Below are 56,792 nucleotides of genomic sequence, written 5' to 3'. Positions count from 1 at the left end.
AGAAACGGGAAGCCGAATTTATTTACATACTCGCGATTGAGCGTCGAGAACGTCTCGAACTCCTCCGGCGTCAGCCGGTCTAACCCGACGCCCTGCTGCTCCGCGGTCGACAGCTCGCTGATTGCGAGGCGCGTCGCGAGATCGGGATGCGCCCGGAACAAGGCGAGCACCGTTTCCTCCGCCGCGCCGCGCACGGCGTCCATCATCGTGCGATGCAGCGCTTCCGTCGAGGCGAACGGCGCGCTCTTGTACGCCGTCTCCGCCACCCAAGGCGAATGCTCGAACACGTCTTTCAGCGCATCGATGAACCTCTCTTCGCTCATCGCATTCAATTCATTGATCGTAATCATCTCCAATACCCCTCATGCACCGTTAAGACGTCTTGTTCCACTTCCGGAAACGGACCTTCGACGACGATCGGCTTCTGCCCCCGCGCGAACACCTCGCGGCACGGCAGATCGAACGTCGGGTTTTGCTCGTCGTCGCCCGTCAGGGAAAGCAGCGTACGCTCCGATACGCCGTACACCACCGTTCCCACGTTCGCCCAATACACGGCTCCCGCGCACATCGCGCAAGGCTCGACGGTCGTATACATCGTCATGCGCCACAGCTCCGCTTTCGTAAACCGCTTGGAAGCGGCCTCCATCAGCGTCGTTTCCGCATGTCCGGTACAATTCGATTCCGTAATTTCGATATTGCCCTGCTCCAGCACGATGTCGCCGTCCGCGTCGACCAAAATCGCCCCGAACGGCGTGTTGCCGGATTCGCGCGCTCGGCGCGACACTTCGACCGCCCGGCGCAAATATTCGATTCGCTGTTCTCTTGTCGTCATTTATGCGTCTCCCCTCAGCTCGACCGCACGGCGCACGGCGCGCAAAATCGACGCGTACCCCGTGCACCGGCACAAATTGCCGGACAGCGCTTCTTCGATATCCTCGTCCGTCGGATTCGGCGTCCCGTCGAGCAGCGCCTTCGTCGACACGATCATGCCGGGCGTGCAGTATCCGCACTGGAAGCCGCCCTCTTCGAGGAACGCTTGCTGCACCGGATCGAGTGCCTTGTCGGCGCCCGCCGCGATGCCTTCGATCGTCGTCACGCTGGCGCCGGCGCATTGATACGCCATCGCAAGGCACGAATTGACCGGCCTGCCGTCGACCAGCACCATGCAGGCGCCGCAGCGGCCGATATCGCACGACCGCTTCGTGCCGGTCAGCTGCAAATCTTCCCGCAGCACCGTCAGCAGCCGCCGCGTCGGCGCGACGTCGAGCGACACCGCCTCCCCGTTCACGTCGATGTCCAGCCGGAACGGGACGGGCGCCCGCGCGCCCAAGCTCGCTTTATCCAACATGCGCGTTCCCCCCGTCTTTCGCAAAATCCGGAACCTGCTGCAGCTCGGCCGCATCGACGGGCAGCTTCGTCACCCGAACGCCCGTCGCGTCGAATATGGCCTCCGCGATCGCCGGCGCCAGCGTCACCGAGCCGACTTCGCCGATGCCTCGAGGGCCGTATACGTCATCCTCCGGCAAATCCTCGATCGCCTCGACGCGGATCGAGCCGTTCATATCCGCGATCGTCGGCACCAAATACGTATCCAAGTTTTTCGTCGCGTATATTCCGTCGTTCATGATTGCGTCCTCGGTCAGCGTGAAGCCGACCGCCATGGAGCTGCCGCCCTCGATTTGCCCGAGGTAGCCCTGGGGGTTGGCGACGGGACCGGCCGCGACGGCGTGATGCTGGTCGAGCACGCGGACGCGCCCCGTGAGCGTGTCGACCTCGACCTTCACGGCGACCGCCGCGTACGTGTACAAGAAATGCGCTCCGACCCTCTCGTCCGGCGTGAGCGGATAATGGAACGACGTCTCGCAGCGGATCGGGTTCGCCGCTGTCGCGCGGGCGAGCTCTTCGTACGTCGCCGCGATTTCGCCCGCGCCGTTCGCGTCCTCCGGCTCGAGCGCGAGCCGGACGCCGCCCGCGCCGAGGCGAAGCCGCTCCGCGGGTATGCCCGTCGCGGCGCTGGCCGCGTCCAGCAGCTTCGCGGTAAATTCCGGCGCCATCCGCCGCAGCGCCGTCCACATCATGCTCGTCGCCCGCGAGGCGGTGCTCGAGCCGCTGTCCGGCACGACGTCGGTGTCGCCGATAATCATCCGGATATCTTCCGCCGCGAAACCGAACTGCTCCGCCAGCATCAGCTCGAGCGTCGCGAGCAGCCCTTGGCCGAACTCCTCGTAGCCGAAGATCGCTTCAATCTTGCCGTCCGGCGCCAGCCGCAGCACGCCGCCGCCCGGATCCGGGATGCCGAAGCCGAGGCCGGCGCCGTGCATCGCGAACGCCGCGCCGACGCCCGTGCGGATCCAGGGCGGCCGGCCGGCCGTTCCCCTCTCCCGCTCCCGGCTTCGATACAGCTCGCTCCGCTCGATCGCTTCCCACACCTGCTCGGCGCCGTACGTCTGCGCGATGCGCTGGCCGAGCGGCCCCGGATCGCCGTATTGCCGCAAATTCAGCTTCCGGAATGCCCACGGATCCATGCCGACCGCCGCGGCCAGCCGATCCATCTGCCCTTCGAGCGCGTAGATCGCTTGGTTGCCGCCGAAGCCGCGGAACTCCCCGGACACGCCGTTGTTCGTGTACACCGACAAGCCTTCGACGTCCACATGGTCGAACAGATACGGCCCGGTGACGTGCTCCGTCGCGAAATTGAGCACCTCTGCGCCTAGCGTCGCGTACGCGCCCGTATCGGATACGATGCGGACCCGATGGGCGACGAGGCGACCGTTCGCGTCGACGCCGGTCTTCATCGTAATTTTCATCGGGTGCCGCTTCAGTCCCGCGCGGACCGATTCGGCGCGGGAGTTGTGCAGCTTCACCGGCAAGCCGGTTTTCAGCGCCAGCAGGGCGCCATACGGCTGCACGTTCAGCTCGTCTTTGCCGCCGAAGCTGCCGCCGATCGGGCTGGAGATGACGCGGACCCGCTCCTCCGGCACCGCTAATATGCGCGCGAGCTGCATCCGGTCCATTCTCCCGTGCTGCGTCGGCGAATACGACGTCAGCCGTCCGTCCGGCTCGGGCACGAACAAGCCGCCCTCCGTTTCCATGTACGTATGCATCTGCCTCGGCGTACAGTAAGTCTCTTCGACGATAAACGCGCATTCGGCGAACGCCGCGTCGGGGTCGCCTTTGCGGTATTCCGTCCGATGCAGCACGTTCCCTTCCTCGAACAGCTTCGGGGCCCCTTCGCGCAGCGCCTCTTCCGGATCGACGATGGGCGGCAGCGGCTCGTAATCGACCTCGATGAGCGCAAGCGCCGCTTCGGCGATCTCCTCGTTCTCCGCCGCGACGGCCGCGACCGCGTCGCCGACGTAGCGGACGCGGTCGCGGCACAGCACCGGCTGGTGCGGGAAGGCGATGCCGAATTTATTCAGCCCCGGCACGTCCTTCCACGTAATGACAGCGCGCACGCCGGGCAGCCGCTCCGCCTTCTCCGTGCGGATCGACAAGATCAGCGCGTGGGGATACGGGCTGCGCAGCACGCGTCCGTACAGCATTCCCTCCGCCCGCAAATCCGTCAAATATTTAAGGCTCCCGGATACCTTTTCTTTCCCGTCCGGGCGAACGCGCCAGCGCGCGCCGCTCGTGCTCCGCTTCAGCATTCCGATCCCCTCGCTTCCCACAGCGCCGCCGCGACGAGGCCCGCCGCCGTCTTTTTGCGATACGCGGCGTCCGCGAACGCGTCCGGCGCCGCGTCGTATTCCGCCAGCACCGATTTATATATCAGCGCGAAGTTCAGTTCCTCGCTTCGCTTCCCTTCCCACAGCGCTTCCGCCTCCGCAAGCCGCATGGGGCGCATGGCGCCGCCGGCCGCGGCGACGCGGCAGTCTCTCCAGCGTCCGCCTTCGTCCCGCCGGCCGCGCAGCGCCGCCGTCACGAGCGACGGTGTGAACGCCTCGCGGCGCCCGACCTTGCGGTACGCCTCGAAGACGCCGTCCGGCCCTGCGAGCGGCAAGCGAATCGCCGTCAGCAGCCGGCCCTCGGGCGCGGCGCCGAACCGGGCGATCCAAGAAGCCGCCGGCTCGATCTCCGGACCGTCGCCGTACCAAACGAGCTCGGCATCCAGCGCGAGCAGCGCGGGCCACGCGTCGCCGATGCCGGAGGCGACGTTGCCGCCGATCGTGCCGAGATTGCGCACGGACGGCGCGGCGATCGCCTTCGCCGCCTCGTGCAGCGCCGGGCACCGCTCCCGAAGCAGCGGCTGCCGGCGGCACTCGGACAGCGTCGTCATCGCGCCGATCGCAAGCGCTCCCTCCGACACCGCGATGCCGGCAAGGCCGTGAATCGCGCGGACGTCGATCAAACACGGCGGGATCGGCGCGACGCCGTTCTCCCATTGCGTCCGAAGCAGCGTGCCGCCGGATACGTACGCGGCCGCCGCGCCGAGCGAACGCTTCAGGCGAATCGCCTCCGCCGCGTCCTTCGGCTGCAGCACGTGCGGCTGCCGAAGCAGCTCTTCGTTCCCGATCGCCATCGTTCATCCCCCGCTTTCCGTTAAAATCGTTGCTCTCGAATGTACGGGACGCCCAGCGCTTCCGGCGTGCCCGACGGCTTGCCGCGATTGCGCCAGCCCAAGTACATGAGCACGAGAATCGTGACGACGTAAGGAATCATTTTCAAGAAATACGTGGGAATGTCGCTGCCGATCAGCTGGATGCGGAAGCCGATCATATCGAGCGCCCCGAAGAAATAAGCGCACAGCAGCGCGCGCACCGGATTCCACCGGGCGAAAATGACGAGCGCGACCGCGATCCAGCCTTTCCCCGCGGTCATGCCTTCGGTCCAGCTCGGCGTATAGACGAGCAGCATGTATCCGCCGGCGAGCCCGATCAGCGCGGCCCCGGCGACGACGTATGCGTAACGCAGCGTCTGCACGCGAATGCCCATCACGTCCGCGGTCGCCGGGTTATCGCCGATCGCTTTCAAATGAAGCCCCCACGACGTGCGATGGATGAGCAGATGCAGCCCGATGACGAGCGCGAAGCTGAACCACGTCAAGATGTCGAGATGCGCGAACAGCCGGCCGATAACCGGCACCGGCTCCAGCCAATCGAGATGAACGCGGGGCATCGTGCCCGGCAGCGGCAGCCCGCTCACCGGGCGGCCGAGGTACGCGCTCAGTCCGCCGCCGAACAGCGTCAGCGCGAGGCCGACCATAATTTGATTGACGCGCAGCGTCACGCTCATGAACGCGTGCAGCAAGCCGAGCGCCGCCGTCACGGCGGTAACCGCGAGCAGCGTCAGCGGAATGCTCTCGGTGCCGATGAAGGCGAGGCAGGCGACGACCGCGCCCATCAGCATGAGCCCTTCCGCGCCGAGCTGGATGATGCCCGACCGCTCGCTTAAGATCCCTCCGAGCGTCGCCAGCAGGAGCGGCGTGCCGGCCGACATTGCGGCCACTAATAATTGCGTCGCTATTTCCATGATGTCGCAGCTCCTCTCAACCGCGCCGCAGGCGGAATTTGGCGATCATGTCCCCCGCGATAAGGAAGAACAGGATCGCGCCCTGAATCATGTCCGAAATGGAGGAAGGCATGCCGATCGTCTGGACGCTGTAGCCGCCGACGATCAGGCCGCCGAACAGCACCGACGACACGACGAGGCCGAACGGGTGCAGCTTGGCGAGCCAAGCGACGATGATCGCCGTGTAGCCGTAGCCGGGGGAGATGCCCTGCATCAGCTTGTGCGTCACGCCGGACACCTCGGCCATGCCGGCAAGACCGGCCAGCCCGCCGCTGATGATCATAACGATCCAAATATGCTTCTTAATATTGATGCCTGCGTTTTTCGCCGCTTCCGGATTCGCGCCGATCAGGCGCAGCTCGTAGCCCCAGCGCGTAAAGCGAATGAGTACGAAGTATAAAACGACGGCGGCGAGGCCGAACGCAAGGCCGAGATGCAGCCGCGTATCGCCGATGGCGGGCAGCGACTGCGCCGGCGTGAAGACCGGGGAGCCCGGGAAATTGAAACCTCCCGGATCGCGCCATGGCCCGAACACGAAATAATCGAGCGCAAGCAGCGCGACGTAATTCAGCATGAGCGAAGAAATGAGTTCGTTCACTTGAAAATGGGTTCTCGGGATCGCCGTCATCAGCCCCCAGACGCCTCCTGCGGCGATGCCCGCGACGAGCATCAGCACGATCGCCCATCCGTTCTGCAGATGCGGCAAGTAAATCGTCACCGCCGTCGCCGCCATCGTGCCGGCCAAAAACTGCCCCTCCGCCCCGATGTTCCAGACGGCGATCCGGTACGCGATCGAGACGCCGATGCCGCACAGCAGCAGCGGGATCGCTTTGACGAGCGTTTCGTTAATACCGTATGAGGTGCCGAACGCGCCCTTCAGCATTTTCATGTACACCGTAATCGGGTTCATGCCGTTCGCCGCGATGAACGCCGCGCAGACGAGCAGCGCCAGCGCGATCGACAGCGGTCCCGCCCACCACGGACTTTTCGTCACCGACGGGTCGAGCTCGAACCGGAACGAAAGCTTCGGCCTCGCCCGCTCCGCAGCGGGTATCGTTTCCGCAATCTCCTTCATACCGCCGCCCCCTGACTGCCCTCGGCGCCGGCCATCCACAAGCCGATCCGCTCCCGGTCCGCCGCGTCATGACTCGTTTCGCCGATCATGCGTCCGTTATAAATGACCAAAATCCGGTCGGATAAATGCAGCACTTCGTCCAAATCCTCGGAGATGAGCAGCACGCCGCTGCCTTGATTGCGCAAATCCATAAGCAGCTTGTGTACGCCTTCCGTCGCGCCGACATCTAACCCCTGCGTCGGGTGCACCGCAACCATCAGCTTCGGCTTCGCCGCGATTTCGCGCGCGAACAGCAGCTTTTGCTGATTGCCGCCGGAGAGCTGCCGCACGGGCGCGTCGACGCTCGGCGTCACGACGTCGAACCGCTTCACGAGCTCCTCCGCCCACGCCCGATTTCCTTTCGATTTGAGGAATCCGAAGGCGGACCGCTCCGGCGAGCGGTACGATTTGAACAGCAGGTTGTCGATGGCGCCGAGGCTGCCCGCGAGGCCGCTTTTCATCCGGTTTTCCGGCACGTGCGCGATGCCCGCTTCGATCGCGGTCCGCACCGACGCCGACTTCCATTCGCGGCCGTCGAACCGAATCGCGCCGCCCTTCCAGGGCAGCAGCCCGTTCAGCACCTCGGCCAGCTCCTTCTGCCCGTTGCCCGCGACGCCGGCGATGCCGACGATTTCGCCTTCGCGCACCGTGAGGCTCAACTGCTGCAGCGCCTTGCGGCCGTGCTCCGCGACGACCTCGAGCCGCTCCACTTCGAGCAGCGTCTTGCCCGGCGCGGCGTGCGCGGGACGCTCCTGGCGCTGAATCGCCACGTCGCGGCCGACCATCAGCTGCGCGATTTCGCGTTCGTTCGTGCGCGACGTCTCGATGCCGGCCGCGATCATGCGGCCTTTGCGCATGACGGAGATGCGGTCGGCCGCCGCCATCACCTCGTACAGCTTGTGCGTCGTCAAAATGACGGTTTTGCCCTCGCGCTTCATGGTCTTAAGCGTCTGGAACAGCTGCTCCGCCTCGCCAGGCGTCAGCACGGACGTCGGCTCGTCGAGAATGATGATGTCGGCGCCGCGGTACAGCGTCTTCACGATTTCGACCCGCTGCTGCTCCCCGACCGATAGCTGCCAGATCGGCCGATCGACCGGGAACGGAAGACCGAACCGCTCCGACAGACCGGCGATCTCTTCCTGCTTCCGTTTCAGCCAAGCCGGACCGCGCCAGAACGACCTGCGCTCGCCGAGCACGATATTGTCGGTCGCGGTAAGACTCTGCACGAGCCGGAAGTTTTGGAACACCATGCCGATGCCGAGCGCCGCGGCGTCCTTCGGCGACCGAATCGATGCCCTCTTCCCGTGAATAAAGATGTCCCCTTCGTTCGCCCGATACACGCCGGACAACAGGCTCATCACCGTGCTTTTGCCCGCTCCGTTCTCGCCGAGCAGCGCGTGAATTTCCCCCTTCCGCGCCGAGAAGTCGACTTGATCGTTCGCCAGCACCGTTCCGAACCGTTTTACGATGCCTTTCATTTCTACGGCTAGGCTGCCCGTCATCGCCCGCACGCCCCTTTTTCGATAAAGTCCCATATACGACGACAATCCCTTTTGGGCAAAAGGGATTGTCGCCATCGACCTATAAACGATAGTACCGATTATTGCGGAATCGTGCCTTCTACCCCTTTGACAAACCAGTTCGTGCTGTAAATGACTTCGTCGGTCATGGTTTGGCCTTCTTCGACGCGAACCGTCCCCTGCGTATCGACGATCGGTCCGGCGAAGACGTTGAGCTCGCCGCTGATGATTTTGGCTTTCGTCTCTTCGATCCGCTTCTTCACGTCTTCCGGCACGCTCGGACCGATCGGCGCGATGTCGACCATGCCGTCCGCCATGTCGCCGAGGTACGGCTCGTTCGTCCACGTGCCTTCCATAATGTCTTTCACCGTTTTCGCGTAATACGGACCCCAGTTCCAAATCGGATTCGTCAGGTACGCCTCCGGCGCGAAGCGGGTCATGTCGGAATCGTTGCCGCCGGCAAAACCGCCGCGCTCCGCCGCCGCTTGAATCGCTGCCGGAGAGTCCTGGTACGCCATCAGCACGTCGGCGCCTTGGTCGAGCAAGCTGATCGCCGCTTGGCGCTCCGTCGCCGGGTCGTACCATGTGTTCGACCAGACGACTTTGACGACCGCGTCCGGGTTGACGCTTTGCACGCCCAACGCGTACGCGTTGATGTTGTAGATGACTTCAGGAATCGGGAACGCGCCGATGTAACCGATGACGTTCGTTTTCGTCATCGCGCCGGCCGCGATGCCGGACAAGTAGCTCGCTTGGTAGTTCCGGCCGAAGTAGTTGCTCATGTTATCGGCCGTCTTATAGCCGGAGACATGGAGGAACTTGACGTCCGGGAATTTCTGCGCGACGTTCAGCGTGTAGTCCATGTAGCCGAAGCTTGTGGTGAAAATGATGTCGTTCTCCTGCGCCAGTTCCGTGATGACGCGCTCGGCGTCCGCGCTCTCCGGCACGTTCTCGACGTACGTCGCCGTAATGCCGAGCTGCTCTTCCATGTACTTGCGGCCGCGGTCGTGCTCGAACGTCCAACCGCCGTCGCCCGGAGGCCCGATGTAAACGAACGCGACCTTCGGAAGCTCCTTCTCCTCGGCTGGCGCCGCCTCGGCCGGCGCGGTCGTTCCGCCCGTCCCCGTCGTCGCTTCCGGCGCCTCCTGCGCGCCGCTTCCGCCCGTGGAGCTGGAACAGCCCGCTGCGATCATGCTGAGTGCGAACAATGCTGCGAATACGAGTTTGAACCCCTTGCGTTTGACGTTCATACGTTTCCTCCCCTGTCTCTATCCGGCTTTTTCTCCTCTGCATACATGGCGGCGTCTGTTGTCGCCCGTCAATGTAGCTCAACTATACCGACGGGCAACTTATACGTCAATATTCATAACATTAAATTGTTGTTTAGGGCGAAATCTGTTCTACGCAATTGTGATACATGCACGAATCATGATATATCTAACCCGTTATGTCATATTCTCGTAATTTTTCAGCCTTCCCCCAGCTTGTTTTCAAGCTCTCGTAGTCGATCTCCGTATCGGCGTCTGCGAAAAATTCCGGACGTTCCATTTCGATGACGACGCCTTTGTAATCCGGCGTTTCGAAAATGTCCCTCGCTCCGCGATCGCCGTCCAGTCGTCCAAGCGCCGGGAACAGCGACCTTGCGAACAGCGACGGCGGCATGGGGAAGCCGTCGTTGCCGCTCGCCGCGTACTGCAGCTCCGGGTTTTGTTCCATCGCCTCGATCAAGCGCCGCACTTCCTCCGCCCGCACGAACGGCTGGTCCGCCAGCGCCACCAGCACCGCGTCCGGCTCCCGCGGCAGGACGGCGTTCAAGCCGCAGCGCAGCGAGAACGACAGGCCGAGAGACGACGTAAAACACGACTCCGTGCGCCAGCCGGCCGCCCCCTCGGGCGGCGGCGGCAGCCAATCGAGCGGATCGTCCGCCCGCACCACGACGACGAGCGGATCGAGTCCGCACTTCGCAAGCTCGGTCAGCGCGGCGCCCCCTAAGCTCTTACCCGCGGACAACTCCAGCGGCAGCTTCGGCCGCCCCATCCGTCGGCTCGAGCCCGCCGCCAAATAAATGCCGGCCACCTTCATGCCGTTCCCCTCCTTCGTTCGGCGCCTCCGCGCCTCTCCGCTTTGCCCAAACCAATTCCGCCGCGATCGCGATCGCGATCTCCTCCGGCCCTTCCGCGCCGATCGCAAGGCCGATCGGCGCCCGCACGAAGCTCGGCGGCTCCCGGCCGTCGAACAAGGCGCGGATGCGGCTCTTCGAGCCGACGACGCCAAGATATTGCGGACGCGCCCGAAGCATCGCGTCGATGAATCGTTGGTCTCTGGTGAACTGATGGCTGCAGACGACCGCGTAATCGCCCGGCCCCACCGCGAGACGCTCGGCCGCTTCCTCCGGCGAGCCGACGAACACGTCGGCGCCGGGAAACCGCTCCGGCACGGCCGCGTTCTCCCGCCAGTCGACGACGACGACGCGGAAGCCCGCCAGCCGCGCGAGCGAGGCGATCGGCGCCGCGTCCAGCCCGGCGCCGAACAGCACGAGGCGCGGCCTCGGGGCGAACACGACGGCGAACGCGCCGCCGTCCGCGGCGGCCTCGCCCGCCGCCAGCTCGTATCGCGGCCGTTCCTCGCCGCGATGCCGCAGCAGCGTCGTCCGCTCCCCGCGGGCGACGCGCTTCGCCGCCTCGAGCAGCAGCTCTCGCAGCGGCCCGCTCACCGGCTCCAGCAGCACGTCGATGCGTCCGCCGCAGCCGATTGCTTCGCCCCAGCCGAAATCGTCGCCGTCCCGCATGTCGTACTCGACTACCTCAGGCTCGCCGGTCTCCCAAACTCGGCCGCACCGAAGCGCCAAGTCGCTCTCCAAACAACCCGGGCTGATCGACCCGATGCGCCCGGCCCCTTCCTTGCCGTAAAACAGCATCGAAGCGCCCGTCTTCCGATACGCGTGCCCTTCCACGCCTACGATGGTCGCGAGGACTGCTTCCCGTTCCTCTTCGGCAATGAACGCCAAGATCCGATCCGACTCCATGGCGGCTCCTCCTCCTTATTCCTGCGCCGATGTTCGATACGCCTTAACGCTCTTCGGCCAGCAGCTTTCGGAACATGAACGCCAGCTTCAACCGCAGCAAATCGTTCATCCGCTTTAAATCGACGTCCAGCAGCTCGCTCAGCTTCTCGATCCGGTACGTCGCCGTATTCCGGTGAATGTACAACCGCTTCGCCGTCTCGTTCATCTGCCCGTCGCATTCGATATATACCTCGAGCGTCCGCAGCATCTCCTGCGCGTAGTCCGGGTCTTTCGCGAGCAGCTCGCCCAAGATGGCGCTCAAATACGTCTCCATGCGCGGCTTCGAAACGTCCTCGAACAGGAACGTCAGCTCCATCGTTCGGTACGAGACGACCGGCTCCCGTACGCCCCAGCGGCGCGCCGTCGCCAGCGTCTCCCGCGCCTCGGCGAACGCCTCGCGCAGCTGGGCCGGCCGCCGCTTCCGCTCGCTGATAGCCGCCTTCGGCGCCGGCTCCCCCGGGCGCGCCATGCCGTTCAGGCAGCCCGCCAGCAGCGCCGGCAGCTCGCCCGCCTCCGTCCGGTCGTCCGGAAAGACGGACAGCAGCCCCTCCTCCAGCGCGACATGCACCCCTTGCAGCTCGTACAGCGCCGGCCGGCCGACGTACTCCTCCTTCAGCTGCCGCAGCTTCGATTGCCGCGACGCCGCGTCGCCGTCCGGCACGTCGGTCAGCACGCAGCGGTACGCGCCGTCGAACAAGCCGATGCCGATTTTGCCTGCGTATTCGACCAGTTCCTCGACCGATAAGCCGTTCTGCAGATGCCGCTTCACGAACACGCCGAAATCGTTGTGCAGCGACCGCTCATAATAATCTTGGAAATTCGCGTTCATATGGAATGAGATCAGCTCCGCCGCCTGCACGTACAGCGCTTCTTCCGCGGCGAGCCTCACCCCGTCTTCGACGAAGAACACGACGCTGCCGCCGCTTTGGTCCCGCCGCGTCAGCGGCACGCGGCAGCCCTGCCAGCCTTCGCCTCGCACCCGCGAGCGCGCGTTCGCCGGCCGAAGTTCGATCTGCGCCAGCTCCCGATCCGTCGCCGCGCCGTTGTTGAACAGCGCTTGCCCTCGCGCATTCAGGACGGCGATGCCGCATCCGACCAGCTCCGAGACGGCTTCGAACAGCTGCCCGATCGGGTCGGTCTGCAGCGCGAACCGCATCAGCCGGCGCTGCTTCTCCATGACGGAGCGGAGCATCTCCGTGCTGCGTTCCATCTCCGCTCGGAACAGGGCGTTCATTTGATCGGAAAACGTAAACTGATAAGGGAGCTCGATGAGCGGAAATCCGAGCGCGTCCGCCTCCGCGATCAGCTCGTCGGGTACCGCGCTCCAAAACCGCCCCAATTTGATGCCGAGCCCCGACGAGCCGCGGCCGTTCAGCTTTCGCAGCAGTCGAAAGGCATCCGAAGGGTGATCCTTGATCAAGTACGCGGTCGTGAACACCATTTCCCCTTCTTTGATCCAGTCCGATATATCCGGCGCGTCCATGACGTTAATCGATCGTACCAGCCGATGTTTTCCGGCCGAGCCGGCGATCAGCTTCCCTTCCGACAGCGGGTAGACGGACAACGCTTGCTCAACGGTGAATTCCATGCCGACGCCCCCTTTACAAACCCCTAAATAGAGATGTAACGAATGATTACATAAGAAACCCCAAAATACTGCACCTACTGCTAAAAATGAATTTACGACAAATTATATGTCAATTTTTATAACTCGACAATCCGGTTTTCATGAAATTGTTGATCGAAATCGCATACAATACATAAATTTCACAATCCAAACATTCTTTTGTGTTAAGTTATATTACATATCCACCTTTTTCCCATGACCCGTTTTACGCAAAAAAAGCTCCGCTCCCGCAGGAGCGAAGCTTGCGCCTTTTATCGTTCTTACCATTCCGCGAGCGAACCGTCGGCGTTACGCCAAACCGGATTTCGCCATCGGTGCCCGATCGCAGCCATTTCGCGTACCTTCGCCTCGTTCACCTCGATGCCGAGACCCGGACCTTCCAGACGCGCGACGTAACCGTTTTCATATGCAAACACGCTTTTATCCTCCACATAGTCCAGCAAATCCGAGCCTTGATTATAGTGAATGCCCAGGCTCTGCTCCTGAATGAACGCGTTCGGCGTGCAGAAATCGAGCTGCAGCGAAGCGGCGAGAGCGATCGGCCCGAGCGGGCAGTGCGGCGCGACCGCCACGTCGTACGCTTCGGCCATCGCGGCGATTTTGCGCACCTCCCAGATGCCCCCCGCGTGGCTGAGATCCGGCTGGATGATGTCGACCCCGCCCGACGCCAGCAGCCGTTTGAAATCCCACCTCGTGTACATCCGCTCCCCCGTCGCGATCGGCACCGTCGTCATCCTCGCCAGCTCGAGGAGCGCTTCGTTGTTTTCCGGCAGCACCGGCTCCTCGATAAACATCGGCTTGAACGGCTCCAGCTCCTTGATGAGCGCCTTCGCCATGCCCTTATGCACCCGGCCGTGGAAATCGATGCCGATGCCGATGTCGTACCCGACAGCGTCCCGTACCGCGGCGATGTTGGCTACGGCTTGTTCGATTTTCGCGTTCGAATCGATCCATTCCATCTCCGCCGTCCCGTTCATTTTCACCGCCGTATAGCCGGCCTCCGCCTTCTCCTTCGCCGCCGCGGCGGTTTCCGCCGGCCGGTCGCCGCCGATCCACGCGTACACGCGCATTTTGTCGCGGACGGCCCCTCCAAGGAGCTCGTACGCCGGCACGCCGAACCGTTTCCCTTTGATGTCCCAAAGCGCCTGCTCGATGCCGGAAATCGCGCTCGTCAACACCGGACCTCCGCGGTAAAACCCGCCCCGGTAAAGCACCTGCCAAATGTCCTCGATTCGGCCCGCATCTCTGCCGACCAAATAGTCGGCCATCTCCTCGACGGCCGCCCGCACCGTCGCCGCTTTCCCTTCGACGATCGGCTCTCCCCAGCCGACCAGCCCGTCGTCCGTCGTCACCTTCAGGAACAACCAGCGCGGCGGCACCGCGAACAATTCCATGCTTCGAATTTTCATCAACTTCGTCCTCCTCTCCTCACTTACCCCTACTATACTGCAAACGGTTCCATTTTTGCTCGGAAAATTCAAGCCGCGAACAAAAAAAGCTCGGCGATTTCGCCGAGCCCCGTTCCGTCCCGCTCACAACGACCGGACGTCCAGTCTGCATACATGATCCAGTCCGCGTATCGTTTGGAAAATTTCCGCGATCGCGCTGTGCTCATGCACCTGCACCCGCAGCTCGACCCGGAACGTCTGGTCGTCGAGCTCCGTCATTTTCGTCGCTTTGATTTTCATGTCGTGCCGCGCCATTGCTTGCTTCAGGTCGTTGTAATGGTTCACGTCCTTCACGATGAACGCCACGTGCACTTCTTTCGACGTGAGCGCCTCCGGTCCCCAGCGGCGCAGCACGTACGGAATCAGCTCGACGCCGATCAGCATGAACAGCAGCGCGAAGCCCGCTTCCCAATAATAACCGGCGCCGACCGCGATGCCGAGCCCCGAGGCGCCCCAAATCATCGCGGCCGTCGTCAGCCCGCTGATCACGTCGTCGTGGCGCTTCAGAATGACGCCCGCGCCGATAAAGCCGATGCCGGAAACGATTTGGGCGGCGAGCCGGAGCGGATCCATCATCATATGTTCGTTCTTCGGAAAATCATAAGCCGCGTGGATCGATACGATCGTCAAGAGACAGCTGCTGACCGCGAGCACCAGACACGTCTTAAGTCCCAGCGGCTTCTTCTTCAATTCCCGGTCAATGCCGATAATGAGCCCGAACAGCGCGGAAATGCCGAGCTTCATGACGACGACGCTCACTCGACCACCCTCCTTTCCTCTTCTTTATTATGTATTCCGCAGCCTCCCGAATTATCCCGCGGCGTGGCCCGGCTCCGGCTCGTCCGCGGACAAGAGTCTGCCACGGCGCTTCAGCACGCCGATGAACGCCTCCACCAACTCCGGATCGAACTGCGTGCCCGAGAAGGCGCGCAGCTCGGCGATCGCCTCTTCGAACGTCTTCGTCCGTTGGTACGGGCGCTCCGTCGTCATGGCGTCGAACGAATCGATGACGCACAGCGCCCGCGCCAGCCTCGGGATTTCCTCCCCCTTCAGCCCCCGCGGGTAGCCGGAGCCGTCGTACCGTTCGTGGTGAAGCTCGATCAACGGCAGCAGCGGTCGGAACCGCTCGTTCGTCGCCGCGATCTCTTTGCCCCAAATGACGTGCTTTTTCACCATTTCCCACTCTTCATCGGTCAGCTTGCCTTTTTTATTCAAGACGTCGCGCGGAATTTCGAGCTTGCCGATGTCGTGGATGAGCGCTCCGAGAACGAACGTGCGCCGCTCCGTTTCGGACAGCTGCAGCGCGTCGCTCAGCTCCATCGCGTAGCGGAACACCCGTTTGCTGTGCTGGAACGTGTAGATGTCTTTCGACAAGAAAATGTTCACCTGCTGCTCGATTTCGCGCAAATCCTGCTCGATGTCGATCGTCCGCTGCAGCGCCGAATCTTCCCGGAATACGTGCACCGTGTTTTTCCCTTGCGCTTTGGCGTAATACATCGCTTGGTCGGCCCGGTCGACGAGCTGATGCCTGTCGTACACGTCCTTCGTATATTCGACGACGCCCGCCGAGAACGACAAGCAGCCGTGCGGGAACAGCTCGACGCCCTCGAAATACGTATCGTTGATCGTCTTTCGCACTTTGTTCATCACTTCGTGCGCTTCGTGGACGGAGAGCCCGCGCATAATGACCGCGAACTCTTCCCCGCCGTACCGAGCGACGAGATGCTCATCGAGAAGCGTCTGCAGCTGCTTCCCGAAAAATTCGAGCAGCTGATCTCCTTTCAAATGGCCGTAGGCGTCGTTATACCGTTTGAAATCGTCGATGTCGAGCAGCGCCAGCGCAAAACGCCCCCCGTCCGCGCGGCCGCCGCGCAGCGCCTCTTCAAGCGCCTCTTCGAAATAACCGTGATTGTATAACCCCGTCCGCTGATCCCGTATCGCCCGCTCCGAAATAGAGGAGTACAAATCGAACAACAAGATGAACGAGTTGGAGATGAGCATCGCGATGATCATGAACAAGAACAACCCGAACATGTGGGTCGACTGCATCAGCACCGTGAGCACCAACGACAGGAGCAGCGTACTCACGTAAGCTAAGAAGGACTCTTTGAAAATGTCGTTGACGACCGAGAAAAACGATTGGGCGACGAACAGCACATGGTATCCGCCGATGATGACGGTGTTCGCGCCGAAATACGCGATCATGCAGATAAAGTATGTATGCAGCTGCTCGATTTCGAGAAATCCGGTTTCGCCTCCGACCCAATCGAATACGTACGAGGCGATGATCGTAATGATGACGTACATCCATAGGTTGGCGGCATGCTTCCACAAAGCCGTCTTTCGTTTGGCGAACATGAGGATCAAATGGCTGATGATGACGACGTACAGCGCCATTTGGAGCCCGTAGACGAATAAGGCGGCCAAAATGACCGCGGAGTCCATCGATTGCCTCGTCCCGTTCGGAGGCAGGCGGAATACGAAAAAATTGAGAGCGAGGACCGATCCGGTCAGCGCGTACAACGTCACCCACTGGTTCAACGTGCGTGCCGGAAATTCCATATGAAACAACCATAGAAGAAAGCCTGCGGCATAAAGCGTTCCAAGATACAAATTTTTCGGTTCTTTCAACAGAGCAATGGAATGCGCCGCCGTTTTCAACTTTATCCCCCCGCTCGAATCGCGCATTTCCCACATTATACACAAATCGACATAAAAACTATAGATAGGGAACGACAAAAAGGCCGGACCCCTCTTGGGTTCCGACCTGTCTCACGCGTCAGGCTGCGTTCGGTTTAGCCCCACTTCCAAGCGGACGTCAGGGCGACGATAACGGAAGAGACGATGACTGCGTTCACGATCAGTTTGCCGAATTGGATGCCTTCGAATTTTTTCATTCGGAATCGCTCCTTTCTCTTACGGATATTGTTGGACGTTCGATTTAGCCCCACTTCCAAGCGGACGTCAAGGCGACGATAACGGAAGAGACGATGACTGCGTTCACGATCAATTTGCCGAATTGGATACCCTCGAACTTTTTCATTCGAAATTCCTCCTATTCATATAAATCAAGATCGAACGATTGCCGTTCGGTTTAGCCCCACTTCCAAGCGGACGTTAAAGCTACGATGACGGAAGAGACGATAGCCAAGTTCACCAACAGCTTGCCGAATTGGATGCCTTCTGCTTTTTTCATCATACATTCCTCCTATCTTTGTTAATTTATGTAAAATTATGGAGTTACGCAGTTACTCTGCCGCCCGTCTCGACGCCCGGCTCCGACATGAGCTTGTACAAGAAAACGACGGCCCCGACGCTCATGACGATGTCGCCGATGCTGACGACCATCTCTCTCGGATACGGCGAAACGATCGGGATGATGTCTCCCAAAAACGGCAATCTCGTCGACTCCGTCAGCGCCGCATGCTTGTACATCACTTCGCTGCTCTGGAGCGCGTCGACGTAATACTGGCCGAGCATGGCCGATGCCTCTAACGAGACCGGCATAATGCCGCCGTTGACGGCCATGACCAAGAAATTGAGAAACACGCCTACGAAAATCGTCTTAAAACCTGGATATTTATGGTTTAAACCTATGAACAACAAACCGATAACATAGATAAGCATGATTGAGATGCCGGTATATTGCTGCAGCGCTGCGTATCTCTCTTGAAAGTAGAACAGCACGATCTGGAACACTAGCAGCAGCGGGAAAATCCATCCTGCAACAAGTTTCAGCTGGGACAGTTTCCGCAGCGCTCCGAAAAAGCCTCCTCGGATCAGTCCCACGATCAATCCGATCACGATTCCGTCGTATACCATGGCGTCTCTCCGCTCATCGTTGGCTGGTTAGTGATTTCAATATATCATAGATATATTGGCCTGTCTACTAGTTTATCTCAAAAATGTCAAAAAAATTTAATTTCATAGATTCGTTTAACGCGATAAGCCGGCGCAGGATTTGCAATTCGCAAACCCCCTAATAAAACAAAAAGAAGCAGCCTTAGAGCTGCTTCGCCACGTTTCGCGCGATCTCCTCTTTTCTATTGTCGAACGTTCCGGCCTTCCGACCTATTTCAAGCCGTTCCGCTTCAGCCAGTCCATGCTGGTCGCGACGCTCTCGAGCGGCGGTCGTTGGCAGACGTCCTGCTCGACGATCAGCCATTCGCTGCCCGCTTCCCGCGCCGCGTTCGCGATGGCCCCCAAATCGACCTCGCCATTGCCCAGCTCCACGGTGATCGCCTTGCCGTCCTCGCCGCGCGCCATGTCCTTGAAATGGACGAGCGGAATGCGGCCGCTGTATTTGCGAATATATTCCGTCGGGTCGATGCCCGCGTTGTGGACCCAGCAGGCGTCCAGCTCGACCTGCGCGGTCGGCGCGGCGTCGAAGATCGCGTCCAGCAGACGCTTGCCGAAGGCGCTCCGCTCGAGCTCGAAAGAATGGTTATGGTAGCCGAAGACAAGCCCTCGTTCCGCGCATCGGCGGGATATCGCTTCCAGCTCCGCGGTCGTTGCGGCCAGCGCTTCTTCGGTGGCGTACTTTTCCTCCGGCAGCCATGGCACGATGAGGTATTTGCTGCCGAGCGTCAGGTTGAACTCGATTTCCTCGTCTCCCGCTTCGAGCATGCGGGCGATCGACACGTGGCTGCCCAGCGACTTCAGACCCAGCCGATCGAGCTCCGCGCGCAGCGACTGCGCGTCCATCCCGCCGTAGCCCGCGAATTCGACGCCCTCGTACCCGATTTCCGCCACTTGGCGAAGCGTTCCGAGGAAGTCCTGCGACGTCTCGTTCCGCAGCGTATACATTTGCAATCCGATTGACAATTTCGTCATTCGCCGTTCACCCCTGCATCTTTGGTTTGATCACGTTTTTACTGTACCCGCGCGCGATCGACTCGTACATAGCCAATATCGCCCGAACATGAACTATCGGGCTTTCTTTTCGTCGCCGAGATACGTACAGCGGAGCGGATTACGAACCGTCAATCGAACCAGCCTTTGCGCTTGAACCACCAAAACATCGATCCGCCCGTCAGCGTCATGACGGCGAGCACCGCGAAGTAGCCGCCCTTCGCTTCCAGCTCGGGCATGTATTTGAAGTTCATGCCATAGATTCCCGCTAGAAACGTCAGCGGCATGAAAATCGTCGTGATGACGGTCAGCGTCTTCATGATTCGGTTCATGCGGTTCGCCTGCATCGATACGTAGCTGTCGCGAATATCGGCCGTCATGTCCCGGTTCGATTCGATCATTTCCGACAATTTCAGCAGATGGTCGTGCACGTCCGCGAAATACGCGCGGTACTCCGCCATGCCTTGGATGCGTTCCGTATTCACTACCCGGTACAGCAGCTCCCGCATCGGGAACACGGTGCGGCGCAGCTGCAGCAGGTCGGACCGAAGGTCGAACAGCTCGTCCATCTTGCGGTCGGTGACGTCGGAGGTGCGGCGCTGATCCAGATCGAACAAGGCGTCCTCGATGCGGTACACGGCCGGAAAATAATAGTCGACGACTTTGTCGACGACCGTATGCAACGCGTACAGCGGCCCTTTCCGCGACGACTCCGCGTGGCCGAGCCACTTAGCGAAGGCGTCTTCCAGCTCTGGGCAAGGCTCTAGATGAAACGTGACCAAATACCGCTCCGATACGAACAAATCGAGCTCTTTCGTTTCCAGCGTCTCCGGATGCAGCGTATGCAGCACGAAAAAGTGTACGTCGTCGTAATGGTCCAGCTTCGGGCGCTGCAGCAGCTGCAAGCAATCCTCGATGGCGAGCGGATGAAACCGGAAGCGCGTCTCGAGCAGCGCGATTTCCTCCGCCGTCGGGCGGTCGAAATCGACCCAGTACCACGACACGTCGGCTTCGTCCAGCCGGTCGATCGGCGCGTCGCGCAGCAATTCGCCGGACGTCGTCACGGCGATCGTTCTCAGCATGAAGCGGCTCCCTTCCTACACGGGCAGGCGGTCCGAAAGCGGCAGCCGAATCGTGAACGTCGTGCCGAAGCCCACTTTGCTCCTTACGGAGATGTACCCGCCGTGCTCGTTGATGATTTTCTGGCTGATGGAAAGCCCGAGTCCCGTTCCCTTCGACTTCGTGGAGAAGAACGGCTGGAACAGGCGAACCAAATTATCGTCCGAAATGCCGATGCCGGTGTCCGTCACGTCCACGAGTCCGTATTCCCCTCTCGGATAGACGCTGATGGACAGCGTGCCGCTCGATTCCGCCATCGCGTCGATCGCGTTGCGGATCAGGTTGACGAGCACCTGCACGATTTTGTCCTTCTCGACGAACGCGTACAGCGGCTGCTCCTCGGCCTCGATATGCAGCTGGTGCCCGTACTTCGTAATTTCCGACTCCGTCAACTGAACGGCCGCGAGCACGCAGTCTTGAATCGACAGCTTCATCGGCTTCAGCGCCGTCGGCTTCGAAAATTGCAAAAACTCGGCCGTCAGATCGCTCATCCGTTTGATTTCGTGCATGATGATGTCGTAATATTCGGCGACGTTGTATCCGTTCTGCTTCGACACTTGCAGAAACCCTTTCACGGTCGTCAGCGGATTGCGGATTTCGTGCGCCATGCCCGCGGCCAGTTCGCCGACCGCGCTCAGCCGCTCGTTGTGCAGCCAGTGCGCTTCGCGTTCGAGCCACAACAGCCGCTTCGCTTCCAGCATCCGCTTTTGGACGAGCGTGATGAACGTGCTCGGGTCCTGCTCCTCGTCCGGATAGACGGCGTACCCGTAGGCGAGCCGGATGTCCGCGAGCTCCGGAATATGCGTCTCGAGCGAATCGGCGAGTCTTCCGGCGACGTCGGCCGGGGCCGGAATGACGACGGCGAATTCGTCGGAGCCGAAGCGGCCGAGCAGCAGGGCGTCGGAGAAAAACGTCCGCAGCAAATTCGCCACCCGCTGCAGCGTCCCGTCGACGGTATGAAAGCCTTGTTCGGTGTTCAGCGATTTCACGTCGTCGCAGTCGATCAAGATGAAGCAAACGCGCCGCCCCTCCATCAGAAGCGACTGCAGCCGCGCTTGGAACGTTTGGAAATTGAGCAGGCCGGTCAGCAGGTCGTGCTGCGTTAAGTATGTATATTCCGTCATAAGCGCCGAGCGGGTCCGATCCCACCGCAGGAACGAATCGGCCCCCCACATCGCGCCGACGTGGCAAGCGGCGAACAGCAGCGCCGTGCCCCAACCGGCGCCGTAGCCGCCGTCCGCCAGCCACGCGGTCGCGAACGGGGCCGCCGTCGACAGCGCCGTCACGGCCGCCCAGGCGGCGCGGCGGCGCATCCGATAGACGACGGCGGCGGAAGCGGCGCCGACCAATATCGTCTCCGCCGCTTCGGCGAACCCGCCCCCGGACGCGGCCATGAACAGCGCCGCGATCGCCGCCGCCCAGCCCGTCGAGCGGGCCGTGCCGTGCAGCGCCCCGAGCGCGATCGGCGTCAAATGGAAACAAAGAAGCCGGCCGTGCTCTTCGTTCCCGTGGAACGCGAACAAGAACACGGCGGCCGCTCCGAACTGAAGTCCGTATAATGCATGCGAATACCAAGGAGAGTTTTCCTGCGGCGGCTTCCGAAACAACAATGTGCCGACGTACAATGCGGACAGCAGCAATGACGCGTTGATTACTAGTTCTCGTACCACGGTGCACCACCCTAACGGAGAATAGAGGGTCTCAAAAATGTATTCGCTTTATTTGCAGCAATTTCCTTCTCCGTTCGCAGATTACCTTGAGATTATCAAAAACACGAAAGCCGCCGCGTTCAGCAGCGCGAGTACGCAGGCGCCGAGCAGACCCGGCCGTCCTTCCATACGCATCGAGAGGCCGAAGCCGAGCGTATGGGCGACGATGAGGCCGAGCAGCGCGCCAAGCCCGACGATTTGCAGCAGCGAGTTCATGCGCCGTCCCCCTTGACGGTGTCCAGCTGCTTGCCCGTCCGCCGAATGTGCGTCACCACTTCGACGGCGACCTTCGCCCGCGGATACCGCTCCTCCCAGCGAACACCGTTCCAGCAGCCGTCCGTCATGCAGCGGAGTCGACCGACCCGATAAAACCGGAAGATATCGCCCTTAAGCTCCCGCTGCGATTTGTCGACGACCCGCTCGATCGTTTCCTGAAGCCGCCGGCTGACGGTGCGTTCCAACTTCCGGATGCGATCCTCCGACGTGACGGATTCGCGGTTGTTCTGCTGCCCCGCCAGATCGACATCGAGGCGCAGGCGCACCTTGATGCGAATCGGGTCGGCGAACGGATTCACGGTCACGTCGGGCCGCTCCTGCTGCCGCGCCTGCATCGACACGACGCGCCCCTCCTCGTCGGGATCGGCGACGAACAAGTTGAATTGCTCGACTCTCCCTTGGAGCAGCTGCATCATGCGCGTCTCCCGCCCCGTCAGCGTGCCGACGAGCTTCTGGCCGCGGTAGACGGCCGAGCCGAGAAACTGCACCCGGTTGGCCGCGTCAATGCGCAGCTCCCCGGCCGTCAAATCGGTCAGGTCGAACGGCTGCCCCTCCCCGTCGATATCCTCTTCCTGCACCGCCGCCAGCATCGTCACCGCAGTCCGGTTCGAGCTTTCGGTATCGACGATAAAGTCGTGCAGCTGCGTATCCGGCACGAGCCCCGACGCGGCCGCCGTTTGGGAAATCAGCTCGTAAAACCGGTACGGCGCCTTCTCGAGCTGCGGCTTGTTCGCTCTCATAAACTCCTCCGCTTTGCCTTTCACCGTAACGAGGACGATATCCCGGCGAAAATCGCGCTCCCGGACGAGCGAGTCCAGCCTCATGAGCACGTCCCCGTTCCTCGCGAACGCTTCGGACACGACGAGCACCTTCGCCTGCACGAGCGTCAGCGCCCGGCTCGTCCCGACGTTGATCAAATTGCGGGAAGTAAACAGCGAAGGCGCCTCCAGCGAAATGATTTCCGACGCGTCCTCCGCGCTAGTGGCGGCTTCTCTGCTCGAAAAGTTTCTCGGCTTCGAAATTTGGTACGTGACGCGTATCGTTCCTTCGTCCTCCCCTTCGTCGATGCCGACGACGGTCACGAACGCGTACTCCTCGAGCTCCCGGCTGTCCCAGCAGCCGCTCAACGCCGCGGCGCTAAGCAGGAGCGTCAGCGCCGCCGCCAGCGCCTTCCCGCTCCTCCGGAACGCCGCGGAACCAGGACGCGATCCACGCGCAGAAGAACGTGCCATATATCACCAAGCCTCCCAGTTGAATCAGGTACCGGTCCTTCCACAAAATCGTTTCGTAAAAATACTGCGGCAGCAGCGCCAGCATGAAAAACAGCGACGCCGTCGGCAGCAGCATCGGCCGGAACCGCTTCACGCCGAACAGCTGGGCGAAGAGAAAATTCGCAAGGTACAATTCTAGAGCAATTTGCGTGAACGCGATCAGCAGCCAAATCGCCGAGTAGACGCCTTCAAGATGCTGGATGAACCGATTGATGTAAATCATGCGGGACAGCTCCAAGAACGGAAACGCGACGCTTTCGGCTCCTGGGCTCCCCAGAACGAGCTGCATGACCGCAATGACGAACGTCGTCGCCGCGATCGCGTACACGGTGCCGCTCAGCAGCCCCTTTTCAAAATCCTCCGTCTTCCGGACGAACAGCGCGAGCACCGGCAGCGCGAACGACTCCCCGAAATACAGCGCGTGGCGGAGACCTTCCCAGCCGATCTTGACGAGACCCGGTCCGAACCATGGCGCGAAATTGTAAAAGACGTAGCGGTTCGCGACGAGCGCGGCGACCGAAAATACGGCGGCGAACAGCCACGGCAGCAAAATGCGGCAGACGCGTCCCAGCGTCTCGACCCCTTTGTACGCGAGATACAAGGAGACGACCAGCGTCGCCGCCATCAGCACGGAGACGGGCGTCTGCGGCAAGGTTACGATTTTCGCCTGGTCCACGAGCAGCCGCAGATTGAGGAAGCCGTTGGCGCCGAACCCGAGCCACAGCGCGAACGCGAAGCCTCTCGCGAACAACCGTCCGGAGCGTTTCTCGACGACGTCGAGCAGGCCGAGCCCCGGATACGGCCGCATGAACCGGAAGACGACGAAGAGCAGCGCGAGGTTGACGGCGCCCGCCGTCAGCGACAGCAGCCAAGCCGCTTCCCGACCGTACTCGGTCAGGATAACCGGGGAAGGGTTCAGCATTTTGGCGCCCGTCGTGACGAGCGCGAACGCCGACCATTCTTTGTAGCCGATATATCCGTCCTTTACGATCACGGCGAGCGCTCCTCCCAGACGTTCTTCCATTTCCGGATGGCGCCGATCGCCCGCCTCTTCTTCTGCGGCCTTGTGAATTGTCCGTACGCCGTTTGCTTCCACAGCGAGCTTCGGAAAATATAGTCCCGGTTCGCTTCCATCTCGGGGTAAAGCGGGGCCAAAAACGGCACGCCGAACGATTGCAGGGACGCCATATGGCCGAGCATAATTACGACTCCGAGCGAAATGCCGAAAAAGCCGAGCGTCGCCCCGAGGATCAAAAACGAAAATCGGCCGAGCCGAATCGCGTACGACAAATCTTGATTCGGCACGGCGAACGAGCCGAGCCCGGTAATCGACACCAAAATGACGAGCAGCGGCGACACGAGGTTCGCCTGTACGGCCGCTTGTCCCAAAATGAGCGCGCCGACGATGCCGATCGTCGAGCCGATGACCGAAGGAATGCGTATGCCCGCTTCCCGAATCAGCTCGAAGGCGAGCTCCATCAGCAAAATTTCGACGAGCGTCGGAAACGGCAGCAGCTCGCGGTTTCCCGCGATATGGAACATCAGGTCGGTCGGCAGCATCTCCGGTTGGAAATTGACTAGAGAAATGTACACGCCGGGCGCGAACAAAGCGAAAAACGCCGCGAACAAGCGAATGAAGCGAATGAAATTCGCGTATGCCGGGCGCGTATAAATTTCTTCGGACGTATGGAACAGCGTCCAGAACGTCGTCGGACACAGCAGGGCGAACGGCGTGCCGCCCGCCAGTACGACGACGCCGCCGTCGATCAGCGAGCCGGCGGCGCGGTCCGGCCGCTCGGTCGCGGTCAGCGTCGGCAGCAGCGAGCTCGGCTTGTCCTCGATCAGCTGCTGCAGCACGAGCGCGTTCACTGGGTATTCCATCTCGATGCCGGTTAACCGCCGGCGCACCTCGCCTACCAGCTTCTCGTTCGCTACGTTACCGAGGTAGACGATCGCGGCTTTCGTCCGGTACATCCGTTCCAGCTCGATATATTCGGCGACCAAATGCTCGGAGCGGATCGTCTTGCGCAGCAGCGCGACGTTCGTCTCGATCGATTCGATGAACCCTTCGTGCGGGCCGCGGATGACGAGCTCCGTCTTGGCGTCGCCGACGGAACGGTGCTCGACCCGCGCCGCCGGCACGAGCAGCGCCCGCCGCTCCCCCGGCGCGAAGATCGCGGCGCTCCCATTCAATATCGCGCCGGCGACCTGTTCGTACGTCTCGGCATGCGACAGCGGCGACGTCTGCGCCGCGTACAGATGCAGATTGGACGGCGTCAACTTCTCCCTCGCCGCCGCCGCGGCCTTCAGCGGCCGAACGACCGTCTCGTCGATCTTCGTTTCGTCGGCCGCGCCCTGCAGATACGTAATGACGATGCCGAAGCTTTGTCCGGTGCCGGCGTTCAGCCGCAGGGCGCTCGTTTTGAAATCGCCGTTGCGCGGCGCGTGAAACATCGCCTCCATGGCTCGAACGTCCCGCTGCGGATCCCCGGTCAGCCGCGACGCCCCCGGCGCCGCCCCCGCCTGTTCGCTGCGGTCAGCCTCCTGCGGCTTCGGTCCCGGCGGGGCGCTTCGGCCGCCCATGCTGAAACGGTCCGTGCCGGAAGCCGGATCGGATAAGCCTCGGCGCAGCTGCTTCAGGAACGAATGCAGCACGGTTTTCCTTTTTTTCATGCTTCCGCCAACTTTGCGTTTTTGGATATCGTTCCCTAGATCGACGGCGTTCTATTCGTACGGCCGGGGACGCCGCCTTGCGCCGCGGCCGTCTCGGGCAGCAGCTGGCGAAACTGTTTCGTCCGCGCTTCGTTCGAGACGGAGCCGGTCGAACCGATCTGGACGACGGCGGTGTTCGATGCGGCGATGACCGCGACGCGGCCGACGCGAATCGCCCCGCCTTCGTTGACGATCCGCACCTCGGGCTCCTCCATCGCCTTCGGCGAAGGGATGGCGGCGCGAAACAGCGCGTACCGCTCGAAGCTGCCTTCGTCCCCTCGAAACACGGGGTATTCCCGCTTCACCGCGATCGCCCGCGATCGGTTGTCCGCCCGCTCGCCGTCGCCGATCAACAAAATACCCGAGTTCGAGAGGGTGTTCACGTAAAGGTCGCCGACGACGGACCAGCGCCGCGTTCGATTCACCGCTCCTCCGCCTCCTGCGGCGATTCCGGCGGCAGCGGCTGCAGCGGGCCGACGATGACGGATTCCGGCGGTGTATCGAATATCGACGAATTGCGGATCGTGCGGGCGTCGCCGACGAGCAGCACGGAAGCGCTCGCTACCCCCACGACGCGGATGGAGCCGACGGACAGCTCCCGGTTGACGACGGTCATTCGAATCATGCGGACTCATCCTCCTTGCCCGGACGGCGGCTTGCGTCCGGCGACGAATCGGCGGATGCCTTCTTCGACGTCGCGGATCGTGCGTTCCGCCACGGACCGTTCGAACCGTTCCGGCTCGCTGCCCGGGTCATGTGTAGAAATCTTCATATAGTGCGCGATGCGCGCATCCACTTGGGATTGCAAATCGCCGACCACGCGGTCGAGCTCCTCGGGCTCCAGGTCGTAATCGACCTCTTCGCACAAGCGGGCGAGCGTCGGCGGCACCGTTTCGTTAATGTACTGACGTACGCTTCTTTGAATGTTTAAAAAAGGAGACGGCATCGACGGCATGGCCGGAGATCCCGCGGCTGGCGGTCCCGCCGCCGGCGCCGGGCTTCCGCCCAGCGTCCAAATCGGCTCCCCCGAAGCGTCCTCGGGCCGGATGCCGATATGAAGCGTCCCCTGCAACGTATCGATTTTCAACTGGTCGAATCGATATTCGATTTTCTCCACGCCGGTCGGACGCTGCTTCAGCTCGTTCAATTCCCGCGACATTCGCTCCAGCTTCTCCTCCGCCTGCTGCAGCCTCTCCGCGAGCCGTGCCGTTTCGGCATACAGCCGATGAATCTGTTCCGTTACGCTCCAAGGGTCCACGCGCACTCCTCCTTCACTGTACATATGTATGCGCCAGTGAAAGAGGTTAATCGAGTTCGCTTACGGAGTCGGCGCCGGCAGCGGAACGACGAGCTCAGGCGATCCGCCGACGGGCTCGGGCGCCGGTCCCGTGAAGCCTCCGGTGTTGTACAAATTCGATAACGAGCTGATTTGCCCGGACGTGCCGATCTGGACGACCGACGAATTGGTGACGCTGTCGACGCGCAGCTGGTGGATGACGATGCTTTGGTGAATCGTCCAGTTCATGCCACGACTCCGCCTTGGCTGGTGGCGTTGTTCGAATCCGCCACATCCGGATCGAACGTGTTCGTGCTGCTGACCGCTTGCCTCGTGTTCGCAAGGTCGCCCGTTACGAACGAGCCGGCGCCGGCGAACGTTTTCGACGTGCTCTTCGGCGACATTTGATACGCGTCGCCGAAGTTGACGATCGAACTAGGCCCGACGGTGTTGATTTTTACGTTGCCTACAATCGATGGCATGGGTCGCCCCCTCCCTGCCGAAGTATGCCACATCATATGTGGGTTAACGCCCGGGTGTGCCTCCTTTATCCGGAAGGTCACCGCGGAGCCCAGCTTTCCATATACTGATACGACGTTGGGAATAACGAATTCGCGAAGGAGGGGCGGCCGTGGCCGACGAGCAGTGGAATCGAGGGTACTGGGATGCCTTCCGGCAATGGATGAACGAAGGATCGCCGTTCGAATTCGACGCGGCGAACGAAGACTTTCGCTGGATCACCGATTACGTGGACGGCGTCGTGAAGGATGCGCTGACCGCCGCCGGCGCCCGCGGCGCCAAACGGCCGCCCCGGCGTTCGGGACGGCCGTTGACGTATGAACTTTTCCAAACCCATCATCATTTGATCGTCCGCTTCCGCGTGCCCGAGCGGATTAAAGCCCGCCGCCTTCGCGTGTTCGCGGGCGTGCAGAAGCTTCGCATCGAAGGCTTGCCGGGGGACGCCGCGCAGACGGTCGATTTGCCGGCCTTCGTTTCGCCGTCCACATGCCGCGCCTTGTTCAAGGACGGCGTGTTGCAGGTCAAGCTGACGAAGCGCAAAATCAACGACCGGTTCGAAGAAGTATTTATCCGCTTCGAATAGCGGCGGGCGGCGGGCGGCGGGCGGCGGCCTTACGTGCCGACGACGAACGGGCTCGTTCGATCCTTCAAGTTTTTGACGACGCTCATGGCTACGATATAACCGGTTTTCGGATTGCGCTCTGACGGCGTATTGCTGATTTCCACCCGGACGCGCCCGAACAATCCCGAAGCGGTAATTTCGTGCGTATTGCGGGTCACCGTTGGATCGGCGTACACCTTCACCTTCGTCGCGTCGAAGCCTACGCCCGCCAGAGAGAGCGCCGCCGAGACGTTGACGCTTTCCGGAAACTTGACGGCGGCTTCCCGCGCGGGCCCCGCGAACGCCAGGAACGGTTCGGAGAGCGCCGCAAGGTCCACCTGCTTCTCCACGGCGGTGCCGTACCACGCCTTCGGCGGCTTGCGCGTCGTCAGCGTCACCTCGTCGATCGCGCCGACGCTTCCCGCCGCGATGCGGTCCAAGCCCCCGATCGCCGCGGAAGGAACGACGATTTTCCGGCCGGTTTCAACCGCCGCCACGGTGATTCGGCTTCGCAGCTCTTCGTCCGCGAGCGCTCCTACGCTGACGAGCATCAAGTCGGCTCCGCTCCGCAGCGCCATTTCCCCGTAAGCGCGGACCGCCCCGTGTCCGGCGCATTCCACGATCACGTCATGCTTCTTCGCGAAGAAAGTCTCCGGCGCCTCGACGAACGCGAACGGCGCTTCTCCTCCGCTCGCCTGAATGGCTTTCCGTTGATCTCTTACTAAAACGGACGTAACGACCGCCGCGCCCGCTTTCCCTTGGCGAATCGCCTCCGCCACGTCCTCGCCGATCGTTCCGTAGCCGATGATCCCGACCTGCAGCATGTTTGGCCCCGCCTTTCCGTAGTTGTTTCGGTAGACTGTTCTCTATCATCATAGCAAAAATATTGTATTTGGTATACCATATACAATGTCCCTGTGCTATAATCTAGCTAACCGATAGGGAGGGATGCCGAATGCCAACGCTGCGATTTGAAACCTCTGGGAAAGCGATCGAAGTCGACAAGGACGCCAACCTGCTCCGAACGTCCATTCGATACGAGGGGGCCGTTCCCTATAAGTGCGGAGGCGGGCTCTGCGGAACGTGCAAGGTGCGCATCGTGGAGGGCCGCGAATACGTGAGCAAGGTGATGAAAAAGGAAATCGACCGTCTCGGCCAAGAACGGATCGACCAAGGCTTCCGGCTCGCCTGCCAAACGTTCATCACCGGCGACGTCACGGTCGCTTGGGGCGAGAAAGATTTGGAGCGCTTGAACAATATCGCGCAGCGGCGCATCAACGCGGCGCAATGAACGAATCGCGAATCTCGGCGGCCACGTCCGGGGTTCGCGATTTTTGCATTTACGAGTGCGTGTTTTGCATTTTGCATTCATCCGCCTTGCGCCGCTGCCCGCCTCGACCGCACGCTTTTTGCGCTCTTTCCCGCCGACCGTACAAATGTTGTGCTGTCGCCGCAGACCGCCCCCGTCCCAGCCGACCGCCATCCCCCGTCCTTCCGCCGCTGCCCGCCTCGACCGCACGCTTTTTGCGCTCTTCCCCGCCGACCGCACCGATGTTGTGCTGTCGCCGCAGACCGCCCCCGTCCCGGCCAACAAAAAAGCGCAAACCGCGGTTCCCCGCAGCTTGCGCCTAGCCAAGGCGTGCCGGTCGACGTCAGCCGACCTTCACAACTTTGCTTTCTTCGTCGATATCCAGTTCGAAAATTTCCTTCTCGATCTCTTCGGTTGTCTCGAACTTCGGAAACACCTTGAGCGGAATGCTGTTGTCCGGGAACACCTCGTTCACGCCCTGAATCAAAATGCGCGCGCCATCGGTATCCTTGATGCGGCAAATCGTGAACGTCGTTTTCTTCTTCCCGAAAAAGTAGTATTCGTAGTCGGCCACCTTTTCGAGGCACGGGTTGTCGGTAACGGTCCGGTATCGTTCGGTCGTGGACAATAAAACGAATTCGCTCATTTCGGTCCCCTCCAGGTATCGAAATTAAAAATCCTGCGTGATCACCAAATCCTCCGATATGTAGAGCTGGCACGCGAGCCGAAATCCGTCGTTCAGCCGCTCGCCCAGCATCTTCTGCTCTTTCCAATTCGGCTCCGGCAGGCCTTGAGCGCCGGACAGCACTTTGATCGTACATTTGGTGCACTTGCCCATTCCGCAGCCGTACTTGAGGTGGGGAAACTTTTTGATTCCGGCCAGCACCACCAGGTTGCTGTTCGCGTTCACCTCTTGCTGAATCACTTGTCCGTTCTGGTGCAGCGTGATCTGCGGCATCGAACCACCTCCGTCTCCGGCCCGAACCCGGACGACCTCCGGTCCCCGCGTTCGGTTATTGCTTGCTCAAGGCTTCCAAATACGCTTTCTTGGCGTTTTCCAAATGAATTTTCGTAAGGCTCTCCGCGAGATCCGGCTCGCCGTCGCGCACCGCCTTCGCGAGGTCGCGATGCTCCTCGATCGCCTTGCGCAGCCGCCCGGGCAGCTCGTACCCGACATTCGCGAAGGCGCGAATGTAGTCGGACAAGCTGTCGAGCATTTGGGTCAGGCGCGGGCTGCGCGCCGCCCGACAGACGACGTCGTGCACGACGAAGTGAACCATCCGATGCTCTTCGCCGATTTCCGGCGCCGCCAGCACGGCGTCCAGCTCCCCGATGAGCCGAGTCAGCTCCTCCCGCTCCGCCGCTTCCGCCTTCTGCGCGGCCAGCTTCATCGTGAGGCTTTCGAGAGAGGCGAGGATGGTGAAAATTTCGACGATTTCCTCCGGCGACAGCTTCGAAACGACGACGCCTTTGCGCGGAATCGTTTTCACGAAGCCCTGCGACTCCAACCGAAACAACGCTTCCCGGATCGGCGTGCGGCTCACGTTCAACTGATCCGCCAGCTCCCGCTCGATAATGCGCTCTCCCGACTTGTAAACGCCTTGCACGATCGCTTGTTTGATATATTGGTACACTTTGTCGCGGATCGGACTAAGTTCCTCGTCCCTCCATACGACTTGCTGCGAATCCGGCATCTGGTATACCCCCGAATGAGTGTTTCCCTTAGTGTAATCCAATGCATGGGCGGTATCAACACTCGGTGCGCAACGCTTTCACGCGGCGCGCAGCAGCACGGTTCGACGCCGATCGGGTCGCGCAGAAAGTCTTACAAGGAACCCGCAGCAGGGCGGCGCATCACTTTTTGATATCCGCCTCCGTCATCACGTCGTATTCGGGGCCAAGATGCTCCTGCAGCGCTCGCAGCGCGGCCGTGCCTACGGCCGTGTCCTGCTCGCCGTTGCCGCCGCTGACGCCGACGCCGCCGATCACTTCGCCGTTGACGACGATCGGGAAGCCCCCGACGAAGATCGCGAACTTGCCCGGAATCATGACGTGAATGCCGAACGCTTCCCCGGTCGTCGTCGCAGGTCCCCCCGGCTGGTTGAACAAATGCGTGGAACGCTTATGGCCGCTCGCGGTGAACGCCTTGGCGATCGCGATCTCGGGGCCCGTGATGCGGGCGCCGTTCATCCGCTCCAACGCGATGACGTATCCGCCGTCGTCGACGATGCAGATCGTCTCGAGCGCCTTCGCTTCCGCCGCGGCGCGCTTCGCCGCTTCGATCATCACCTTCGCCTCTTCAAGTTCCAGCTTCAGTACCGATTTCATTCGCAGCCTCCTCCCGTAACCCTGTCGACGCCGAAGGTTCAACCCTTCAGCGGCGCAATCCCGTGGTATACCGTCTTCACCCGAGTGTAAAACTCGAGCGCCCCGCGCCCGGATTCCCGGTACGTCGCCGTGCTCGACATTTTGACGCCGCCGAACGGCGCGTTCACCGCGTTGCCCGTCGTCGGCCGATTGATCTTGACCATGCCGGATTCGCTGTGGTCGACGAAATACCGCATCTTCGTGTCGTCCGACGTGCAGATCGAAGCGGACAAGCCGTATTCGACGCCGTTGGCGATCCGCACCGCCTCCTGCAGACTGCCGGCGCGGAGCACCGCGATTACCGGGCCGAATATTTCCTCCTGCGCGATCCGCATGTCCGGCGTGACGCCCGCGAACACCGCCGGGGTCACGTAGTAGCCGGACGCATACTCGCCTTCGGTCAGCCGCTCGCCGCCGCAGACGAGCTCGGCGCCTTCCTCGAGGCCGATCGCCACGTAGCTCAGGACGTTGTCAAGCTGGCTGGCGTTGGCGAGCGGACCGACGTCGACGCCGGCGGCGAGCCCGCTGCCGATGCGCAGCGCCTTCGCCTTCGCCGCCAGCTTACCGACGAACGCGTCGTAGACGGCGTCCATGACGATCACGCGGCTCGTGCCCGTGCAAGCCTGCCCGGTCAATTCGAAGCCGCCCTTCACCGCAAGCTCCGCGGCGTGGTCCAAATCGGCGTCTTCGAGCACGACGAGCGGATTTTTGCCGCCGAGCTCGAGCTGCACCCGCGTCGACAGCCGCACCGACCGATGTATGCTTTCCCCCGCTCCCGTCGAACCCGTGAAGGTGACCGCCTTCACGGCGGGATGCGTCGTGAGCGGCGCCGCCGTTTTCGAAGCCGAGCCGGTGACGAAATTAAGCACCCCTGCTGGCAGCCCCGCCTCGTGCAGCGCTTCGACGAGACGAAACGCGATGAGCGGCGTATCCGACGCGGGCTTGAACACGACGGTGTTGCCGGTGACGAGCGCCGGGGCGATTTTGCGCGCCGGGATCGAAATCGGGAAGTTCCACGGCGTGATGACCGTTACGACGCCGAGCGGTTCCTTCTTCGTGTACACGAACGTCGTCGGGTCGTCGGAGGGCAGCGTTTCGCCCGCGACATTAAGCCCTTCGGAAGCATAGTAGCGGAGCGTTTGGGCCGAACGCTTCACTTCCATCCGGCTGCTCGCGAGCGTCTTGCCTTCCTCCCGCGTCAGCTCCGCGGCGTTCCGCTCCAGGTTCGCTTCCAGCAGCTCCGCCGCTTTATACAAAATCTCCGCCCGCCGGCTCGGGGCGACCGACTTCCATCCGGCGAACGCGGCGTCTGCCGCTTCGACCGCGGCGACCGCATCCTCCGCGACCGACGCTTGGAACCGTCCGACGACGTCCGACGTATCGGCCGGATTGACGCTGTCGAACGTGAGCCAGCTGATCGAGGACACCCATTCGCCGTTAATTAAGTTCATATAAGTGCGCACTGCCGTTTCCACCGTCATGGGCGCTTCCCCTCTCTTTTCGACCGAAGTAGGGCGCTAATGAACAAGATTCCCGAGAGACGCTGCCGCCGGCTCGGGAATCGTCGGTTCGTTATTTGCCTACGAATTCCCGGGAAATAGCGGCGATGTACATGCGGCGCATTTTGGTCGCTTCTTCGACGATTTGGATGCAGCGCTGCTGCTCCTCCGCCGTCTTCGCGTATTCCAGAACGATCTGATAGCCGCGCTCGCCGTGAATTTCGTCCGAGACGATATGAAGATCGAAAAATTCCACTTCCTCGTCGGTGAAGCCGTATTTCTCGCGAAGCACCGGCGTTTGGCGGCGGTAGATCGCCGGCACCTGGGATTCGAGGCCGACGACGAGCGCCGCGGTCGCGAACAGGAAGTTTTCTTTAAACGCCATCCGGTAGCACCAAGACTGCAAACCGATCGTTTCCGGGAGCAGATCCTTCATGCCGACGATGCGTTCGCGGGTCGTGCCGCACGCTTCGCCGAAGCGGATCAACAAATCCGTGTGCCGGTCGCCGCCGAGCTCTTCTTCCCACATGTTTTGCAGCAGGAAGTCTCTAGCGTCCTCGTGCGGACAGTTCGCGTATATGTAAGCGAGGTACTCCGCGAACGGACCGACGTACGCGTAATGCTGCTCTACCCATCTGGCGAAGTGTTCCTTCTTCAGTTCGCCGTTCGCCCACATCGTCGTAAAAGGGGCTTTCGCGACGGCGTTGCCTTCGATGGCTTGCTCCAATGCGCTGCGGAATTCCTCTTTGTTCATAAAACGGGGCTTCGATGCGATCAAGGTCATGGTAGAAACGCTCCTCTCAAAATATAGAATGGATAAGGCATACATGTCGGCGTCAGGCTCGCTTTATTTGGTATATTGTATACCAAATATCTTGCTTGTGCCTATTATCATCGAGGCGCCGCCGTCTGTCAACCACCTTTTTGCAAGAAATAGAGCGCCGTCATGCAGATCGCCAAAAAGCCCGCCGTAAACGGCAAATTCCAATTCGACACCCGGTACGCGCTGCGGTCCACGAGGCTCGACATAATGCCGACGGTGGCGTTGTACGGGCCTACAAGGAACGAACCCGCCGCGCCGGCCAGCATCGCGACCGCGATCAGCTCGACGGAAATGCCGAGCGCCGCCGGGTTCAGCGCGCCCGCCGCCAGCGCCAACGCGACGGCCGGATGGATGCCGACGAACGCCATGGCGAACGGCAGCAGCGGCACGAGCACGAGGAACAGCTCCGCTCCGACCGCATCCTTGAATGCGCCGAGCGCCGAGCTGACGGCGAGGTCGGTCCCCGTCGCCTGCACCGCGGCGATCATGTAGCCGGCGCTTAGAAAAACGAAAAATTGATCTTTCATCTTCCGCAGCTGCTCCGGCACCGCCTTCTTCGCCTGCACGACGAACGCCCCCGACATGCCGATCAGCGAAGACCACGCCCACGCGAACGGGATGACGGACAACGTTACGAGCACTAAGAAGCTTAAGTCGGTGAACCGCTCCAGCGCCGAAATCAACAAATTGAACGCCAAGATGACGACGAAAATTTGCGCGGGATGACGCGGCTTCGCCCCGCTCGTTTCGGCGCGCTCAGGCGGCGCAGCCCCGCGGACGGCCGCGTCCGCAGGAAGCTCCCGAGCGGCTGCCAGCTCCCCGAGCGCCGAGCCGGTGAGCCGTTTCCTTCGCCGGTTCGCGATCCACATCGCCGTCAGCCAGTCGAGCAGCAAGCCGAGGAAGCTGAGCGGGATGACGATCGGCAAAATGGACGTCCACCGCACCCCCGTCATTTCGACGATGATGCCGACCATCGGCGTCACCGGCGTCCAAACGAGCGGCATGCCGAAGCCGTGCGTAATCGACCTGCTGATAAACCGCTCCTTGTCCGCGATCGGATACAAGTCGACCGAAGAGCGAATCGTATGGTACACCATCGGCAGCGCCGCGACGCTCATGAACGAGCTGAATAGATACGACATGGACGACGTGATGGCGTACAGCACGCCGGAATGCCTCACTTGGCGGCGGATGATCGACTGCACCCGATCCGCGTAACGGCCCAACTGAATCGGGACGGCGACGACCGGAACGAGCGCGAACAAGCTTAAAATGTTCAGCATGCCGCCGAACGACAGCACGTAGGCGGACCACGCCGCGCCGTGCTTCAGCAGCAGGCCGAAGCCGACCGCGAGGAACAAGCTGCCGAGCAGCCTTACGAACGGTTTCACCGAGGCGAAAACGACGGCGAGAATCGAAATGCATAAAACCGATATCAGCCAATGCAGCGGCAGCTCGGGGAACAGAGCCCAAAGCAAGTTCGCGGCGATGGCGGAGAGGAACAGCGCCGTTTTCATGACTGCAGCACGTCCCTCACCGCGTCCGCAAGGCGCGAGAGCGCCGTTTCCACGATTTGTTCGCCGATGTCTCGGCTCGCCTTCGTCGCGTCCCCGATGCAGCCGTTGCGCGTCATTTCTTCATAATAATAGTAGCCTTGCAGCGGGCTGCCGGGGCGGAGCCGCCGCCAGCGCCCTTCTTGAATGTCCCCTTTCTCAAGCAAATCCGCCCGGACGAGCTGCGGCGCCAAATAGAGCGCCTCCGACACTTCACGCTCGCAGCTGTGTCCGTACAGTTTCGAGCCGATCGTTCGGTCCATGACGTCTTTGGCGGAGGCGGTCGTTTTGGCGTAAAACATCTGGACGCCGAGCTCGAGCGTGATCGTTTCGGCGGCGACGGCGAGCGTGTTCTGGTTGCCGCCGTGGGCATTGAGCACGAGTATCTTCTCGATGCCGTGTTCTTTAAGCGAATGCGCCATATCCCGAAGCACGGCGATGAGCGTAGACGGCTGCAGCGAGATCGTGCCTGGGAAATGGAGATGGTGAGGGGACACCCCCATGTTGACCGTCGGCGTCACGATCGCGAGCGGGTGCAGCCGTTCCGCCAGCCGGACCGCCATCGCCTCCGCGAGCACCGCATCGCAGCTTTCGTTCATGTGAGGGCCGTGCTGCTCATGGGCGCCTAGAGGGATAATGGCGATTCGAACCGTATGTAACGCTTCCTTCACCTCGGGCCACGTCATTTCCGTCAACCGATACGCTGTCGTCATGCTGCATTCCCCTTTCATTTTGTCATTTGGTATATTGTATACCATACAACAAAATGTTCACAGAACTTTTTGGAGTTCGGCTTTGCTTTTGGACATGGAGTTTGGATATGATTACTTAAGAACAGCTTACAGCTTACGTCAGAGAGCAGGTGATTTCGTTGTCGACCATGTGCCACAGCCACTATCTCGATAAAAAATCGGTGGAACTGCTGTCCGAAGCACTTGTGAGGCATTACGCGAAGCGGCCTCATTTTTCCGAAATCGCGATTCTATGCATCGGGACGAACCGCCATTCGTGGGACTCCCTCGGCCCGTCGGTCGGAAGCCGATTGCTGGAACGGCTCCAGGGCCATCCCCGCATTCGCGTTTACGGCACGTTGGATAAACCGATTCACGCCTTAAACATACACAAGCAGCTCGATGCGATCGCGCGAGCGCACCCGAACGCGTATACGATCGCCGTCGACGCCTGCATCGGGCAATTTTTCAAAATCGGCACGCTGCAGTTCGTCGAGGAGCCGCTCGTTCCGGGACTCGGTCTGCAGAAGGAGCTGCCCCCCGTCGGGCACGTTCATTTCAAAGGCGTCGTCAACAATCACGGGGCGCTGAACCCGAAGGTGATGGAGCACGGCAGCCTGACGTTCGTACACGAAATGGCCGCGGTGCTCAGCCGCGTCCTCGTGAAGGCGAGCGGAGACATCGTGCCGATGCTGGCGGCGGCGCCCGACGCCGAAGGCTCGCCTTCCCGAACTCTGTCTTCGACGTCCTGATTACCAGAAGACGACCGCGACGACGGTCGATACCGCGAGGCCGATGATGACGGGCAGGAAGTTTTTCCGAGCGAGCTCGATCGCGGACACCCCGGCGAAGCCGGCGACGGCGACGAGCGACGACCAGGCGACGATCGTGCCTCCGCCCGCCCAGATGGCGCCCATTTGGCCGATGGCCGCGAGCGTCGACGGATCCATGCCGACCGTCGGCGCCAGCGCGCCCGACAGCGAGCCTGTCAGCGGAAGGCCGGAGAAGCCGGAGCCGTCGAGGCCGGTGATCACGCCGATGATCATCATGCCGAAAGCGGTCAGCATCGCGCTTTGCGGAATGAGGCTTTGGATCGACGCGACGAGATCGAACAAGAAGGCCGGCGCCGTTTCGCCTTCGCCGACGCCGAGGATGCCGCCGGAGAAGTCGGCGTTGCCGAGGAAGAAGAAGCCCGCGATCGGGATGACGGGCCCCATCGCCCGGAATGCGAAGACGAAGCCTTCCACCAGATGATCGCTGATTTTATCGAGCGCGTTGATTTTCGTGAACACGGTGCAGGCGAGGATGAGCAGCACGATCGCCACCCCGCCGATGAACGCCGCGCCGTCGCCGCCTTCGAAGCTGCCGAGGGCGCCGTCCGTGAACTTGGAGATCGTCATGACGACCATGACGCCGAGCATCGCCAGCGGGACGAGCGCCGCGAGAATTTTGGACCAACGCTGGACGTCCGCGGGGACCGTTTCGACCGTCGCCGCCGCTTCCGCCAATTCGGGATCCGCGCTCGGCTTCGTCTGGAACATGGCGACTTCCCCTCCGGCCGTCGACGAGGAGAGCGCCGGGCTCGCGATCGCCTTCCGGTTCATCAAGTAGGCGCCGCCGATCGCCACGCCTCCGGTAATAAGCGACAAAATCATCGCTTTGTCCGCGACGACGCCCGTGTCGGCGCCGGCCCCCGTCGCGCTCAGCATCGGGGCGACCTGCATGACATAGTCGGAGGAGAGCGCCATCCCTTGCCCCGCTAGGGCGATCGCCATCGCCGCGCCCATCGGCGGCAGCCCCGCGCGCACCGCGGCCGGGATGAGCAGCGCCCCGATCAGCGGAACGGCCGGCGTCGGCCAGAAGAAGAGCGAGATGACGAAGGTGACGGCCGCCAGGATGAAGAAGGCGACATGACCGTTGACGATAAACTTCTGAATCGGTTGAATCATCCGCTTATCCGCGCCGATGTCGCGGAGCGAGGCCAAGAGGGCGACCATGAAGGTGATGATCAAGAAAATCGTGAACAATTCCCGCGCGGCCGTCAGGTTTGCGTTGTACACCGCTTTAAACCCGCTGATGACGTCCCCTCTGTAAATCCATCCGATCAAGAACGTCCCGATCAACGTCGGTATTACGACACCTCGACGAAACAACATGACCAAAATGACTGCTGCTGTTACCAAGGCATACATCGCGTGTGAAATAGTAATCATCCGCATCCCTCGACTTGTCCAGTTTATTGGCCCTCGGACAAAATATTAGCATAATATTAACGCTCTGAATATAGTTTTGGTGTATTGTATACAATTATTTTCTGAAAATTCTATTTAGTTGGGCGGTTATATTCCTTGAATCTTACATTTTCAAAGCGTTTTCAATGACATGAGCCCGAATTTGTGTCGTCAGGAAGGACCGCGATGCCGTCCGCCCGCTGCTCTCGCCTGAATCCATAACTATTGCAGCGCGACTCTCGCCTGGATTATGAAAAAGCGACTGCCGTTCGTGCTGATTTGTGGTATATTGCATGCAAAATACGAATTTACTCCCTGGAGGAGGTTTTGCCATGCATGACACGCTGCCAACCGTCGCCGTCGTCGGCTTAGGCCAATTGGGCGTCGAGCTCGCTCGGCGCTTGCCCGCCGAACGCCTGCTGCTCGTCAGCCGCTCCGAAACGAAAGCCGCCGCGCTGGCGAAGGAGCTTCCCGGCGCCGCCGCCGTGCCGATCTCGCGGTTATCCGAAGCGGACCTCGTGTTCCTCGCGGTGCCCGCCGGCGAAGTCGTGCCCTTGTACCGCGAGCGGCTCGCCCCTCATATCCGGCCGGACGCCGCGCTCGTCAACACGGCGACGCTCGTCGACACGGCCGAGCTGCGCGCCGCTTGCCCGGACCATCGCTGGATTCCGCTGAAGCTCATCGGCAGCGCGAAGGCGCTGCAAGCCGGCAGAACGGCGCTGCTCGTCACCGACGACGAGGAGCATCGGGCGCTGCTCGAGCCGCTCGTCGGCGCGCTCGGCCGGGTGATCGCCGGCGACGAACGATGGGTGCTCGCGTGCAACACGATCGCGACGAAGCGCGCCTTGGAGGCCGGCCTGCGCATCGCCGAGGATCTTCGTTCGGCGGGTCTGCCGGCCGAATTCGCCGCCGCCGCGCAGGCCGTCGTCGCCGCGGGCGTGCTGCAATCGTTCGCGGACGGCACGCTCGGCCATTTCGGCAAAGCCGTGCTGCAAGAGCTCGAAGTCGAGCGGAATGAAGCGGGCGTCGCTCGCGAAGCGAAATAGTCGGAGAAACTCCGGCTATTCCTACGATTCAGCGCCCGCGCCGCCATTTCGTCGGAGAAACTCCGACTATTTCGCCGCCGCGGCGCCCCCACCTAACGCCAAGCGCCCCTCCCCGCCGGTCGCGGGAGAGGGGCGCCTTCGGCGCATGATCCGCGCGCTACGCCTCGAAATGCGTCTTCTTCAGCGCATAATGCCCCGCGGCGGACACGATGCCGTACAGCACGATCGACAGCGCCGCAAGCAGCATGATGCTGACCATGACGAGGTCCATCTGGAACACTTGGCCGCCGTAAATGATCAAATACCCGAGTCCCGCCTTCGACGACAGAAACTCCCCCATCACGACCCCGACGAGCGTGAGGCCCACGTTCACCTTCAGCGTCGCGATGACGTTCGGCACGCTCGCGGGCAGCAGCACCATCCGGAGCATTTGGAACCGGCTGGCGCCGAGCGACTCCATCAGCTTCAGCTTCGTGCGGCTGATTTCCCTGAACCCGCTCTCGATCATCATGATCGTCACGATGATCGAGATCGCGATCGCCATGCCGTAGATCGAATACTTCTCCCCGAGCCAAATGTAAAAGATCGGCCCGAGCGCCACCTTCGGCAGCGCGTTCAACACGACGACGTACGGCTCGAGCACCTTCGACGCGTAGGTCGACCACCAGAACAGCACCGCGATCAACGTGCCGAGCGTCATCGACACCGCGATGCCGATGACCGTCTCGAGGCTCGTCACCCACGCATGGTGAAACAGCGTCCCTTCGAACGCCAGCTGCCGGAACGCGTTCGCAAGACGCGACGGCTGGCTCGTCAGCATCGGGTCGACCCAGCGGACGTTCGCCGCGATTTCCCAGAGCGCGAGCACGAAGGCGAGCACACCGAGCCGGGCAACGCGGACCGACCTGACGTTCCGCCGATGCGCCCGCAGGAACGCTTCGTACTGCGGCGACGCGGCCGGCTTCCGCGCGGCGGCGGCGACGGCCGCGGCTTCCGGCGTCATCGGCTCTCTAACCGGCAGAGACGACATGGCCTTCCAGCTCCCTCCAAATATCGTTGAAATATTGCGGGTACCGCGCCGCGCTCCGCTTCCGCCACGGCAGCAGCCCTTCGCCCTCGTCGAAGCGGATCGAATAAATCGAGGAAATCGTGCTCGGCCGCTTCGACATGACCATCACCCGATCGCCCATGCAGATCGCCTCCGAAATGTCATGCGTCACGAGCACCGCCGTTTTGCCCTGATCTTTGATGATAGTGAAAATTTCGTCCGCGAGCGTCAGGCGGGTCTGGTAATCGAGCGCGGAGAACGGCTCGTCGAGCAGCAAGATGTCCGGCTCCGTCACCAGCGTCCGAATGAGCGCCACCCGCTGCCGCATGCCGCCGGACAGCTGCGACGGGTTATGCTTCGCGAACCCGCCGAGGCCGTACCGCTCGAGCAGCTCGAGCGCCTTCCGTTCGGCCTTCTTCAGGTCCATCCGCCGCACCTCCGCGCCGACGAGCAAATTGCTCAACACGTCGCGCCATTCGAACAAATGGTCATGCTGCAGCATATACCCGACCTTCGGCGACACGCCGTTCACTTCCGCGCCGTCGATCAGCACCTTCCCCTTCGTCGGCCGGATCATGCCGGAGACGAGGGAGAGCAGCGTGCTCTTCCCGCAGCCGCTCGGCCCTACGATGCTGATGAATTCTCCGGCGTCCACGGCGACGTCGATGTCGCGCAGCGCCTCCGTCTCCTGCTTGACCGTGAAATAGTTGAGGCTGACGTTCTTCAGTTCGATCTGCGCCACTTCGGATCACTCCCCGAGGTTGTTCACGAAGCTCATGTCGACGACGTCATTCATGTTCGCGATTTTTTCTTCGGCCTTCAGCACGCCGTTCTCGATCAGCGTCGTCTGGAGCTTTTCGAACGCTTCCGCCGTCATCTCCGGCTTCGTCGGCCACGTGTCTTGGCTCTTGTACCGGTTGACGGAGTTCAAAATCAAATCTTCCGGCGTTCCTTCGAAGAACGGCATGAGCGCTTCGGCGATTTCCGCGTCGCTCGCCGTCTGCAGCCAAGCCGCCCCTTTCGCCACTGCGTTCACGAAGCCCTGAACGATGTCCGGATTCGCCGCGATGTAATCGGATGTGGCCACGTACGACGTTTCCGGGAACGCGCCGAACGATTCGCCCATCGACGCGACGTAATGCGCTTGTCCTTCTTTTTCAAGCGTCGAGGCGACCGGTTCGAACAACTGGATGAAATCGCCTTGACCGCTCGCGAACGCGCCGGCCATCGCGGGCGACGCCACGTTCGTGATGACGTCCGCCTTCACGCCTTCTTGAAGCAGCATGGAGTTCATGACCATTTGCGGCGCGCTGCCCGGTCTCCATCCGAGCACCGACTTCCCTTCCAGGTCGCTCCATTCGAACGAATCGAGCTTTTCGCGGGAGAGCAGGAACGAACCGTCCTTTATCGTCAACTGGTGGAAAATTTTCAACGTTTTGTCGCCCTTTTGGTTATAAATATAGATCGCCGTTTCCGGACCGACGAGCGAAATGTCCGCTATGCCGGCGATGAGCGCGGCCGCCCCCTTGTCGGAGCCCTGCGCCGTGTTCATGTCGACGAGGATGCCTTCCTCTTCGAAAAAACCTTTCGACATCGCGGCGTAATGCGGCGCGTAAAAAATCGAGCGGATAACCTCCGAAAATTTGACCGTTACCAGTTCCTTCGTCTCTTCGGCGGCCAGCTCCGTCTCCGGCGCGGCCGTCTCGGCCGTCGTTTCGGCAGCCGGCGCTTCCGCGGCCGGAGCCTCCTCCTCCGGCGCCGAGCCGGTCTGTGCGGCGCCGCAGCCCGCCACCCAGATCAAAGCCGCCGCCAACAACGTTACTCCTGCCATGCGCGTCCATTTCCCCATCGTCATCCGTTCTCTTCCTCCCAATATGTTTTTATATGTACACGGCGCTGCCGACGCCGGAGACGAGATGCGTCTCCGCCATCGCCTTGCCGTATCGAACCATGTTCGCGTGCCCCACGTCCCGGAGCGGCACCGCCGTAATTCGCTCTCGCAGCAGGAACACCTCCGCGTCCGGCAGCAGCATTTCCAGCGCATAAGCGAGCGGCAGGCCGTTCTCCCAAATTTCCACCGAATGCGGATTGCCGACGATGAAGTTGAGCCCCCGGCGCCGCGCCAGCTCGACGAAAGCGTGCTCCTCCCGAACCCGGCTGATGCTCACGATAATCGTATCCGTTTCGGGATACAGCTCGAGCGCCTGCTCCAGATGCGCGAGCGAAAATCCGGTATGCGGGAAAAAATGAAGCACATGCCGTACCGGGCTGTCCGGACGGCCGGCCAGCAGCATCGCCGGATTGGCGAGCGTCGCTTCCTCGAGCGTCGCCTCCCCGCGAATCGCCCGCTCCGCCTCGAGCAGTCCGGCGTCGGCGTCGCGCCCCATCCACGCCGCGATGCGCGCCAGCACGTCGCCCGCCGTCCGCACGTCGTCGAACGCCACCCCTTTGTGCAGCACGTTGCCCGGGACGCCGCCGAACGCGGTGTCGGTTTTCAGCTTCCGATGTCCGTGCAGGAACGTAAGGCCCGGGTGGAGCCCGTGAAACGCCTCGTGCATTTCGATGAGCGACAGCCCGTACAGCGGCAAGTAATCCGCGAACGGGACGCCTCCCGAATTGGCGGCTTCGGCCACCGGGTGATGCACGACGAGCACGTCGAGCCGAAGCGCGGAGGCGAGCTCGATCATCGACTCCGTCAGCGTCATGCCGACGCCGATGCGGGAGACGCGCTGCCGTTTGTCCCCGAACACGAGTCCCGGAATTTCGATGACGCTTTTGCCCGGGATGTTCGACGTTTTCGTGACCACGTACGGATTCGTGCCGGAAGTTACTTCATTCCAATCCATCACCATCCTTCCTTTGGAAATGTGATTCAGCGCGAGAAGCACGCTTTCCACATTCGTTTCGGACCGATCCACGGTCATTCGCATTCACCTCTCGGGGTCTGGGCAACAAAGAATGCAAAAAAACCGCAATTATGAGCATACGTGGGCCTTGTCGCCCCAGATATGTCACAATTAGCGGTTTTAAAGCGCTCCGTACGCGGAGTTCTCTATTACCTGCTATGTATAATGGAGTTTGCTGCGACGGAGATTCGATCTTTTCCGCAGAAGGATCGTATCTCGAGCCGATCGCAAACCGGTTACCTCTCGCAATCCAAGGTCGTATCTCCTTGTTGTTAGTAAATGTAACGCAGATCATTCCAATAGTCAAGCCTCTTGCAAAAAATTATGAAAATTGCGTTATATTATTTAACATTTAACTACCGCAAAGTTAAGCGTCAACCGACTCCGCAAACACGATGATCGTGCCCGAATGCTCCGTCTTCGGGTCGTAATCCTTGAACACGGAAAGCACCTCGAGGCCGAGCTGACGTTCGAGCTGTTCCTTCAGCATCCGCTTGTTCGCCTCCATCAGCAGCATATCGACGCTCGCCGTCAAGCTCCGGTGGTCCGCGTCGAGAATTTTCAAGGCAGGGATTCGCTTATGCGTCGCGAAAATAAACACCTTATCGCCGACGACTTCGATGCGCTGTGATTTGATGCCGATGCCGAAAATTTCTTGATTGATCGAGTTGTAAATTTTTACGATTTCCTGCTTCAACACGCCTGTTCCGTATTTCGCTCCCATGCTCGCCCTCCTCGACGTAAGCCGGCCGTTTCGGTTCCGCTCTACGAGTTGCTTTCTACACGAGAGTCTATGATCCCTTTACTGACACAGGGTGTAAGAAAGAAAAAGCGCCCCTCCCGAGTTCGGAAGGGACGCTTGCCGTTTACGATTTTTCGTTCCGGCCGCCGACGCGCGCCATTACGCGAGCCTGCCGTCGGCCCGATCCGCCGCGCCTGCGGCGACCTGCGTGACCGTCTCGCCGTATCGTTTGGTCATTTCTTTCATCGAAATGGCGATGCGTTTCGGCACCAGCATCTCTGCGCGCTGGCCGAGCCTGTCTTTGCCTTGCGGGTGAATGACGGATAACAAAAATTTCAAATATAAGCGCGTTGCGAACGCAAACCACCCGCGCGGCAAATCGGCGATCGTAAAGCCGAACTGCTCCACGCCCCGGTTGACCATCGACGTGCCGAGCACCGCTTTAATAGACGAAACATCCTTGCGCAGCAGCAGCGACGCCGCCAGCTTCGGCATCGTTTTCTCCATCGCGCGAATGAGCTGAATCGCGAGCTGCACCGGCGATCTGGCGTTGCGGCCGAATTCGTACAGAAGCTCGTTGTTCATGTGCAGCTCTACGACGGTGTCCCCGGACCTCAGCGCCTCGCCTTCGGACAGCGGAATCGTCTCGCCGTGATACGACGTGATGCGGTAAAACAGGAAGCTCTTCGGATCTTCCGGAATCGCCGCCTGCAGCCGGAACGCCGCGTGGAAGCACCGCTCCCAGAACAAGAACGCCGCGACCAGCGCCTTCCGGACGGGATGCGCTTTGCGCTGCGCCGCTTTCGCGTAGGCATCGGCCAACTCGTCCACGCGGACGAACCGGTAGCCCCGGTCGAGCGCCGCCGGGATGAACCGCTCCAGCGCTTCGATCGTGTTCGCCGGCGCTTCGAGATCCGCGCCGAACGTGTTCCCGCAGTCGTGCAGCAGATAAATCGTGCCGCCCGAAAGCCGCTTCAGCATGCGCGATTCGATCTTCGCCGCGCCGGTCGACTTGCGCCAGTCGCCGGCCATCATCGACCAGAGGACGATCTGCAGCTGGTGGCGGCTCGCGAAATCGAACAAATTCATAATGCCCCACGGCGGTCTGTAAAAGCGCGGCTTTGTACCGGTAATGCGCTCGATCAGCTCCGACGTCATCCGAATTTGCTTCGCGACCGACTTCGGCCGCATCAACCAATTGCTCCGGTGCAGGTAGTTATGTATGCCGATCGAGTGACCCTCTTGGTGCATGCGCAGAATGATGTCCGGATGCGCCTCCGCGTGTTTGCCGACGACGAAGAACGTCGCCTTGATCCCGTGCCGCCCCAGCAAATCGAGCAGGCGAGGCGTGTACACCGGGTCGGGTCCGTCGTCGAACGTCAGGCTGATATCGCGCTCGGACATTCCTCGTTTCAGCACGCGGTAGCCGAACAGGCGGCTGATCAATCCCGGCAAAAACGCGTAAAACGTGAAAAAGTAAAACAAATAGAGCATGAGCGTGCTCACGTTTCGTCCCCCTAGCTCGAACTCCCCCATACAGCGGCGTATCTGATAGGTTCTCTCAACCACATAGACTTTATTATAACATTGACGGTGACAGTTTTCAGCATCAACCGTCCAAGCCGCGAGGGGGAGCGGCGCGAGGGGGAGCGGCGCGAGGGGGAGCGGCGCGACTAGGGGAGGGCGGCCAAGGCGTCCATGACCGCGCCGAACAGCGCCGTCGCTTGATTCGGCGATTCGGGGGGACGGTTCGCCGCGAGCACGGCGACCGCGTAGCGCGGGGCGTTCGCGGGGCCGTAGCCGACGAACCATTGGTGCACGACGGCGCGGCCCTCGGCGGCCGCCTCCGCGGTGCCCGACTTGCCGGCGAGCGGCCATGCCGACTTGCGCAGCGCCGCTCCCGTGCCGTCCGCGACGACGCCTTCCAGCATGCCGCGCAGCGCGCGGACCGTGGCGCCGGACAGCGGCGCCGACGGATCCGCGAGCCGCTTCAGCGCGTAGCGGTCCGCGGCGGTGCCGTCGGCGAACTGCAGCTCCGACGCGGCGCGCGGCGAGGCGGCGGCGCCGCCGTGCAGCAGCGTCACCATCCAGTTCGCCGCCGACAGCGGCGTCCAGCGCGCATCGCGCTGGCCGATCGCCGTCTGCGCGAGGACGCCGCCGTCCGCCGCCCGAGGCGCTCCGGCGAACAGCCGCCCCGGCTGTTCCTCCGGCAGCTGCCGCAGCGGAGCGCCGTCGACGCTCGACGCCCCTTGCCAGCCGACGGGGCCGACCAAGCCGAGCGCCTCCGCGTACCGCTCCAGCGTGGCGCCGTCGAGCCGCTCGCCGATTTCGGCGAACGCGACGTTGCACGATTCGGCCAGCGCCTCTTCCAGCGTCAGCCGGCCGTGCCCGCCCTTCTTCCAGCACGTCAGCCCGTACTTGCCGTACGTGCCGTCGCAGTCGAACGTCTCCCCGGGATGCGCGGCGCCCTCCTCGAGCGCGACGGCCGCGACGAACGACTTCATGACGGAGCCGGGCGGGAATGCGCGGATCGCTCGGTTCGCCCAGGCGTCGCCCGCCCGCGGACCGAGCGCGTCCGGGAACGCGGGGCGGCTCACCATCGCCACGATGTCCGCCGTCGCCGCGTCCAGCACGACGACGGCGCCCTCCCGCAGCCCCGCCGCGTCCGCAGCCTCCTCCGCCGCCTGCTGCGCTTCGGCATCCAGCGTCGTCACGAGCCGCAGCGGATAATACGGGCTGCGCTCCCCCGTCGTGCGGACGCCGAGCCCGTCCAGCGGATGCCCGGCGCCGTCCGCGTACGCGACGATGCGGGTCGCCTCCTGCGCCTGCAGCAGCCGATCGAAGGCGAGCTCGAGCCCCGCGGCGCCGATCGGCGTGGCGAGGCTCAGCCGCCCCGCCTGCAGCCGGTCGCCATACGTCGCCGCGAGCCGGTCCGGCTGCTCGGCGACGAAGCCGACCGCATGCGCCGCGAGCCGCCGCCCGGGATACCGCTGCACGCTCGAGGCGACCCCCGCCCCGACGAGCCGCAGGCGCCGGATCGCTTCCCGCTGCGCCGCCGTCAGCGGCGCCGGCCGGTTCGCCGCCGGGCCGTCCGGCGTCCACCACGACGGCGCGCGCACGCGGCGCCACTCGTCGAGCAGGCGCGCCGCGGGCACGCCGAGCGCCGCCGCCAGCTGCTCGCGCTCGGTCGCGGGCGTCCGATCCGCGCCGCCCGGGAACAGCAGCAGCCCTTCGACGACGGCGCCCGTGAACGGGACGCCGCGCCGGTCGACGATATGGCCGCGGCCCGCGTCGAGCGTCACGCCCTGCGCGCGCTGACGGACCGACATCGCCGCCGCCTCCGCGGCGGCGCCCGCCCCGAGCGGCCCCCGCTGCAGCCACAGCAGCCGCCCGGCAAGCAGCGCGAACGCCGCGGCGAACGCGAGCAGCACATGGAATATCCGATGTCGACGCATCTAGCTTCCCCCCTGATTCCATCCCGAACCATCCTTGGATATCCTCAGTATGAGCTTCCCGGCGGACACGCAAACGCCGCCCTGCGGAAAGGCAGGGCGGCGCGATAAGACACAGTATGCGATTCAATTATAGACGAAATTTATTGAGCGTATCCCGGAGACGAACCGAAACGTCTTCGAGACGGCCGGCGAGCCCGACGAGCGAATCGCCGACTTGCAGCTGGTCGGTGCTGAGGCTCGCGACCTCCTCCGTCGTCGCCGACGACTGCTGCGCGACCGCGCTGACGCTCGCCATCGCGTCCGCCAGCGTCTGCTGCGTCCGCTCCAGCTCCCGGACGGCGCCCATGACCGAATCGAGCTGCTGCACGAATTCGCCCATCCGGTCGTTCACCGAAAGGAAAATGTCGTTGGAATGCTTGACCGACGCGATCTGCTCTTGGAACAGCGGGTATGCTCGTCCCATGAGGCCGACCGTCTCGTCGATTTCGCCCCGGATGCGGTTCGTAATGCGGCCGACCGTCTCGATCGACTGCTTCGACTGATCCGCGAGCTTGCGAATTTCGTCGGCGACGACCATGAAGCCGCGCCCCGCTTCGCCGGCGCGCGCCGCCTCGATCGAGGCGTTCAGCGACAAAATGTTCGTCTGCTTCGTGATGTTGTTCAGCAGCACCAAAATTTCCTGTATCGACGACGTACTCTTCTGGAGCTCCTCGACCTTCTGGACCATAGACACCGTTAGCTGCTCCGTCTCGGCCGTCTTCGCGCTCAGCCCGTGCATCGTTTCCGCGCCGAGCTGGCTCGCCTTCTGAATGTCCGCCGCGGCGGCCGCCATCTGCTCGTTCGCCTGCACCGTGCTTGCCATGCGCGTGCCCATCACGTTCGCGACGTCCGTCACCTTCTCGGCCTCGACCGCGACGTTGGACGCGCCGATGGCGATTTGCTCCGTCGCGATCGCGATTTCCTTCGCGGACGTCGCCGTCCGGCGGGAGGCCTCTCCGAGCTCGCCCGCCGTATCCATGACGTATCGAGCCGACTGGTGCGACTCTTCCACCAACGAACGGATGTTGGCGATCATTTCGTTGAAGCCGTTCGCTAACGTCCCGATTTCGTCGAGACGCTTCACGTACGGCGACCGTACCGACAAGTCGCCTTCCTCCGCCTGCTTCATCAAGCCGGCCATCCGGCGAAGCGGCGTACCGATGCGCAGCGCGACCATCCAGCCGATGACGACGGCGGCGACCGTGCCAACCAGAAGCATCAGAACCGTGACGTTCCAAATCGTCTTCGTGCCGGCCACGAGCGGCGCGAACGGCTGCACGCCGACGAATTTCCAGCCGCCTTCCAGCTCGCTGTACGCGACCAGCATCGTTTCCCCTTCGACTTCCGTGCGGATCGCGCCGTTCTCCCCATCGAGACCGCCGAATGCGAACGGGGCGCCGATTTGCGTTTTGTCCGGGGACGAAACGATTAGGCCGTTCGGATCCACCAAATACATCCGGCTGTTCTCGCCGAGCGCATCCTTCATCACGACCTGCAGCCGTTCTTCCCGGATCTCCATCAGCATTACGTAATTCGCCGAGAACGTCACCTGGTCTTTCACGACGCGGGCGTAGCCGAAAGCCGGCGCCGAGGCGAGGCCGGATGGTCCTTTCGCGGACGAACCGATCCAAATGCCTTTGCCGTCGCTTTTCAACGCCTCTTGGAACCAAGCCGCATTTTTCACGTCATCCGTCGCGGTGCTCGTCCCGAGCGTGATCATCGGCAAGTCGTCCCCCAGCGAAATCAAATGCAGCGACAACAGCGATTGGTCGGAAAACAAATACGTATTGAGCCGAGTCTCCATCTCTCGGCGCAATTCCAAAACCGCCATCATATCGTCCGGGTTCGTCCGGTACTGGAACGTCAGCTCTCCGATTTCCGGAATGAGCATCATTTCCAGCGACGTGTCCTCGAATTGCTGGAGCACCAGCTGCAGCTTCTCCGCCGCTTGAACCGCCGTAAGCCGTTTCGATTCCGCGACTTGCGTCTCGATCAGTTCGCGAGATCGGTCATAGGACATAAAACCTACGCTCGATACGGAGATAAAAATCACTGCGAAGAAATAAATAAACAGCCTCAACCCGATCGAACGCGCCGGGTTCACCCGGATCGTCAAGCGGGGCTGCGTCGGTTTTGCCGCTTCGCTGTTTGCGGCTTTCTTAGCGAACAAATCGCGTAGGGAAAAAGTCCTCCGTGTCATGAGCTTCATCCTTTCGAAATGCGCCGAAGGTGCTCCCTCGTGCCGTGGTACTAGCTACTCCTCGACTATATTCGACATCCGCTCTGAAAACCCTTCCACCTACACGTAATTTTTGGTACTTCTGCTTTGGGAACGGAGATCTACCCGTTCCCGTTGCTTTTCTTGATATTCCGCAAATGTTCTTCGTACGTCTTGCCGAAATAATGTTCTCCCGTGCCGTCCTTCTTCGTGACGTAAAACAAGTACTCCGACGGCTCCGGGTACAACGCCGCATGAATGGAAGCGAGACCAGGACTTGCGATCGGCCCCGGCGGCAGGCCTGCGTTCAAATACGTATTGTACGGACTCTCGATTTGCAAATCTTTCTCGAACAGCCGCTCCTTCTGCTCGTCGAACAAATACTGCACCGTCGCGTCGATCTGGAGGGGCATGTCCTTCGCGAGGCGGTTGTAAATGACCCCGGCGACGAGCGGGCGCTCCGCGTCGACGACGACTTCGCGCTCGACGAGCGAAGCGATCGTCATCATTTCGTGGAACGTGACGCCGTTCTCCTCGAGCTGCCCTTCCCATCCCTCGGGCAGCGTCGCAAGCTTGCGATCCAGCTCCGCGGCCATGCGGCGAAGCGCCTCGAACGCCGTAATATCCTTCGGAAACTCGTACGTCTCCGGGAACAAGTACCCTTCCAGCGGGAAGCGGTACAGATCGCTAGGCGGAATCGCCGCCGCCCGCATCGCCCCGTCGCCGCTCGAGACGACCTTGAACGCGTATGGGTCGCTCACGACCTCGAGCACCGCTTCCTCCGAAAATCCCGCCTTCACGAGCGCGCCCACGACCTGCCGGGCCGTGAACCCTTCCGGGATCGTAACGCGGATCGTCTCTTCTTTTACGGTATCGCCTGCGTTCAGCCGGGCGATAATGTCTTGAATGCTCGTGCCCGGCGCCATCGCATACGTTCCCGCTTGGAAGCCGGTGCCTAGGTTTTTATATTTTAAATACATCGAGAAGATCAGTGCGCTCCGAATCAGTCCGTGCTCTTCCAAAATGTTCGCGATTTCCGCGGAAGACGTGCCTGCGGGAATCGTGAAGACGATTTCCTCCGACGCCGCCGGCGGTTTCAGCTGCTCCATCGCGTAATAACCTGCGGCGCTCGCCGCGCCGACGGCGACGACGACGAGCAGCAGCAGCCCCTTAATCCATTTCCACATCGTCTCTATGCCCCCTGAAACAGGAAAAAGAGCGGCTTCGCCGCCCTCTTCCTTGTTACTCTTGCGGGAACGACACCGTCAACTCGTCCGCGAGTTCGGATACGTTCTCCCATTCCTCGTCGTCCTCGATCGTTTCGATTTCGTATTCCCCGTCGCCGGCCGGCGTAACGCGGAACACCGACGGCTCGTCGTCGTCCGCTTTGTCGTCCGCCGGACGGAGCACCGCGTACGAGCGCCCGTTCCAATCGAACTCGACGACGATCCGGAATACGCTGTCGCCTTCTTTGCCGTCCTCCGAAAGGACGATGTCTTCTCCGTACGCTTCCTGCAAGCGGTTCGTCCGAACGACGCCTGGCACCGTATTTTCCGACATGCTTAGCCTCCTACGACTCAGAGCCTTCCATTTCTTCGAGCAGCGTGTTGAACGTTTCTTCGACCATGTTCCATTCTTCCTCGTCATCGATCGTGTACAGCTTCAGCTCGTCGCCGTCTTCTTCGTAACGGAACGCATACACCTCGTCGGTGTCCTCTTCGCCGCCTTCGACCGGAACGACCATCATATACTTGTGATCGGAACCGTCGACTTCGAATTTCATAATGACTTCGAACTCTTCTTCGTTGCCGTCCTCGTCCGGAATATAAATGATTTCCGGTTCAAGAGCTTCCGCTTCGCCTTGCTCGTGGTTATGATCCGCCATTCCAGTCACCTCTTATCTTTTTTTCGCATCCATGTAATTTTGCAAAATGAGCGCGGCCGCCATCTTGTCGATGACCGCCTTGCGCTTTTTCCGGCTGACGTCGGCTTCGATCAACGTTCGCTGGGCGGACATCGTCGTCAGCCGTTCATCCCATAACACTACGGGCAGATGGAGCGTTTCGGCGAGCGAAGCGGCGAACGCTTGCGCGATTTCGCCTCTCGGACCGATCGAGCCGTTCATGTTTTTCGGCAGGCCGACCACGACCTCGGCGACGCCGTATTCCTTCGCGAGCGCGGCGATGTCGTTCAGCACCCGCTCGTCGCCGGAATTGCGCAGCGTCGTCACGCCCTGCGCCGTCAAGAACAACTCGTCGCTGACGGCGACGCCGATTTGGCGGTCGCCGTAGTCGATTCCCATGAGCCGCATGGTCAGCGGTGCTGGCCGACGTAAAACCGCACGAGCTCTTCGATCAGCTCGTCGCGTTCCCGTTTCCGAATCAGACTTCGCGCGTTATCGTGACGAGGGATATACGCAGGGTCGCCGGATAATAAATACCCTACGATTTGGTTGATGGGGTTATACCCCTTTTCCTGCAGCGCGTCATAGACGGTGAGCAGCACTTCCTGCACCGATGCTTCTTGCGATTCGGGCAGGCGTTCGTACTTCATCGTTTTGTCCATGGAATTCATACCGGCACCCCCGTTTGCAGTTGGAATTATTTATTATATTCTGTACGCGGCTCTAAAACCCTTTTTCCCGCGGATCACGATTGCAATTGTTTTGCGAGCAGCCGCTCCGCCGCTTGCAGCGCCTCCGGCAGCTTGGACGCGTCCTTGCCCCCGGCCTGCGCCATGTCGGGACGACCGCCGCCGCCGCCGCCGCAGATCGCGGCCGCTTCCTTCACAATCGCGCCGGCCGAAATGCCGCGCTTCACCAAATCGGGGGTGACGGCCGCCACCAGATTGACCTTGCCGTCGTTCGCGGCGCCGAGCAGCACGACGACGGAGCCGAGCTTCGCCTTCATCGTGTCGGCGATGCCGCGCAGCGTATCCATATCGGCGCCGTTCACCGCAGCCGCGATGAGCGGAATGTCGCCGACGTGACGCACCGACTGCTCGAGGCTGCCCGCCTCCAGCGCGCCGATTTTGCCGCGGAGCCCGTCGATCTCCCGCTGCGCGTCGCGCAGCTGGCCTTGCAGCGCCTCGATGCGCTTCGGCAGCTCGGCCGGGCTCGACTTCACGAGCGCGGCGCCGTCGCGAAGCAGCTGAAGCTGCTCGTCAACGTACAAATACGCGCCGCGGCCCGTCACCGCCTCGATGCGGCGGACGCCGGAGCCGATGCCGCTCTCGCTGACGATTTTGAACATCCCGATTTGGGACGTGTTCCCGACGTGGCAGCCGCCGCACAGCTCGATGCTGTACTCGCCCACCTGCACGACGCGCACGATGTCGCCGTACTTTTCGCCGAACAGCGCCATCGCGCCCATCGCTTTCGCTTCGTCGATCGGCTTTTGCTCGATGGAGACCGTCGTGCCCTTCCAAATCTGCTCGTTCACCTTGCGCTCGATGATCGCGAGCTCTTCGGGCGTGACTGCGGCGATGTGCGAGAAGTCGAAGCGCAGGCGGTCCGGCTCCACGAGCGAGCCCGCCTGATTGACGTGGTCGCCGAGCACTTCCTTGAGCGCCTTATGCAACAAATGCGTCGCGGTATGATTTTTGATGATGCTCTCCCGCTCCGCGCTCGCGACCGAAGCGGTCAGCTCGTCGCCTTTGCGCAGCACGCCGCTCTCGATCGTCACGAGGTGAACGTGCTGGCCGTGCGGCGCTTTCGACACTTCTTCGACTAAGGCGCGAACGTCCTTGCTTGCGAGCGAGCCCTTATCGCTGACCTGGCCGCCGCTTTCCGCATAGAACGGCGTGCGGTCCAGCAGCACGTGCACCTTCTCGCCGGCGCCGGCCATTTCGACCCACTCGTCGTCTTGAACGATGCCGATCACTTTAGCAGCGGTTACCAGTTCATTATATCCAACAAACTCGCTTTTAACCGTAAAGTCGGCGAGGGCGCCGCCCTGCACCTTCATGCTGCCTTTGTCCTGGCGCGCGGCGCGGGCGCGCTGGCGCTGCTCCTCCATCGCGCGCTCGAAGCCTTCGCGGTCGACGGCGAGCCCTTGCTCCGCGGCGAAGTCTTCCGTCAGGTCGAGCGGGAAGCCGTACGTGTCGTACAGCTTGAACGCCTCCGCGCCGTCGATGCTTTTGCGGCCGACGGACTTCGCCGACTCGACGAACGACGACAGAATCGCGAGGCCTTCGGTGAGCGTTTCGTGGAACCGCTCTTCCTCCATCCGGATCACGCGCTCGATAAATTCGCGGCGGTCGACGACTTCCTTGTAGTAGACGCCCATGACGTCGCCGACGACCTTCGTGAGCCGGTACATGAACGGTTTCTCGACGCCGAGCGTCGCTTTGCCGTAGCGGACCGCGCGGCGGAGCAAACGGCGAATGACGTAGCCGCGGCCTTCGTTGCCCGGCAGCACGCCGTCGCCGACGGAGAAGACGACCGTGCGGACGTGGTCGGCGATCACCTTCAGCGCGACGTCGGTGTCGTGGTCGACGCCGTACTTCACGCCGGCGATCTCGCACGTCGCGTCGATGATCGGACGGAACAAGTCCGTGTCGAAGTTCGAATCGACGTCTTGGAGAATAGAGGCGAACCGCTCGAGACCCGCGCCCGTATCGATGTTTTTGTTCGGCAGCGGCGTGTAGGAGCCGTCCTTGTTATGGTTGAACTGCGAGAACACGAGGTTCCACACTTCGAGGAAGCGCTCGTTCTCGCCGCCCGGCGTGCACTCCGGATCGGACAGGTCGCCGTATTTTTCGCCGCGGTCGTAGAAAATTTCCGTACACGGGCCGCACGGACCTTCGCCGATGTCCCAGAAGTTGTCCTCGAGCTTGTAGATGCGCTCCGCCGGGATGCCGATTTTTTCGTTCCAAATTCGGAACGCTTCTTCGTCCTCCGGATGAATCGTGACGGACAGGCGGTCTTTGTCGAAGCCGATCCACTCCGGCGACGTCAGGAACTCCCACGCCCACGTAATCGTTTCTTCTTTAAAGTAGTCGCCGATCGAGAAGTTCCCGAGCATTTCGAAGAACGTGTGGTGGCGGCGCGTCTTGCCGACGTTCTCGATGTCGTTCGTGCGGATGCACTTTTGCGCGTTCGTGATGCGCGGGTTTTCCGGCACGACGCGGCCGTCGAAATAGGCCTTAAGCGGCGCCATCCCCGCGTTGATCCACAGCAGCGTCGGGTCGTTGTGCGGCACGAGCGGCGCGCTCGGCTCGATTTTGTGCCCTTTGCTTTCGAAGAATTGCAGCCATTTGCTGCGAATTTCGCTTGCTTTCATAGGTTCGGTTCAACCCCCGGTTCATTGTAAAAAAATAAAAATCGCCCCTGAAATGTCAGGGACGATAAGTAACGTTATCGCGGTACCACCCTGGTTTATCCCGGCGGACGTTGCGCGTCATGGACTGCGGTCGGTCGGGAAACCCTCGATCGAGAGGATAACGGCTCTCAGCCGGCGAAGTTCGTTCGCACTCCGAAATTAGCTTCGGCCGTCCACCTGTTCGGCAAGGCTCTCGCAGCCGGGCGTACGGCAAGTTGATGCAGGCGCCCGAAGCCTATTCTCTGCTCCGCGGTGAGGCGGCGTACTCGATTTCATCGTCGTGTTGCGCGTATTAGCGGATAATGGATAAATTATAGCGCCTCTCCCCGGGGGAAGTCAATTCCGGTCGGACGGTGTCGAGCGGCGGGCGTTCTTTCAACGCGCTTCGGTCCGCGAAGTTGCTTGCGCTCCGCCTTTCGCTCGTACAACCGCACGCTATTTGTGCTCTTTCCCGCGAACCGCGCAAATTTTGTGCTCTCACCGCCGACCGCCATCCTCCCAGCCAACCGCCGCATCCCCGTACGTGCCTGCCGTCCGCCGCGACCGCATGCTTTTTGTGCTCTTCCCCGCGAACCGCGCAAATTTTGTGCTGTCGCCGCCGACCGCCATCCTCCCAGCCAGCCTCCGCATCCCCGTTCATGCCCGCCGTCCGCCGCGACCGCACGTTTTTTGTGCTCTTTCCAGCAAACCGGACAAATTTCGTGCTGTCGCCGCCGACCGCCACACTCCCAGCCAACCGCCGCATCCCCGTTCGTGCCCGCCGTCCGCCGCGACCGCTCGCTTTTGGTGCTCTTCCTCCCGAACCGCGCAAATTTTGTGCTCTCCCCGCCGACGCCACACTCCCAGCCAACCGCCGCATCCCCGTTCGTGCCCGCCGTCCGCCGCGACC

The 56,792-nt window shown here is 61.8% G+C and carries 57 protein-coding genes (1 of these 57 running past the window's edge); 4 read left to right on the top strand and 53 right to left on the bottom strand.

The window, feature by feature from the left end; genetic code table 11:
• The 28 genes from uraD to VE009_RS03350 all read right to left on the bottom strand — a co-directional run.
• Nucleotides 1-350 carry the 5' portion of a 2-oxo-4-hydroxy-4-carboxy-5-ureidoimidazoline decarboxylase gene (gene uraD / locus VE009_RS03485; protein ID WP_325006009.1) on the bottom strand. The gene continues 166 nt to the left of window position 1, outside the view, so 350 of the gene's 516 nt are visible here — the first part of the coding sequence; it begins with the start codon at nt 348-350; the stop codon falls past the left edge of the window.
• Nucleotides 347-832, bottom strand: a complete 486-nt coding sequence (locus VE009_RS03480; protein WP_325006008.1) for a nucleoside deaminase — start codon at nt 830-832, stop codon at nt 347-349. The genes uraD and VE009_RS03480 overlap by 4 nt, the downstream gene beginning before the upstream one ends.
• A complete protein-coding gene (locus VE009_RS03475; RefSeq protein ID WP_325006007.1) occupies nt 833-1,348 on the bottom strand; it encodes a (2Fe-2S)-binding protein in 516 nt (171 codons plus the stop codon).
• Entirely contained in the window at nt 1,338-3,647 is a 2,310-nt protein-coding gene (gene pucD / locus VE009_RS03470; RefSeq protein ID WP_325006006.1) for a xanthine dehydrogenase subunit D, read from the bottom strand. Before pucD ends, VE009_RS03475 begins: the two co-directional genes overlap by 11 nt.
• Nucleotides 3,641-4,519, bottom strand: coding sequence for an FAD binding domain-containing protein (locus tag VE009_RS03465; protein WP_325006005.1), 879 nt, complete (start codon nt 4,517-4,519; stop codon nt 3,641-3,643). Before VE009_RS03465 ends, pucD begins: the two co-directional genes overlap by 7 nt.
• A gap of 20 nt (nt 4,520-4,539) precedes the next feature.
• A complete protein-coding gene (locus VE009_RS03460) occupies nt 4,540-5,469 on the bottom strand; it encodes an ABC transporter permease (RefSeq protein ID WP_325006004.1) in 930 nt (309 codons plus the stop codon).
• 16 nt (nt 5,470-5,485) lie between these two features.
• Complete coding sequence (locus tag VE009_RS03455) at nt 5,486-6,583, bottom strand: ABC transporter permease (protein WP_325006003.1); 1,098 nt, start codon at nt 6,581-6,583, stop codon at nt 5,486-5,488.
• Nucleotides 6,580-8,124, bottom strand: a complete 1,545-nt coding sequence (locus VE009_RS03450) for an ABC transporter ATP-binding protein (RefSeq protein ID WP_325006002.1) — start codon at nt 8,122-8,124, stop codon at nt 6,580-6,582. Before VE009_RS03450 ends, VE009_RS03455 begins: the two co-directional genes overlap by 4 nt.
• A 98-nt stretch (nt 8,125-8,222) precedes the next feature.
• A complete protein-coding gene (locus tag VE009_RS03445) occupies nt 8,223-9,392 on the bottom strand; it encodes a BMP family ABC transporter substrate-binding protein (RefSeq protein WP_325006001.1) in 1,170 nt (389 codons plus the stop codon).
• Nucleotides 9,393-9,579: 187 nt separating this feature from the next.
• Nucleotides 9,580-10,224, bottom strand: coding sequence for a nucleotidyltransferase family protein (locus VE009_RS03440; protein ID WP_325006000.1), 645 nt, complete (start codon nt 10,222-10,224; stop codon nt 9,580-9,582).
• A complete protein-coding gene (locus VE009_RS03435; protein ID WP_325005999.1) occupies nt 10,139-11,167 on the bottom strand; it encodes an XdhC family protein in 1,029 nt (342 codons plus the stop codon). Before VE009_RS03435 ends, VE009_RS03440 begins: the two co-directional genes overlap by 86 nt.
• A gap of 43 nt (nt 11,168-11,210) precedes the next feature.
• Complete coding sequence (locus VE009_RS03430; RefSeq protein WP_325005998.1) at nt 11,211-12,794, bottom strand: PucR family transcriptional regulator; 1,584 nt, start codon at nt 12,792-12,794, stop codon at nt 11,211-11,213.
• 299 nt (nt 12,795-13,093) lie between these two features.
• Nucleotides 13,094-14,242 (bottom strand): galactonate dehydratase, encoded by a 1,149-nt coding sequence (gene dgoD / locus VE009_RS03425; protein WP_325005997.1) that lies wholly within the window; start codon nt 14,240-14,242, stop codon nt 13,094-13,096.
• 123 nt (nt 14,243-14,365) lie between these two features.
• Nucleotides 14,366-15,025, bottom strand: a complete 660-nt coding sequence (locus VE009_RS03420) for an MgtC/SapB family protein (protein ID WP_325006179.1) — start codon at nt 15,023-15,025, stop codon at nt 14,366-14,368.
• Nucleotides 15,026-15,091: 66 nt separating this feature from the next.
• On the bottom strand, nt 15,092-16,942 hold the full coding sequence (locus VE009_RS03415; protein WP_325005996.1) for a diguanylate cyclase: 1,851 nt from the start codon (nt 16,940-16,942) through the stop codon (nt 15,092-15,094).
• Nucleotides 16,943-17,521: 579 nt separating this feature from the next.
• Nucleotides 17,522-18,103 carry a DUF5317 domain-containing protein gene (locus VE009_RS03410; protein WP_325005995.1) on the bottom strand — a complete coding sequence of 194 codons (582 nt, stop codon included), beginning with the start codon at nt 18,101-18,103 and terminating at the stop codon, nt 17,522-17,524.
• A 249-nt stretch (nt 18,104-18,352) separates the two neighbouring features.
• A complete protein-coding gene (locus VE009_RS03405; protein WP_325005994.1) occupies nt 18,353-19,114 on the bottom strand; it encodes a sugar phosphate isomerase/epimerase in 762 nt (253 codons plus the stop codon).
• A gap of 149 nt (nt 19,115-19,263) precedes the next feature.
• On the bottom strand, nt 19,264-20,214 hold the full coding sequence (gene corA / locus VE009_RS03400; protein WP_325005993.1) for a magnesium/cobalt transporter CorA: 951 nt from the start codon (nt 20,212-20,214) through the stop codon (nt 19,264-19,266).
• A 15-nt stretch (nt 20,215-20,229) separates the two neighbouring features.
• Nucleotides 20,230-21,921 carry an ATP-binding protein gene (locus tag VE009_RS03395; RefSeq protein WP_325005992.1) on the bottom strand — a complete coding sequence of 564 codons (1,692 nt, stop codon included), beginning with the start codon at nt 21,919-21,921 and terminating at the stop codon, nt 20,230-20,232.
• 81 nt (nt 21,922-22,002) lie between these two features.
• Entirely contained in the window at nt 22,003-22,176 is a 174-nt protein-coding gene (locus VE009_RS03390) for a hypothetical protein (RefSeq protein ID WP_325005991.1), read from the bottom strand.
• Complete coding sequence (locus tag VE009_RS03385) at nt 22,173-23,468, bottom strand: Ger(x)C family spore germination protein (protein ID WP_325005990.1); 1,296 nt, start codon at nt 23,466-23,468, stop codon at nt 22,173-22,175. Before VE009_RS03385 ends, VE009_RS03390 begins: the two co-directional genes overlap by 4 nt.
• Nucleotides 23,374-24,501 (bottom strand): GerAB/ArcD/ProY family transporter, encoded by a 1,128-nt coding sequence (locus VE009_RS03380; RefSeq protein ID WP_325005989.1) that lies wholly within the window; start codon nt 24,499-24,501, stop codon nt 23,374-23,376. Before VE009_RS03380 ends, VE009_RS03385 begins: the two co-directional genes overlap by 95 nt.
• Entirely contained in the window at nt 24,498-26,180 is a 1,683-nt protein-coding gene (locus tag VE009_RS03375) for a spore germination protein (RefSeq protein ID WP_325005988.1), read from the bottom strand. The genes VE009_RS03380 and VE009_RS03375 overlap by 4 nt, the downstream gene beginning before the upstream one ends.
• A gap of 35 nt (nt 26,181-26,215) precedes the next feature.
• The gene (locus tag VE009_RS03370; protein ID WP_325005987.1) at nt 26,216-26,644 is read right to left on the bottom strand and encodes a spore germination protein GerPE; all 429 of its coding nucleotides are present in this window, start codon (nt 26,642-26,644) and stop codon (nt 26,216-26,218) included.
• Entirely contained in the window at nt 26,641-26,844 is a 204-nt protein-coding gene (locus VE009_RS03365) for a spore gernimation protein GerPD (protein WP_414694766.1), read from the bottom strand. Before VE009_RS03365 ends, VE009_RS03370 begins: the two co-directional genes overlap by 4 nt.
• 6 nt (nt 26,845-26,850) lie before the next feature.
• Nucleotides 26,851-27,477, bottom strand: coding sequence for a spore germination protein GerPC (gene gerPC, locus VE009_RS03360; protein ID WP_325005986.1), 627 nt, complete (start codon nt 27,475-27,477; stop codon nt 26,851-26,853).
• 60 nt (nt 27,478-27,537) lie between these two features.
• Nucleotides 27,538-27,744, bottom strand: coding sequence for a spore germination protein GerPB (locus tag VE009_RS03355; RefSeq protein ID WP_325005985.1), 207 nt, complete (start codon nt 27,742-27,744; stop codon nt 27,538-27,540).
• On the bottom strand, nt 27,741-27,977 hold the full coding sequence (locus VE009_RS03350) for a spore germination protein (RefSeq protein ID WP_325005984.1): 237 nt from the start codon (nt 27,975-27,977) through the stop codon (nt 27,741-27,743). Before VE009_RS03350 ends, VE009_RS03355 begins: the two co-directional genes overlap by 4 nt.
• A gap of 149 nt (nt 27,978-28,126) precedes the next feature.
• Here VE009_RS03350 and VE009_RS03345 point away from each other — a divergent pair, with 149 nt between their 5' ends.
• Nucleotides 28,127-28,597, top strand: coding sequence for an Hsp20/alpha crystallin family protein (locus VE009_RS03345; protein WP_325005983.1), 471 nt, complete (start codon nt 28,127-28,129; stop codon nt 28,595-28,597).
• Between the two features lie 29 nt (nt 28,598-28,626).
• Here VE009_RS03345 and nadX read toward each other — a convergent pair whose 3' ends face one another.
• Complete coding sequence (gene nadX / locus VE009_RS03340; RefSeq protein ID WP_325005982.1) at nt 28,627-29,439, bottom strand: aspartate dehydrogenase; 813 nt, start codon at nt 29,437-29,439, stop codon at nt 28,627-28,629.
• A 131-nt stretch (nt 29,440-29,570) separates the two neighbouring features.
• Here nadX and VE009_RS03335 point away from each other — a divergent pair, with 131 nt between their 5' ends.
• Nucleotides 29,571-29,906 (top strand): 2Fe-2S iron-sulfur cluster binding domain-containing protein, encoded by a 336-nt coding sequence (locus tag VE009_RS03335; RefSeq protein WP_325005981.1) that lies wholly within the window; start codon nt 29,571-29,573, stop codon nt 29,904-29,906.
• 361 nt (nt 29,907-30,267) lie between these two features.
• Here VE009_RS03335 and VE009_RS03330 read toward each other — a convergent pair whose 3' ends face one another.
• From VE009_RS03330 to VE009_RS03295, 8 genes are all read right to left on the bottom strand, one after another.
• On the bottom strand, nt 30,268-30,570 hold the full coding sequence (locus tag VE009_RS03330; protein WP_325005980.1) for a hypothetical protein: 303 nt from the start codon (nt 30,568-30,570) through the stop codon (nt 30,268-30,270).
• A gap of 24 nt (nt 30,571-30,594) precedes the next feature.
• Nucleotides 30,595-30,882 carry a 2Fe-2S iron-sulfur cluster-binding protein gene (locus VE009_RS03325; protein ID WP_325005979.1) on the bottom strand — a complete coding sequence of 96 codons (288 nt, stop codon included), beginning with the start codon at nt 30,880-30,882 and terminating at the stop codon, nt 30,595-30,597.
• Nucleotides 30,883-30,937: 55 nt separating this feature from the next.
• Complete coding sequence (locus VE009_RS03320; protein ID WP_325005978.1) at nt 30,938-31,618, bottom strand: GntR family transcriptional regulator; 681 nt, start codon at nt 31,616-31,618, stop codon at nt 30,938-30,940.
• Between the two features lie 160 nt (nt 31,619-31,778).
• Nucleotides 31,779-32,252 carry a heme-binding protein gene (locus VE009_RS03315; protein ID WP_325005977.1) on the bottom strand — a complete coding sequence of 158 codons (474 nt, stop codon included), beginning with the start codon at nt 32,250-32,252 and terminating at the stop codon, nt 31,779-31,781.
• 38 nt (nt 32,253-32,290) lie between these two features.
• Nucleotides 32,291-33,772 (bottom strand): aldehyde dehydrogenase family protein, encoded by a 1,482-nt coding sequence (locus tag VE009_RS03310; RefSeq protein WP_325005976.1) that lies wholly within the window; start codon nt 33,770-33,772, stop codon nt 32,291-32,293.
• 91 nt (nt 33,773-33,863) lie between these two features.
• Complete coding sequence (locus tag VE009_RS03305; RefSeq protein WP_325005975.1) at nt 33,864-34,574, bottom strand: iron-containing redox enzyme family protein; 711 nt, start codon at nt 34,572-34,574, stop codon at nt 33,864-33,866.
• A 128-nt stretch (nt 34,575-34,702) separates the two neighbouring features.
• The gene (locus VE009_RS03300) at nt 34,703-36,130 is read right to left on the bottom strand and encodes a hypothetical protein (RefSeq protein WP_325005974.1); all 1,428 of its coding nucleotides are present in this window, start codon (nt 36,128-36,130) and stop codon (nt 34,703-34,705) included.
• Nucleotides 36,127-36,879: a creatininase family protein gene (locus tag VE009_RS03295; RefSeq protein WP_325005973.1), complete on the bottom strand. Its 753-nt coding sequence runs from the start codon at nt 36,877-36,879 to the stop codon at nt 36,127-36,129. The genes VE009_RS03300 and VE009_RS03295 overlap by 4 nt, the downstream gene beginning before the upstream one ends.
• 167 nt (nt 36,880-37,046) lie before the next feature.
• On the opposite strand from VE009_RS03295, the gene yyaC reads away from it, so the two are divergent.
• A complete protein-coding gene (gene yyaC, locus VE009_RS03290) occupies nt 37,047-37,649 on the top strand; it encodes a spore protease YyaC (protein WP_325006177.1) in 603 nt (200 codons plus the stop codon).
• Here yyaC and VE009_RS03285 read toward each other — a convergent pair whose 3' ends face one another.
• Nucleotides 37,650-39,116: a hypothetical protein gene (locus VE009_RS03285; RefSeq protein WP_325005972.1), complete on the bottom strand. Its 1,467-nt coding sequence runs from the start codon at nt 39,114-39,116 to the stop codon at nt 37,650-37,652.
• Nucleotides 39,117-39,460: 344 nt separating this feature from the next.
• Here VE009_RS03285 and VE009_RS03280 point away from each other — a divergent pair, with 344 nt between their 5' ends.
• Nucleotides 39,461-40,174 (top strand): NAD(P)-binding domain-containing protein, encoded by a 714-nt coding sequence (locus VE009_RS03280; RefSeq protein ID WP_325005971.1) that lies wholly within the window; start codon nt 39,461-39,463, stop codon nt 40,172-40,174.
• 157 nt (nt 40,175-40,331) lie between these two features.
• On the opposite strand, the gene VE009_RS03275 is transcribed toward VE009_RS03280, so the two are convergent.
• The 15 genes from VE009_RS03275 to VE009_RS03205 form a co-directional block, all read right to left on the bottom strand.
• A complete protein-coding gene (locus tag VE009_RS03275; protein ID WP_325005970.1) occupies nt 40,332-41,204 on the bottom strand; it encodes an ABC transporter permease in 873 nt (290 codons plus the stop codon).
• Complete coding sequence (locus VE009_RS03270) at nt 41,185-41,964, bottom strand: ABC transporter ATP-binding protein (protein WP_325005969.1); 780 nt, start codon at nt 41,962-41,964, stop codon at nt 41,185-41,187. Before VE009_RS03270 ends, VE009_RS03275 begins: the two co-directional genes overlap by 20 nt.
• Nucleotides 41,965-41,970: 6 nt before the next feature.
• Nucleotides 41,971-43,077, bottom strand: a complete 1,107-nt coding sequence (locus tag VE009_RS03265) for an ABC transporter substrate-binding protein (protein WP_325005968.1) — start codon at nt 43,075-43,077, stop codon at nt 41,971-41,973.
• 25 nt (nt 43,078-43,102) lie between these two features.
• Nucleotides 43,103-44,146 carry a Nif3-like dinuclear metal center hexameric protein gene (locus VE009_RS03260; protein WP_325005967.1) on the bottom strand — a complete coding sequence of 348 codons (1,044 nt, stop codon included), beginning with the start codon at nt 44,144-44,146 and terminating at the stop codon, nt 43,103-43,105.
• Between the two features lie 349 nt (nt 44,147-44,495).
• Nucleotides 44,496-44,852: a Na-translocating system protein MpsC family protein gene (locus VE009_RS03255; RefSeq protein WP_325005966.1), complete on the bottom strand. Its 357-nt coding sequence runs from the start codon at nt 44,850-44,852 to the stop codon at nt 44,496-44,498.
• A gap of 177 nt (nt 44,853-45,029) precedes the next feature.
• Complete coding sequence (locus tag VE009_RS03250; RefSeq protein WP_325005965.1) at nt 45,030-46,376, bottom strand: polysaccharide deacetylase family protein; 1,347 nt, start codon at nt 46,374-46,376, stop codon at nt 45,030-45,032.
• A 167-nt stretch (nt 46,377-46,543) separates the two neighbouring features.
• Nucleotides 46,544-48,325, bottom strand: coding sequence for a penicillin-binding transpeptidase domain-containing protein (locus VE009_RS03245; protein ID WP_325005964.1), 1,782 nt, complete (start codon nt 48,323-48,325; stop codon nt 46,544-46,546).
• A 127-nt stretch (nt 48,326-48,452) separates the two neighbouring features.
• Nucleotides 48,453-50,564: a methyl-accepting chemotaxis protein gene (locus VE009_RS03240; protein ID WP_325005963.1), complete on the bottom strand. Its 2,112-nt coding sequence runs from the start codon at nt 50,562-50,564 to the stop codon at nt 48,453-48,455.
• 140 nt (nt 50,565-50,704) lie between these two features.
• A complete protein-coding gene (gene mltG / locus VE009_RS03235; protein ID WP_325005962.1) occupies nt 50,705-51,769 on the bottom strand; it encodes an endolytic transglycosylase MltG in 1,065 nt (354 codons plus the stop codon).
• A 55-nt stretch (nt 51,770-51,824) separates the two neighbouring features.
• Nucleotides 51,825-52,142 carry a DUF1292 domain-containing protein gene (locus VE009_RS03230; protein WP_325005961.1) on the bottom strand — a complete coding sequence of 106 codons (318 nt, stop codon included), beginning with the start codon at nt 52,140-52,142 and terminating at the stop codon, nt 51,825-51,827.
• 10 nt (nt 52,143-52,152) lie between these two features.
• Nucleotides 52,153-52,467 carry a DUF1292 domain-containing protein gene (locus VE009_RS03225; protein WP_325005960.1) on the bottom strand — a complete coding sequence of 105 codons (315 nt, stop codon included), beginning with the start codon at nt 52,465-52,467 and terminating at the stop codon, nt 52,153-52,155.
• Nucleotides 52,468-52,479: 12 nt separating this feature from the next.
• Nucleotides 52,480-52,893 carry a Holliday junction resolvase RuvX gene (ruvX, locus tag VE009_RS03220; protein ID WP_325005959.1) on the bottom strand — a complete coding sequence of 138 codons (414 nt, stop codon included), beginning with the start codon at nt 52,891-52,893 and terminating at the stop codon, nt 52,480-52,482.
• A gap of 2 nt (nt 52,894-52,895) precedes the next feature.
• A complete protein-coding gene (locus VE009_RS03215) occupies nt 52,896-53,156 on the bottom strand; it encodes an IreB family regulatory phosphoprotein (protein WP_325005958.1) in 261 nt (86 codons plus the stop codon).
• Nucleotides 53,157-53,230: 74 nt separating this feature from the next.
• Nucleotides 53,231-55,864 (bottom strand): alanine--tRNA ligase, encoded by a 2,634-nt coding sequence (gene alaS, locus VE009_RS03210; RefSeq protein WP_325005957.1) that lies wholly within the window; start codon nt 55,862-55,864, stop codon nt 53,231-53,233.
• Nucleotides 55,865-56,539: 675 nt separating this feature from the next.
• On the bottom strand, nt 56,540-56,792 hold a 253-nt coding region (locus VE009_RS03205), incomplete at its 5' end, for a hypothetical protein (RefSeq protein WP_325005956.1).

It is taken from the genome of Paenibacillus sp., assembly GCF_035645195.1.
GTDB lineage: Bacteria > Bacillota > Bacilli > Paenibacillales > YIM-B00363 > Paenibacillus_AE.
The sequence above is the reverse complement of the archived record's forward strand: the minus strand, read 5'-3'. Positions and strand labels throughout refer to the sequence as shown.

Excerpts from the sequence above, each read along its gene's own strand:
- VE009_RS03330 (WP_325005980.1), bottom strand. The coding sequence starts at position 30,570 with ATGAGCGAATTCGTTTTATTGTCCACGACCGAACGATACCGGACCGTT.
- VE009_RS03255 (WP_325005966.1), bottom strand. The coding sequence starts at position 44,852 with ATGGGAGCGAAATACGGAACAGGCGTGTTGAAGCAGGAAATCGTAAAA.
- VE009_RS03385 (WP_325005990.1), bottom strand. The coding sequence starts at position 23,468 with ATGGCACGTTCTTCTGCGCGTGGATCGCGTCCTGGTTCCGCGGCGTTC.
- mltG (WP_325005962.1), bottom strand. The coding sequence starts at position 51,769 with ATGTGGAAATGGATTAAGGGGCTGCTGCTGCTCGTCGTCGTCGCCGTC.
- VE009_RS03355 (WP_325005985.1), bottom strand. The coding sequence starts at position 27,744 with ATGAACTGGACGATTCACCAAAGCATCGTCATCCACCAGCTGCGCGTC.
- VE009_RS03335 (WP_325005981.1), top strand. The coding sequence starts at position 29,571 with ATGCCAACGCTGCGATTTGAAACCTCTGGGAAAGCGATCGAAGTCGAC.
- VE009_RS03480 (WP_325006008.1), bottom strand. The coding sequence starts at position 832 with ATGACGACAAGAGAACAGCGAATCGAATATTTGCGCCGGGCGGTCGAA.
- VE009_RS03350 (WP_325005984.1), bottom strand. The coding sequence starts at position 27,977 with ATGCCATCGATTGTAGGCAACGTAAAAATCAACACCGTCGGGCCTAGT.
- VE009_RS03245 (WP_325005964.1), bottom strand. The coding sequence starts at position 48,325 with ATGCGTCGACATCGGATATTCCATGTGCTGCTCGCGTTCGCCGCGGCG.
- VE009_RS03455 (WP_325006003.1), bottom strand. The coding sequence starts at position 6,583 with ATGAAGGAGATTGCGGAAACGATACCCGCTGCGGAGCGGGCGAGGCCG.
- alaS (WP_325005957.1), bottom strand. The coding sequence starts at position 55,864 with ATGAAAGCAAGCGAAATTCGCAGCAAATGGCTGCAATTCTTCGAAAGC.
- VE009_RS03440 (WP_325006000.1), bottom strand. The coding sequence starts at position 10,224 with ATGAAGGTGGCCGGCATTTATTTGGCGGCGGGCTCGAGCCGACGGATG.
- ruvX (WP_325005959.1), bottom strand. The coding sequence starts at position 52,893 with ATGCGGCTCATGGGAATCGACTACGGCGACCGCCAAATCGGCGTCGCC.
- VE009_RS03285 (WP_325005972.1), bottom strand. The coding sequence starts at position 39,116 with ATGCGGATGATTACTATTTCACACGCGATGTATGCCTTGGTAACAGCA.
- VE009_RS03420 (WP_325006179.1), bottom strand. The coding sequence starts at position 15,025 with ATGAAGCTCGGCATTTCCGCGCTGTTCGGGCTCATTATCGGCATTGAC.
- VE009_RS03375 (WP_325005988.1), bottom strand. The coding sequence starts at position 26,180 with ATGAAAAAAAGGAAAACCGTGCTGCATTCGTTCCTGAAGCAGCTGCGC.
- VE009_RS03405 (WP_325005994.1), bottom strand. The coding sequence starts at position 19,114 with ATGACGAAATTGTCAATCGGATTGCAAATGTATACGCTGCGGAACGAG.
- VE009_RS03265 (WP_325005968.1), bottom strand. The coding sequence starts at position 43,077 with ATGACGATGGGGAAATGGACGCGCATGGCAGGAGTAACGTTGTTGGCG.
- VE009_RS03320 (WP_325005978.1), bottom strand. The coding sequence starts at position 31,618 with ATGCCGGATTCGCAGCAAGTCGTATGGAGGGACGAGGAACTTAGTCCG.
- VE009_RS03450 (WP_325006002.1), bottom strand. The coding sequence starts at position 8,124 with ATGACGGGCAGCCTAGCCGTAGAAATGAAAGGCATCGTAAAACGGTTC.
- VE009_RS03215 (WP_325005958.1), bottom strand. The coding sequence starts at position 53,156 with ATGAATTCCATGGACAAAACGATGAAGTACGAACGCCTGCCCGAATCG.
- VE009_RS03295 (WP_325005973.1), bottom strand. The coding sequence starts at position 36,879 with ATGACGACAGCGTATCGGTTGACGGAAATGACGTGGCCCGAGGTGAAG.
- VE009_RS03435 (WP_325005999.1), bottom strand. The coding sequence starts at position 11,167 with ATGGAGTCGGATCGGATCTTGGCGTTCATTGCCGAAGAGGAACGGGAA.
- yyaC (WP_325006177.1), top strand. The coding sequence starts at position 37,047 with ATGTGCCACAGCCACTATCTCGATAAAAAATCGGTGGAACTGCTGTCC.
- VE009_RS03390 (WP_325005991.1), bottom strand. The coding sequence starts at position 22,176 with ATGAACTCGCTGCTGCAAATCGTCGGGCTTGGCGCGCTGCTCGGCCTC.
- VE009_RS03240 (WP_325005963.1), bottom strand. The coding sequence starts at position 50,564 with ATGACACGGAGGACTTTTTCCCTACGCGATTTGTTCGCTAAGAAAGCC.
- VE009_RS03300 (WP_325005974.1), bottom strand. The coding sequence starts at position 36,130 with ATGAAAACGGCGCTGTTCCTCTCCGCCATCGCCGCGAACTTGCTTTGG.
- VE009_RS03365 (WP_414694766.1), bottom strand. The coding sequence starts at position 26,844 with ATGATTCGAATGACCGTCGTCAACCGGGAGCTGTCCGTCGGCTCCATC.
- VE009_RS03305 (WP_325005975.1), bottom strand. The coding sequence starts at position 34,574 with ATGACCTTGATCGCATCGAAGCCCCGTTTTATGAACAAAGAGGAATTC.
- VE009_RS03465 (WP_325006005.1), bottom strand. The coding sequence starts at position 4,519 with ATGGCGATCGGGAACGAAGAGCTGCTTCGGCAGCCGCACGTGCTGCAG.
- VE009_RS03410 (WP_325005995.1), bottom strand. The coding sequence starts at position 18,103 with ATGGTATACGACGGAATCGTGATCGGATTGATCGTGGGACTGATCCGA.
- VE009_RS03460 (WP_325006004.1), bottom strand. The coding sequence starts at position 5,469 with ATGGAAATAGCGACGCAATTATTAGTGGCCGCAATGTCGGCCGGCACG.
- corA (WP_325005993.1), bottom strand. The coding sequence starts at position 20,214 with ATGCTGAGAACGATCGCCGTGACGACGTCCGGCGAATTGCTGCGCGAC.
- VE009_RS03430 (WP_325005998.1), bottom strand. The coding sequence starts at position 12,794 with ATGGAATTCACCGTTGAGCAAGCGTTGTCCGTCTACCCGCTGTCGGAA.
- VE009_RS03310 (WP_325005976.1), bottom strand. The coding sequence starts at position 33,772 with ATGACGGTGGAAACGGCAGTGCGCACTTATATGAACTTAATTAACGGC.
- VE009_RS03275 (WP_325005970.1), bottom strand. The coding sequence starts at position 41,204 with ATGTCGTCTCTGCCGGTTAGAGAGCCGATGACGCCGGAAGCCGCGGCC.
- VE009_RS03225 (WP_325005960.1), bottom strand. The coding sequence starts at position 52,467 with ATGGCGGATCATAACCACGAGCAAGGCGAAGCGGAAGCTCTTGAACCG.
- VE009_RS03475 (WP_325006007.1), bottom strand. The coding sequence starts at position 1,348 with ATGTTGGATAAAGCGAGCTTGGGCGCGCGGGCGCCCGTCCCGTTCCGG.
- VE009_RS03230 (WP_325005961.1), bottom strand. The coding sequence starts at position 52,142 with ATGTCGGAAAATACGGTGCCAGGCGTCGTTCGGACGAACCGCTTGCAG.
- pucD (WP_325006006.1), bottom strand. The coding sequence starts at position 3,647 with ATGCTGAAGCGGAGCACGAGCGGCGCGCGCTGGCGCGTTCGCCCGGAC.
- dgoD (WP_325005997.1), bottom strand. The coding sequence starts at position 14,242 with ATGAAAATTCGAAGCATGGAATTGTTCGCGGTGCCGCCGCGCTGGTTG.
- VE009_RS03280 (WP_325005971.1), top strand. The coding sequence starts at position 39,461 with ATGCATGACACGCTGCCAACCGTCGCCGTCGTCGGCTTAGGCCAATTG.
- VE009_RS03325 (WP_325005979.1), bottom strand. The coding sequence starts at position 30,882 with ATGCCGCAGATCACGCTGCACCAGAACGGACAAGTGATTCAGCAAGAG.
- VE009_RS03315 (WP_325005977.1), bottom strand. The coding sequence starts at position 32,252 with ATGAAATCGGTACTGAAGCTGGAACTTGAAGAGGCGAAGGTGATGATC.
- VE009_RS03445 (WP_325006001.1), bottom strand. The coding sequence starts at position 9,392 with ATGAACGTCAAACGCAAGGGGTTCAAACTCGTATTCGCAGCATTGTTC.
- VE009_RS03260 (WP_325005967.1), bottom strand. The coding sequence starts at position 44,146 with ATGACCGTGGATCGGTCCGAAACGAATGTGGAAAGCGTGCTTCTCGCG.
- nadX (WP_325005982.1), bottom strand. The coding sequence starts at position 29,439 with ATGCTGCAGGTCGGGATCATCGGCTACGGAACGATCGGCGAGGACGTG.